Here is a 57,671-nt window from a genome sequence, read left to right as displayed (position 1 = left end):
CGTACAGGCAACCCTACAGTGTCATGATTATAGGTGTAGGAATTGGTTTGTCGAGGCTGACCTTTGGCATTACAGATGCGACTATTGCTGCTGTTATTAATATGTGTATTCTTGGATTGTTGTGTGCAGGCTTGAACATCTGGATGCGACGTAGCAACCACAGGCTGATCGTCAAAGGCATCATCGTTACATTGATCGTCAATGTTGTCAACAGTGTGAGTATTGCCTTTGTGGGTGTCATCCCGACCGCCTATTTCTTTTCGCACATCATGCCTTATACACTTCCTAGTGGGATCGTACTCAGTCTAATATTTGCATTCATCTTACGTGACTTTCAGAATGAACAAAATCGTATTCTCTTGATCCAGAGCACGAATCGGCTGTTATCCGTGCAGAAGGAAGAGTTACAAAAAGCCCAGATTGTTCTGGAGGAACGAGCCAGACAATTGACAATTGCTTCACAGTACAAGTCGGAGTTTCTGGCGAATATGTCTCATGAGTTGCGTACACCGCTCAACAGTGTGATTAACTTCGCTCAGATGATCAGTGAGAATGCCGATACCATGGATCAGGATGAGATTGTGCGTTTTGCAGGCATGATTGATCAATCCGGACAAGAACTCCTCAGGCTAATCAACGACATTCTCGATTTGTCCAAAGTTGAAGCGGGACGGCTGGATATTGTATTGGAGGACATCAGTCTGAGTCAGTTGATCGAAGATGCCATGAATCATTTTGGGCTCGTTGCTGACAAAAAAGGAATTGAGCTGGTGCTGGAGAAGCAAAAGGGACTGCCGGATACACTCTGGTCTGATCCGCAACGCGTGCAGCAGATTTTGCGGAATTTAATGTCCAATGCCATCAAGTTTACGCCGAAAGGGAAGGTCACTCTGACCGTGAGTACCAAACAGACTAAACAAGCGGATATGGTAAGTCAGTGGCTTGTTTTTTCGGTTCAGGATACCGGGATCGGCATTCCGGAGGACAAGCATCATTCCGTATTTGAAGCATTTCAGCAGGCTGATGGTTCGATTAGCCGTAAATTTGGGGGTACCGGACTTGGCCTCTCGATCAGCAGGGATCTGGCAAGATTACTGGGTGGATCAATTGAACTCGAAAGTGCTGAGAACAAGGGAAGTATCTTTCGTCTACGGCTTCCACTCACCGTGAAAAAATGAGTTGACAACCTCTGTGCCGTGAGTAGAATTTGGGGTGACAACTAGCATCGGCCGGCAAAGCTTTACCCGGTCTAAGGAGTGTATCCCCATACAGAAGATGGTCAAGATGAACCCCTCTTCGTTAGGCAAGCCACGGCGCAAGGGTTCGACACAACGCACGAATTTATCAATTGCAACATGGGAGGGCGTACCGGCAATTATTTTGCAAACCTTGCTGGGTGGTCCATTTCTAACCGGGTTTTTGCTTTATCTTGGGGCCGGGTCGAGGCATATCGGCTTTGTGCTCGCGATTACCACGTTTGTAAACATCGCGCAGATCGGCGCAGCATACTGGATGCAACGTATTCGGAGCCGTAAGCGCGCGCTTTTGCTGTTCGTCGGAGGTCACCGTATTTTGTGGAGTGCAACGGGATTAATTCCGTTCATTTTTCCTAAAGAATGGTGGGTCAGTATTTTTATTGGTTTATATACGATTGCATTCATATGTAATACCATCGGCGGTATGATCTGGACATCCCTGATTGGGGATATCGTACCTGCCAAGGTACGGGGACGTTATTTCGGGATACGAAATACGATTCTGAATGCGCTTGGAAGCGTTTGTTTATTCGGCGGCGGCATTTTGCTGGATCGTTATCCGGGAGAGACCGGTTTTCTGATTCTATTCATTCCCGTATGGATCTGTGCGATTGCCAATACGGTCATTTATTTCTTTTATCCGGATTTGCCCTTTGAACGTTCTACCGAAAAGTCGTTCTCACGGATGTTTATCAAACCGTTTCAGGATCGGGTTTTTCTGAAGGCGACTATTTTTCTGGCGGCATGGCTATTGATCCAGACATTAATTGTTCCTCTTTATTCTTACGTTATGCTGGATCTGTTGAAAGTCAGCTATCAGATGGTCTCACTGATCACCGTCGTGCAAACACTAGTGATGATGGGAGGATTCTATATTTGGGGCAACCTGAATGCCAGATACAGTAACAAAACGCTGTTGTTCTGGACACTACCTGTCATCGCATTGTCTTGCCTGTCGTGGGGATTGATGTCCTTTGCTCCGGTACTGGTTGCGTTGTTCCTGTCCCACATTTTTCTTGGGATTGGTATTGGCGGCTTCAATCAGCTCGCGTTTAATTTTACGATTGGCGATACACCGAAAAGTGAAAGACCGATGTTTATAGCCGTTTATTCAGCTCTGACTGGCATAACATCGTTTATTGGCCCGCTGATTGGTGGCTGGCTTTACGAGAAGATGGAGACTCTCTCGGAAGCGATGGTCTGGATATCCACCTACGGATTCCAAGTGATGGTTGGTGCAGTGATGTTGCTGCTTACGTTTACTTTGGGACGTCGGATTCTTTTAAAATAAAAACAAAAAAGCTGCTTACGATGTTCATTGATATAATACTCAGCTATATATGAATAGATTGGGGTGGTTGGAGAGATGCATCATCCTGAACGCAAAGCGATGGTGATCGGGGCTACTGGACTGGTGGGAGGGCATTTGGTTCGCAGTCTGCTCGGGCACCCCGCATACAGCGAGGTTCGCATTCTGGTCAGACGCGGACTTGATCTGGAACATCCCGGACTGAAGCAATACGTTGTAGACTTCGAACAACTTGAAGGTCAGGGACACTTGTTTGAAGGGATCGACGATCTGTATTGTTGTCTGGGCACAACGATTAAAAAAGCAGGTAGCCAAGATCAATTCCGTGAAGTGGATTATCACTATCCGGTTCGCGCAGCGACGCTGGCAAAGCGACATGGTGTGGAGCAGATGCTCGTGATTTCCTCCATGGGAGCGAAAGCGAACTCGCGTGTGTTTTATAGTCGGACCAAAGGTGAGATGGAGGATGCGCTTTCGAGTATCGGGTTCCGTGCCTTACACATTTTTCGTCCATCTCTTATTCTGGGGGATCGCGGTGAGAAACGTGCGGGTGAACAATTCGCTGCACATGTTATGACTTTTTTGGATCGCTGGATGAAAGGCCGTTTGGATAAATATCGGGCGATTCATGCATCTACGATCGCTCACGCGATGAGAAATGTAGCCATGGTACAGACGAAGGACATTCATGTTTATCCCAATGAAGTGATTCATGCGCTTGGGGTGCAGGACAAGTAAGACTTGCAAGGCACAGGAGGATAAGCGTTTCTTGTCAGAACATGTGCATGGTATAATAGGTTTTAAAATAAAAGCATGCCTTGTCTCCATGTCGTGGCAGGGTAGCGAACACAAAGGAGTACCTGTCGAATGAAAAAAGCAATCTCGACCGAGCAGGCGCCAGGCGCCATTGGTCCATACAGTCAGGCAGTAGATGCAGGGGATTTTATTTATACATCTGGTCAGCTTGGTCTTAATCCGCAAACCGGTGAATTTGGTGCGGATGTGCAGGAACAGACTCGCCTGTCTCTCAGTAATGTTAAAGCAATTCTCGAAGCAGCAGGCACAAGCATGGATAAAGTGGTGAAAACAACCGTATTCCTGAAGGATATGAATGACTTCGTTCCTGTCAACGAAGTATATAGCAGCTTCTTTACGCAGCCTTATCCTGCACGCAGCGCTGTGGAAGTAGCGCGTTTGCCGAAGGATGCACTGGTGGAGATTGAAGTGATCGCGCTGAAATAGGACCATATTTCAGCCTTGCCATAGGATGAGCGATCGAATCCTGTGTTGTATACAATTACTGCAAAAAGCCGATTAAGGTCGTTTGACCGAAATCGGCTTTTTTTGCTTAAGGTTTATATTTTACTATTTCAGTTGAACAATTCATTTACACGATAACGGAGAGGACAGAAAAAACCTGAAAAAGCGAAGCTAAAAGCTTTCTGAAAGAAAGCTACATCGGAAGCATAGGCTTCGCCTGTATCACCGGATTTTCCCTTTTAAAAAGGGAATCAAAAAACTCTGGGGATAACCGCTTACTCTCCAGGTTATTCTGTCATCGAAGTAGGTGTGTAAAGTCTTTAGTTCAACTGATAGAAAAGGGCACTCAATCACGGTCTTGATTGCGCGCAAGGAACAGCCACACGGCGTAGATCGCCAGAATGATGGCAATGATAATCCCCGTATAGTAGACAGAAATGATATCCTTTTGTTTAAGGGCGATAGCAATGTATGCCCAAGTAAATACGAGAGGGTACACACTGTCACGGTAACGGAAGCTGACAAGCACGGCCAGAACCATACCAACGATCAGCATAGTGATCGTCCATGCCGTTTCACTGATGCCGAATCCATCCCATCCGATTTTGTACAAATACACGGCTGTGTTAACGATGGTTGCTACGCTAACCCATCCGAGATAGATGCTGAATGGCAGTTTGACTAGCCAGATTTCAGCCGTGGTTGGCATGGTGATCGCACGTGTTTTGACGTACAGCATAATCAGAGTAAGCAGCAACAATACGATGATCAGCAGCGCGAGTCCGGTCTTGAGATTTTGAAAAGCGAAAATCCAGGCGACATTAAAGGCGCAGCTGGCGAGAAACCAGTATCCTAGGCGGGTAATCGAATTATTTTTCCAGGAGGCAGGAGTGAACTGGTAGATGATAAAACCTGCGAGAAGCAGGTAGATCAGACCCCATATCGCAAAGGCATAACCCGAAGGTGTCAGCAGTACAGGGTACATATCCGAAACTTCCTTGTTGGTCTTGCCGCCAATGGGCAGTGCATTGGAGAGATAATTTACAATAACAACAGCAATAAAACCGAGGGCGTTTAGCCACTTATACGGATTGTTACGGGACATGACGTTTCCTCCTTGGTTTAACAAATGTAATGAACCGTGGGTCAGTCTACAATAAATATACCCACTAAAGACGTATTCTAATAACCCGTGCTCAAAATCGGAGAACGTTCACCTTCCGGAGACCTCGCTTGGTTAGCTTATTGGAACGGAGTATACTCTGTCCCAATGTACGCAACTTCAGGCGAGAATATGTCCATAGGAGTGTGTTCAGGCAATAGGGGGAGAGCGATGTTAGCAAGAGAAACAATGGAGAGGCAACAGACCTGGTTCTACGTGATGGCTCTATTAGCAGGCGCATGGATTGGGCTAGCCGCTCCGGCATGGGGCAGTGTACTGCATGTTGCGGTGTCTCCAATACTTGCTGTGCTACTCTATAGCATGTTCTTGCAGATTCCGTTTACAGAGCTTCGGGCCTCCTGGTCCAATCTACGTTTTATGGCTGCGTTACTCATCGGGAATTTTATCGCTATTCCTGTTGTAGTGTGGCTACTTACGCTTGTTTTTCCGCAATCGCCTGGTGTGTTGATGGGAGTCTATCTAGTCTTGTTAACCCCTTGTATCGATTATGTCATCGTGTTTACACAGCTGGGACGGGGGAACGAGAAGCTGATGCTGGCAGCAACTCCGCTACTGTTTGTAGTTCAAATGCTATTACTTCCCGTGTATCTGTGGATGTTCATGGGCAGTGATGTAGCCGCAGTAATGAAGGCAGGACCGTTTGTCGAGGCTTTCTTGTTACTTATTGCTGTTCCGCTGTTGCTCGCGGTAATGACACAAGTATTGTGCAAAAAAGGTGTAAGGGCGCAGCGCTTTCTTCATGCGACGGCATGGCTCCCGGTTCCAATGATGGCAATCGCCCTGGTCGTAGTGGTAGCTTCCCAGATTGGCAAGGTCTACAATGATCTGGACAGTATTGTGAGTGTCATTCCGATCTACGTTGTGTTCCTCATCATTATGCCCTGGATATCAAGATTGATTGCGAGACTTTTCCAGCTCGATACAGGTGCTGGAAGAGCGCTGATTTTTAGTGCATCCACCCGTAATTCGCTGGTTGTTCTACCTTTGGCATTTTCACTCCCGCCAGAGTGGGCAACGATTGCTGCAGCGGTGATTGTCACGCAGACGATGGTGGAGCTTGCAGGAGAGCTGATCTTTATCCGACTTGTGCCTGGTGTGATTATGAGAGATCCCTAACCATTTCTCCCGTCCAATATGGATTAATATGATATAATCATTTTAATAGAACCATATTTGGTAAATAAAAAGGGGTATAACGATCAAATCGTATTGGAAAGTAATGTTCTATCTGGATATTGCCATATTGCTGTTCAGTATTATCTATTTCCCTATCATGGCTCAAAAAACAGGGGATAACTTCCCTTATGTGTTTATGACCGTTTTTGTAATAGGAGCGGTTTTTCGAATGTTATATTACTTTAGAAAAAAGAGGGCGAGTAAGCCATCCTGACGATAAACTTGCGTTGTTGTGAACGTAAGGTATGAAGAGGACTTCCGACAGATGTTGTCGAGAAGTCCTTTTTTTAAATCGAAACAGGGGTGTTAACCACCGGTTCGTGGTATGGTTTTGCGATATTCTGCGGGAGTGATGCCCTCTATTTTTTTAAACACTTTGCTGAAATATTTTTCATCCTGAAAACCGACCATTTCCGAGACTTTGGCCACTCGCAGGGAGGGATTTTGTAGCAGGTACTTGGCATTGTTGATCCGCAGCTTGCCGAGATATTCTGACCAGTTCAACCCGAACTGCTGTTTGAATTTCCGAGAAATGTACTCCCTACTCAGATAAAAGCGTGCGGCAATCTGTTGCAATGACAAGTCCTCCTGATAATGAGCTTCCATGTAGCGAGCGATTTCACGCATGGGATCAGGATCGGCGTGATGCTGAGCTGTGAGTGCTTTTCCGGCGGCAAGCAATCGTTGCTCCAGCAGGGAACGAAGAAGCGGGAATGAAAGCAGACCTTCAGGGTCGAAAGGCAATTCGGCAAAAGGAGGAAACTGATCCTCGGCACTTTCTTCCTCCGGGGAGAATTGACCTTCGGCATCATCCAGCCAACGGCTGAGCATCCATTCCAGCTCTTGCATCCATTGTTGCAGCTGCTCTGCACTAATCACCTCCAGCTTGGTAAACGGCTCAAGCCACTCTGTGACGGTATCGGATACACTGGCAGCATGACAGCTCAAGGCTGCTATACGCATAGGCTCTTCAAAAGCAGTCAAACGTTGGCCCTTATTCCTGCTCGGAGATTCAAGGGTGGAGTGGATACGCTGCTGCGTACCAATGGTATTGCGTCTCCACAATTTGGAGCTGGCGTCCAGGTAGGCCCCCGAAATGCCGGCAGGGTAGTTTTCACAAGTAGAAATCCCAAAATGAAGCCTGCGCTGAATGGTCTGCTCCAATCCATCGTTAATGCTGTCCAAGATGTGTGTCAGTGAGGACGGTGACCCCCAGTGTAACAGTACAATCTCATCGGGCTGGTTGAGCTGACGAAATGTGACCCCTTCCGCTGGTGTCCGCATCATCTCCGCGCAGATGTTAAGCACGGAGAATACGAGCAGATCAGGCTGACTGCGATATTTAGCCAAACAATCCGCATCCAGATGAGACAGACTGGTCACGGCGACACAGCACATCGGAATGAGACATGGTAGATTCAATTCTTCCTGCAATCGCTGAATATGTGCGGAAGTGTTACCTCTGCCAATGGCCAGCTCGGTGAGCAGGCGATCCTGATAATGCGGGCGCATGCGATTCACCACGATGGATTGTTTGGTGGACTCTGTACGTAAGGTATGCTCCTCTTCCCAAGATTTCACTGCCTTCATCAAGGAGGCATTCAGTTCGTCTGCTTCGACCGGTTTCAGCAGGTAGTCCATGCCGCCATGTCTTATTGCGTGCCTTACCAGTTCAAAATCGTCATATCCACTAATAACAATCACTTTACTATGAGGGGTGTGAGCGGAAATCCATTCAAGCAATGCCATTCCATCCTTGCCGGGCATGCGCATATCGCTCAGTATGATCTCAGGTTGATGCGCTGTAATTGCCTCGATCGCTTCATTTCCGTCTGCTGCTTCGAGCAATATGTCAATCCCCAGGTCATCCCAATGACCAAGGAGCTGGATCGCATGGCGGACATGCTGTTCATCATCAACAAGCAGTGCTTTCATGTTGTTCACTCTCCCGCGTATAGTTTGACTTGAAGTAATACACCGCCTGCTTCCAAATTATCAATTTCGATCCTGGCAGGCATGCCGGGATGGGCGTTAAGTGCGAGTCTGCGTACCACATTGCGAAGGCCGATGGATTCGGACATGGCAGAATCCTGGGAGGACATTGTAGATTCTGTCTCTTGGGGTTGTAGCCATTCGCGTATTTCAATCAGTTTATCCTCAGGAATAACTGGACCGTTGTTGATCAATTCAATCTTTATCCAGTGCTCGTCAACCCGGCGACTCGTGACGGAGATATATCCTTTTCCTGGCTGTACATCGGCTCCGTGTTTGAAATAATTCTCAATCAATGGCTGCAATGTCATGCGAGGCATCTGAATAGATAATGTATCTTCTGCAAAATCCATGTGTACCTCCAGACGTTCACCGAAACGTTCCTGCTGTAGCTCCAGATACAGCCGAGCATGCTCTGCTTCCTCGCGGAGGGTTACGCAGGTCTGATCCCGCATGCTGTATCGCAGCATTTTGGACAGGGAAGAAAGTAAGGTATACGCTCGTTTTCCTTGTTGTTGTAACGCCAGAGTTCCAATGGATTGTAACGTGTTATATAGAAAATGCGGGTTAATCTGTGCTTGCAATGCTTTGAGCTGATTCGTCTTGTTCGCAAGTTCAAGCTGGTACTCTCGCAAGATCAAATTATTTACAGTATCCATCATATCCCGAAAATGCCTCGCGAGTACCCCGAATTCGTCCCTGCTCGACAGACGGATATCCACATGCAGGCGTCCTGCCTGAATCTGATTCATGTATCGCATGAGCTGCTTGAGCGGACCTGTAATACGTATGGAAATGAATAAAGTTGCCACGATCACAAGGATCAACGCTGCAATAGCAATCATCGCATTGTTCCAGGTTAACTCGGTGGCTCTTGCATATAACGTTTCATTCGGAATTTGCTTCACTATGGTCCAGTCCGCGTAGTTGCTTCCAAGTTGCTGATATATATACATGGACTGATCTTGTTCAAAATGTCCAGCGGCATTCCGTGCCGAACCGGCGAGGTTTCTTCCATCTTCAATCGTGCTTCCTGCCACTTGTTGCAGATGACCAGCCTCATTGGCCGCTTGTACCTCGGTACGTCCTTGATAAACAATCCGGTTCTGCCCATCAATCACATAGATCTGCTCTCTGGCAGGATCATACAGTCTGCTACAGATCGCAACAATACTGTTCATGTTGAGGTCAATCGCTAGAACGCCCAGCCGCTCAGGGGATGGGATATCCCGAATGATCCGGTGCAAGGTAATCACGGTTCTTGGCGAATCGTCAGGAGAAGCTGCCTTGAAACCGTAGGTGTGACTCATATGTGCAGATTCTACCCAGATATCCGATCCTCCGTCCCCCGTTTTACCATGTAGCGAATCGGAATAGGCTTGCTTGCGTTCCTCCCGCTTCGGGAAAGGGCTCGTAATCAAGGTGGATTGGTTGGATACAAAAGAATGCAGATAGAGCTGGAATACATCCGGTACAGCGGCTCTGATCGTTTGCAGCGTTGTATACACCTCGGCAACAGCCCGATAATCCCCCGGCAATTTAGCCAGATTCCGCAGGAAAGTGGGATCATTGTATATGGCGAGCGATGCCCGTGCTACGTTATCCACGTAATTGTTGAGATTGGTTGAAGCCTGATAAATAAGACGTTTATTCTCTTCCAGTGCCTGTTCTCGCAGGGCTGTTTTGGTCTGAATAAAGGTCATGCTGATCGATGCCAGTAGCGGAATCGTCGTTGCAATTAACATAAAGGCAATGAGCTTGGTACGGATACTGTAGTATTTGGACATCAGTACACCCCTTCTGGTGACTCGTCAAGAGAGGACAATATTTTACACCCAACTGTTCACGAGTGTCGGTGTTTCCCTTCACGATTTTGGAGTTTAATAGAAAAAGAGACCAATATCATCCATCTATAGAAGGGGAGAACGATATGAAGCATCGCAAATCTTCACAGCTGTTGCAGCAGCTTGTGTTCGTGGGTCCCTCCGTTGTATTTTTTATTCTCATCATCGTGGTCCCTTTCCTGCTTGGCATGATGTATTCCTTTACGGATTGGAACGGAGTATCTGCCAGCATTAACTGGGTTGGGCTTGATAACTTCGTGCATATTTTTGCAAACGATCCCAAGTTCCAGAATGCATTCTGGTTCACGGTACGCTTCACCGTTGTAGGGGTGATCCTCACCAATGTCATCGGTTTTTTCCTGGCCTACTTCCTGACCAAACCGCTCAAGACGAGAAATATGCTACGTACGATCTTTTTTATGCCTAACGTCATCGGTGGATTGTTGCTCGGGTTTATCTGGCAATTCATATTTGTGAAAGGGTTTTCAGCAGTAGGCGACGTGACGGGCTGGTCCTTCTTTAACCTCCCGTGGCTGGGAGATGAGCCGACGGCCTTCTGGGGAATTGTCATCGTGTTTGTATGGCAGACCGCAGGTTACCTGATGGTCATCTACATCTCATCCTTAACGAATGTCTCACCTGATCTGCTGGAAGCTGCCGAGATTGATGGAGCCAGCCGTGGTCAGGTGCTCCGGAGCATTATTTTACCACTCATTATGCCTGGTGTAACCATCTGTCTGTTCCTGGCAATCTCCTGGTCGTTCAAAATGTTCGATCTCAACTTGTCACTTACAAAAGGCGGCCCGTTTGGCTCAACCGAGTCGGTCGCACTCAATATCTACAATGAGGCCTTCGTGAACAACCGGTACGGTATTGGAACCGCTAAAGCATTTATATTTTTCGTGATCGTTGCCATCATCACCATGGTTCAGGTTCGTTTGACGAAGAGCAAGGAGGTTGAAGCCTGATGGAGACAACGAAAAATTATCGCTTCGGTACCGTAATTACCGAGATTGTGATGTTGCTGATCGGATTGTTGTTCCTGATTCCGTTTTACTTCCTGTTTGTGAATTCGGTCAAAACATTCGGTGACCTGCTTACCAATTCGGCTGCCTGGCCGGAAGCGTTCCAGTGGGGCAACTACGCCAACGCTTGGGAGAAGATCAGTTTTCCATCGGCGCTCATGAACTCGCTGATCGTAACGATCGTCAGCAATCTGTTGCTCGTGCTGATCAGTTCCATGGCCGCGTACCGCATGGTTCGCAGCAATACACGGTTCAACCGGATCTTATTCGGCCTGTTTATTGCGGCAATGGTTATTCCGTTCCAGTCTATCATGATCCCGCTGGTTACGGTAACCAGCAATTTGGGACTGATCGACAGTCTTGGCGGACTCATTATCTGTTATCTCGGGTTTGGAGCGCCGATGTCCATCTTTCTGTTTCACGGATTCGTTAAATCGGTGCCACTAGAGATCGAGGAAGCGGCTCGTGTGGACGGTAGTTCGGCCTATGGGGTATTCTTCCGCATCGTATTCCCGCTGATGAAACCGATGTATGTAACCGTCATCATTCTGAATACGCTCTGGATCTGGAATGACTATCTGCTTCCTTCCTTGATCCTGCAAAGCTCCAATCTACGCACCATTCCGATTGCAACCTTTGCGCTGTTTGGCCAATATACGAAACAGTGGGATCTCGCGCTACCTGCTCTGGTACTTGGGATCATGCCGATCATTATTTTCTTCCTGCTGATGCAGAAGTATATCATTCAGGGGATTACTGCCGGGTCCGTTAAGGGGTAGGTGCGCGGTAGGTCGCTCCGGGGAGAGTGCGGGGAAAGCCGCTCCGTCATCATGTGGGGGGAGGTTCGAGGGCTGGCCGCTCCGTCATCATGTGCGCTTTCGGTCGCTGTTGCTCCTCGGGGGCCTGAATGTATGTTTGCTAAGGAAGCCCCCGAGGTTCAAAGGCGAACGCTCCGCTCCTCCAGCGCATCATGATGCCTCCGCTCCTGCCTCGCACGGAGGTAGGCAAAAGGCGCATCTGCCCGCAGGGCTTGGGCAGATGCGCCAGAGCAGAGCAGAGCAGGGAAAGACAGAGTAAAGACGAGATTAAAAAAGGACTCAAAAGGCCAAGCATTATAAGTGGCCCCACCGGTATCGAAGGCATAGAGACAAGAGCTTGCTTGACCATTAATCTGTGATCAACTACACAATCACATTTGTGAGAATGGTGTTAGTTCATCTATATAAATTGGGGTTATTCAATTACACAGAAACGGAGAGGACAGAAAAAAACTGAAAAAGCGAAGCGGTGGACTAAAAGCTTTCTGAAAGAAAGCTGCTTCGGAAGCACATGCTTATCACCGGATTTTTCCCTTTAGCAAAAAGAATCAAAAAATTTGGGGATAACAGCGATTGGAAGATTGTTCTGTCATCGGAGTGCTACGTGTAATCTCTTTAATTCAATTTGTTTATTGTAAGCAAGAGGTGCAGGGGAAAAAGTAAACTACTTACAGGGAGAGTGTATCTATGAAAAGAATGACAAAGTTAACATTGCTGATGCTCATTGCTTTTTCAGTCATGCTTGCAGGTTGTGGAAACGGGGACAAAAGCGGTAGTCCTGTAAATACAGATGCTCAAACGGGTGGTGGTGATGCGGCGGCTGGCGCCAAAACGATTAAAATTTTCCAATACAAAGTTGAAATTGCCGAAGCGCTTAACCGTCTTAAAGCGGAGTATGAGTCTTCCCACCCAGGCGTTAAGCTGGACATTCAGACGGTCGGCGGTGGCAGTGATTACGGGGCCGCATTAAAAGCGAAGTTTGCCGCAGGTGAGCAACCGGACATTTTTAACGTAGGTGGATACCGTGAATTGGATACCTGGCTCGAATATCTCGAAGACCTATCTAGTGAACCGTGGGCTAAGGACGTACTGGAAGTCGCCAAAGAGCCGATGACTAAGGATGGCAAGCTTTATGGACAGCCACTCGCGCTGGAGGGGTACGGTTTTATCTATAACAAAGATCTGTTTACCAAAGCAGGCATCACTGAAATCCCAACAACATTGGAACAACTGGATCAAGCGGCAAAGAAACTTCGGGACGCAGGCATCACACCTTTCTCGAACGGTTATCAGGAGTGGTGGGTGCTCGGCAATCATAACGTCAATGTAGCATTTGCGAATCAGGCCGATCCGGTAAAATTCATTCAAGGTCTGAACGAGGGTACGGAGAAAATTCCGGGTAACCCCGTCTTCGAGGAGTGGATCAACCTGCTTGATCTGACGCTCAAATACAGCAACAAAAATCCGCTCACCACAGACTACAACACACAGGTAACTCTTTTTGCTAGTGGCGAAGCGGCGATGATGCAACAAGGGAACTGGACACAAGTACAGATTGACGGCATTAATCCGGACCTGAATCTGGGTATTCTGCCTATGCCGATTACGAATGAACCGAATGATAAGCTGTTTGTAGGCGTGCCTAACTACTGGGTTGTGAATAAAAACTCTCAAGTGAAGGCGGAGGCAAAAGAATTTCTGGAATGGCTCGTTACCTCCGACATTGGTAAAAACTATTTAACTAAAGAGTTCAAGTTCATTCCAGCCTTCAGTTCCATTCAGGCATCGGAGGAAGAGCTCGGTGACCTCGCAACAGATATTATGAAATATAGTCAGGAAAACAAAACATTAAGCTGGAACTTCAACCGTTTCCCTGAGGGCGTTCCACAAGAGTTCGGCAGCACTATTCAGGCGTATGTTGCAGGTAAATCGGATAAAAAAGCATTGCTTGATGCATTGCAGCAGAACTGGGATAGTCTTAAAAAATAAGTAAAGTATGCTTACGTGAAGTCAGTTGCAGCTTGTGCAACTGGCTTCTTTGCATTACCTGTTATAGTACAGGATTCACCTTTAAATGTGGATAACTTTGCTCGTTTATAGATGTTAAAGTACAACTTTTACATCGGCTTAATACTAGATGTGGATATCCTGTGTGTATAGGATCTAAATGTGGACAACTTTTCGGAAAGTGATCTTCGGGTCTGCTTTTATCAACAAACATTCTTGCTTTTGTTAAATTAGTACTGTATAGTTCTATTTATGAATAATAACAATGCATCACATCAAGGGACGCTTAAGTCGTCTAAACCGTCCAAACCAAGAAGTCCAAGTTCCAGAAGTTCTAGTCCGGTTAACCGCACCAAAGCGGTGGAGGTTGCTGCGCAACTATTCCTCCGGCAAGGCTATGCTTACGTCAGCATGGATGAGGTGGTGCGTGTTAGCGGCGTATCCAAATCCAACATCTATTATCATTTTAAAAACAAGGAGGAACTGCTTCAGGCGGTTGTACAGTTCTGGATTGCACAGTATGAATCAGAGCTTTATCTACTGCTCAGCCAACGTGAACGAAGTGTGGAGGAACGGGTGTATGCGTTCCTGGAACGGCTCTCGGCAGGTATAGAACATAGAAACTTTGAAGGCACATGCCCGTTTGTTACTCTTTACATTCAGGCACCGGAAACGGCTTTCCTGGCGAGGGAAAGCATCTCGATCTTTTTCCGGGAGCTTGTGCCTATGGTAGAGAAGCTGTTCCAGCAAGGGGTAGAACGAGGAGACTTCCGCAAAGGCATTGAGCCGGGGGCGGCAGCTTCCCTATTTGTTGCAGCACTTGAAGGTTCGCTCATGTTGGCCGGGACTTCTCGTGATCTGGGTATTATCGAGCAGTCCGCACGAACGTTTTGTCAGATGCTTCGTTAAACGAAGCTCTTTTTTTGAGATTAATTAGTACTAATTAGTACTAAAGTGTAATTTGACAATAAACGAGATCAAGATAAATTCATGACGGACTAGAACTAAAAATAAATAAAGAACAAAAATAAAAAAATGTTATGGAGGCATATCGATGAACGAGGCAAGGTTAGAGCAAACCGTTCTGTTTATGACGGGAAGTACCGGTTTTATTGGAAAGGAAACAGTGAAGCAACTTGTGGAGAAAACAGACATACATATGCTGCTGTTAGTTCGCTCCGAACGTCGCGCCAGATCGGTGTTGGAGAGTTACGGTGTGGGGAGCTTTGAACGGATTACGTTTATCGAAGGTGATTTATCTTTGACAGGTCTGGGGCTTGTTCAAGCGGATCGTGAACGCATCAGGAAAGCAAATGTCATTCTTCATGCAGGGGGAACGATGGACGTTACGCTGGGACGAGAAACCGCAGAAAAAATCTTTATGCATGGAGCAAGAGAGATAGCTCAGCTGGCTCAGGATATGAAACGTAACGGAGGGTTGCGTCATTTCATTCATGTGGTTGGTTATATGAGCCCTTATGGGCATGGGAACGGGCAAGAGGAACAGGAACAGGTTGAAAACAATCATGCGGGTAGTCAAGAAAGTGCATATGAAGAGATGAAATTCAAGGCCGATGCTTATATAAGGCTTCATGCAAAACAACATGGCTACCCTTTGTCTGTGGTAAATCCCAGTACGGTGGTCGGGCCACGCCCAACAGGTGAAACCGAGCAGACTGGCGGGATCGGGTTACTTATTGGAGCCGTTCAGAAAGGTTTTATGCCGGTTGTACCTGGTGGATCGTCTTACTGGTTGCCACTTGTGGAGAATGATGTGGTGGCAGAAACACTTGTCTTTCTAATCCGGGATGAGGCACCGTTCGGAGGGACATATCCAATGCTCGCCCGTAAGGAAGAGAGTCCGGACATGAAGGAATTGCTGCATCTGATTACGAAGCAGCTGGATATGCCCAGACCAGCAGGAGCGTTGCCGCTATCCTGGATTCAACGCCTTATGAGCCTTGGGGGAAGTCGCATCAGCGGTATACCTTCACAGTCACTAGCTTTTATTACAGACAAGACATTTCCGGTTGAGGAGACCGAGGCGCTGATGCAACGAATGGGGAGAAGCTGGCCGGATATTCGGGAGCAGCTCCCGTTCATTGTTGCTGATCTGGACTACCGGCTTCTGTCCAAGCCGGAAGCTGAACATGCTCCAACCGATTATATGCGTGTACGCATGGGAAATCTAACATTTTTAGGCTGGGAAGGAGAGGGAGAACCTTGGGTGATCGTGCATGGTTTGCTCCAATGCGCGGATGACTTGCTTCCACTGGGATCACAATTGCATAGACTCACACGCAATCCCGTCTGGATTGTTGATCTCGCGGGATTCGGGCGCTCACCTGTTCACCAAGCCGAAGATGCGTTTACGGGTCAGGTTAACGCCCTTGTGGAAGCCTTGTCTGAAATCCAGGTTCCAATCAAATTAGTGGGTCACTCTATAGGTGCAGCGATCGCAGCGGCAGCGTTGAAGCGAAGCGGGCGTACCGATATCCGTTTGGCGCTACTCCAGCCTGTTGCGGACAATGTGAATGAGGGGAATAATGGGCGTTTGAAACAGATGCTTCATCTGCCTAGGCGTGTCGTTAGGACACTACTGCGGAGCAACTCCCGGAGTAGTTGGGCGCGCATGTTTAGTGCGGGCGGTGAAGAAGCTGGGGATAAGATCGGCGTTACGAGGCTGGCTGAGAGGGTACAAACCTATCTCCGTTCACCTCGCATAGCGGGTGCGCATGTGGATTTGTTACGGTGGATTCACTTGGGACATAAGCAGACGGTAAGCTTTTGGGATGAATTCGGAAGCTTTAAGCAGGCAGCATATGACGCAAATCGGTTGGTTATTTGGGCTGAGAAGGATCAAGAGTATCATTTTCCTGCTAGTTTACATGCGGGTTATACCAAAGTGGAGCTCCCTTATGGTCACTATTTCCCAGTCTTTCAGGTTGAACAGACAGCGGAAATTCTTCTTGATTGGGCTGGTGAAAGCGATGTGAATAACAACAGGCATGGCGTTTGAAATCCAGTAATGTTATTGAAAGGCTTTCCACAATATGTACACAGTAGAGGATAAGCAGGCGAAAAACGACAAAGTTTACGTTAGATTTACAAACAAATACACAACATGTCCACATCAAAATTATAAATATCCACATAAATGAAGGTCTATATCCACAGATTGTGAGCAACATGTGCACAACTTATCCACAAATGGGGTATAACTTTATATTTTTATTCACGATAAGTAAAGTTTAAGGGATTTTTAGATAGTTATCCACAGAAATGAGGATTAAATCGCTTATTTTTCAAAGAAAACTGGGAAAGAGATGTAACTGCGATTCTTCTTCTTGAAAGCCTAAACAATTACGCCAAAATTACCGATACAACATGTAACGACTCATCGTCTAAAGTTCGACAGCCAAAAGCGTGTTGATGATCTGATTTTACGGAATGAGAGGGTATGGGGACATTATGGATGAAGTAATGCAATATATTAATTTCTCGGTGGGAGATCAAATTTTTGCACTTCGCATTGATCAGGTTCATGAAATTATTAGAATGGTAGAGGTTACAACGGTTCCTTTCGGAAGTCCTGAGATCAGAGGATTCGCTTCATTGTACGGAAAGGTAGTTTCTGTCGTGAGTCTGCGTGTGTTGCTCGGCATGCCGGAGAAGGAAGATACCTCATCTACACGAATTATCGTAGTCCCTTACAAGAACGGGTTTGTGCCTCTGATTGTAGACATGGTAGATTCGGTTGTGACGTATGATCGTTTCGAAGAGCCGGCAGAAGAACATCGCCGCTTTATGCTTGGTGTTTTTGATAAAATCGGATTCTGTGCGGATCACCGTGCGGGTATTTTGAACCTCGATGTATTGCTCGGAAGTCTGGTCAGATCTTGATCAGATCCAATGGGTGACCGTCTGACGACCCGCATCATTAAATGTTTAAACAAAATGTTCCTCATCCGAATTCTGGAGAAGGGGCATTTTTTTATAAAGAAAAGAGCATGATCAGTACTTTTTATACGTAAAGGTTTTTAAATCCGTCCATTTTCGTATATGATGGAGAGTAACAATGCGAAGGGATGACGGGAGACTGTAATGATGCAATCGCTGTATGGAGTATGGCTTGGAGACGTATTTTTTTGTTTTTCCGGTGAAACATCGGAACCGCGCGTAGATGCATGGAGTCACGTGGTAAGAAGGCTGCAATTTGGCGACGGGGGTCGTCTGTTTCAGCCTGCCGCGCTACGTCTTGCGGAACTGCGCTGGCCGAATCCGCTTCGAAATGCGGCAGAAGCCAAAAACGTAAAGCGGAGGCAGTTGCTTGGACGCACGCTGGAAGGATTGGCGGTTTCGCCGAAGGATGCTTTCCGACTGTTATTACAGTGGGATGACCAGATGTTACATGCAGCTGGGATTCAAGCTGGAGAAGAGATGCGTTACTGGGTTAAGGCAGCACAGTTCACACAGGAATTGTTGCTGCGAGGGGCGATTGCTCCGGCTGCGGCATTTGCAGCTAAAACAGGTGCAAGACGCCGAACGGGTCAGGAGACCCTTTCAGGGGTATGGCGTCCACGTTTGCAACTTGAAGAAGATCGGGAGCGTTTCAAAAGCCTTGCGGAATCGATGCCTCCCATTGCGCTGTCAGCGCCGGGAGCCTATGCCTCCACGGAGCCGGAGACACGTGAGGAAGCGGCAGGCACGGTTTTGTTTTCATTTATGAGCGGCATCATTCATGCGGTGGTAACGAATGAACTGGAGAGCATGGATAGTGAGCTTTCACGTTACCGGACATCGTTCAGGCGCGGCTCTTCACCCGTGTCTGAGCTATGGTGGAACAGTCTGATCTCTATATTTCGCCCAGTCACCGTGCAAGGACCGACAGAGGATCTGGCGGATTTCGTGGACGCGATCCATGAAGCTGGAGGTACAACGATGCCTGCATTTGGTGTCGAAGAAATGCCGCCTTCGGAAGGGAAGTTCAGACTGGTCCTGCGTTTGGAGCCGCCGCTGGGGGAGCAGGAGACCACCTGGGGTATCAGTTTCTGGGTGGATAGCGATCAGGAGGCAGGTCTCAGGTTACCTGCACGAAGCATTTGGGCACATCCTGAGCGTGATCTGGATCGGGGAAAAGTCTGCTACGCCTCTGTGGCAGAACAGTTACTGATGGCCATTGGTGAGGCGTCTGAGCTGGCACCCGAACTGGAAACTGCTTTGCTACATGCTCGTCCCGAGGGGATACAGCTACAGCAACAGAGCTTTTTTGAATTTCTTACCCATGCGGTTCCCAAGTTGCAGAAGGCAGGGGTAACGGTTCTAATGCCGTCGAGATGGAGCCGCGCGGGGAAACGACGTGCAGGTCTGCGCTTGCAGATGGTGAACGGAGCACCGGAGCGTCAACCTGGAGCTGGTTCTACACTCGGCATGGAACAACTCGTTTCCTTTACAGCAGAGCCGATGCTGGATGGCAAGCCGATTACGGCGGAGGAACTTGCCGCACTGGCTGAATCCACCGTTCCCTATGTTATGTTTCGCGGGGAATGGATTGAAGTGGATACCAAAGAGATTCGCCAAGTGCTTCGATATATGAAAAAAGAAGAAGAACAATACATGCCGCTTTCCGAATGGCTGCATCTTGCCGCAGATGAAGGGGAAGATTCCATTTGGAAAGGGATGTCTGTTTTTGGTGCTGAATCCGAAGGTATGCTCGCTTTCCTGCTGGAGGGGCAGGTGCTTCGTAACATTGAACCTCGCCCGGTGCCAGCGGAGCTGCATGGTGAACTGAGACCGTATCAGGAACGTGGATTTCAGTGGTTATCTGCCATGGGTGAACTGGGCTTCGGGGTGTGTCTTGCCGATGATATGGGACTTGGAAAAACAGTTCAGGTCATCACGTGTCTGCTCGATCGCAAAGAGGAGGAACGCCAGGCCGCACTGAAAGAGGCACAAGAAGCACAGGCGTCCGGTGTTGATCAGAGTACAGATATGCCGAAGGTTCAATGGCCTACGCTTATTGTCTGCCCAACCTCGCTACTGGGCAACTGGCAACGCGAGCTGAAGCGTTTTGCGCCAGACCTGTCACTGTATATTCACCATGGTGGACAAAGGCTGCATGGAAATGCTTTCGAAGAGGAAGCGCAGAAGCATGACATCGTGCTCACAACCTATCACCTGGCAGGCCGTGATGGCCCGGATTTGGCTTCGTTGCACTGGTCAACCGTTGTACTGGATGAGGCACAGTATATTAAAAATTATCGGACGAAGCAGGCACAAAGTGTTATGCGGCTGTCCACTTCTCATCGGATTGCCATGACAGGAACACCGGTGGAGAACCGTTTGAGTGAGCTTTGGTCTATTTTCCAATTCCTGAATCCGGGATATCTCGGTACATCTTCTTCGTTCCGCCAGCGGTATACAGGTCTGGCCCCTTCGGAAGAGAACGCGGCTTCGCTCCGGGAACTGCATCGACTGGTGTCGCCGTTTATGTTACGCAGGCTGAAGAGTGATCCGGATATTCGCAAAGATTTGCCCGAAAAGCTGGAACTGAAATCCTATTGTTCACTGACACCGGAGCAGGCGATTCTGTATCAACGGGTCGTGGACGATCTCATGGGTGGTCTGGATGGACGGAACGGTATTGCGCGTAAAGGTATCGTGTTATCCTCTCTAACCAAGCTGAAGCAGATCTGTGATCATCCTGTTCTGGCGGACAACAGCCGGAAGGAGCATGGAAAGGCCGAGGCATCGGGTAAAATGGAGCGACTGCTGGAATTGCTGGATGCCATCCGGGACAACGGAGAATCGGCTTTGATCTTTACGCAGTATGTTGCGATGGGGGATCTGTTGGTTTCCAGACTGAACCGGCGCTATGAGGAAGAGCCTTACTTCCTGCATGGTGGGGTTTCCAAGTCACAGCGGGATGAAATGGTGGAGACATTCCAAAAAGGGGAAGGGCCATCCATGTTTGTCCTGTCTCTTCGTGCAGGCGGCGTGGGTCTGAACCTGACAAGAGCAAGCCATGTCATTCACTATGATCGCTGGTGGAATCCGGCGGTGGAGAACCAGGCGACAGACCGGGTATTCCGCATCGGGCAGAATCGTAACGTTCAGGTACACAAGTTGATCTGCCAGGGTACATTGGAAGAACGAATCGATGAGCTGATCGAGAGCAAGAAAGCTCTCTCCGAGCAGGTCGTAGGTTCGGGTGAAAACTGGCTGACCGAGATGTCGGACGATGAATTGCGTAGTCTGATCTCGCTTCAAGGAGAGACTTGGCTGTAGATTAACGCTGAGGCATGGGCTGGATGAGGGGATTCACGCTACATTTGAATGCTCGGCGATGAAGGCAAAATCGGCTTGATGTTGGTAAAGCGCGTTTGGATGATCAATGAAGAGAGGGGGATGATGATGAGCGAAAAATGGAACGTCGAGCTGCATATGTCCCCCGGGGTGTGGACAGCAGAGGTGAATACAGCGGCGGATTCGGGAGAGACGGTGCCCGGGTCCGCTGATGCAGATCTGACCGGAACAGCCGCATCCGGCGTGTTCACGGTCACAGGTACGCTGCCGCAGCTAAGCGAGGCGCAGCGCGAGGCCGTGCTGGCGCGGCTGCGCAAGCGCCCGCTGGCGCTGTACGCCCTGCTGCGCGGTGGCCCGGCGCCAGAGGAGCTCGCCGGGCTGTTGCCCGCGGCGGCGCCTGCTGGCACGCCCGGCGAGGCCGCGCCCGGCGCAGCGCTTGCAGCGGCGTGCACCTGCGGCCGCGCGGGCTGCGCGCATGCCGCGGCGGCGGAGCGCGCCGTTGCTGCGCGCCTCGCGGCCGAGCCGCTGCTGCAGCTGGCGCACGCCGGCCTGCCGCGCGAAGCGCTGCTCGCCGGCGTGCTGGGATCATGGGCAGAGGAACTTGCCCATGATCCCGGCGGCCCGGGCCGCGCAGCGGAAACGGCGGGCCGCCCGCAGGCGCGGGCTGGCGAAGGCGGCGCAGCCGTCGGCGAGTGGATCGCCGAGGCCGCCGCGGACGGCGCCATGCACCAGCCGGGGCCGGGCTTCGGCGCCGTGGAGGTGCGGCTCGCGCAGCCGGGCAAACCGCCGGCGCTGCCCGAGCTGACCGCGCTGCTGCCGGGAGTGCCCGCAGCAGCCGGTCTGGATCTCATCCGCGAGCGCGTGGCGGCGCGGATGTGGCAGGCTGTCCAGAAGCACAAGGACAGCCCGGCAACCAAATGATGCATCACACATGTACAGCGGGGGAGATCACTAGATCGCCCCTGCTTGTTTTTTTGTGAAGCTGAGCTTTTATTTCCCAGTTTCCAGCTGAAGCTGTATAAGTTTGGGATGTTGCATTAAATGTACAGAAATCAAGGGTGCAAGCTGTATAACGGGTATATCTCAGCATAGAGGCTGGGAGAAGGAACTCTTTACAGGTGGAGCTTATCGTGCATTTAAGGTATACTGTCGCAGGGAACATTATAGGAACGTTGAGAAAACCTAAAAAGATATTCATTCTACTAAGGTGATAGGAGTTTTATGATGAAATCAGGAACAGGAAGACAGCGCCGAATCGTGGTTCTGCTGTCCTCACTTATGATATGTGGAGCCTTGCTGGCTGCGTGCCAGAACGGTTCCGGTGCGAACGAAAACCAGAACGCAAACGGAACACCGAATACGGAGCAGGGAGCCGATGGCACAACCGTGCATTTGACCGATGAATCTGGCTCAGATGGCAAGGGCAATGCTGAAGGTGATAACACAACAAATTCAGGTAGCGATGAAGGAACAGATAACGGATCGGATAGCGCATCTACCGGAGAAGGGCAGGGTTCTGCGGACAATGGAAGTGGTGGTGCAACAGCAGAAGATCCGCTCATGGAGAAACGCAGCATCAGCGCGCTGCAGACAACGATTGACTCCCAATCGGTGGTGACGAATGCGGAAGCAATGACGGTCATTGTCAACAAACAGCGTAGTCTGCCGGAAGGCTATGAGCCGAGTGATCTGGTTGAGCCTGACGTGCCGTTCTCCTTCGAAGGACCACATGAGAAACGTCATATGCGCAAAGAAGCTGCGGAAGCGCTGGAGAAACTGTTTGCTGGTGCCAAAGCAGACGGGATTGAGCTTCGTGCCGTGTCTGGATACCGGTCTTACAAGCGTCAGGTATCTATCTACAACAATAATGTGAAAACCAAAGGGGAAGAGTATGCTTCCCGTGTAAGTGCCGTTCCAGGCCGCAGTGAACACCAGACAGGTCTTGCCATAGATGTATCCAGTCCAAGTGTGGGCAATGTGCTGGAAGAGGTGTTCGGCTCGTCCAAAGAAGGCAAATGGCTGGATGAACATGCTGCCGAATATGGCTTTATCATTCGTTATCCGAAAGGTCAGGAGAGCAAGACGGGTTACGTGTACGAGCCTTGGCACATTCGTTATGTTGGTGCAGATATTGCACCCGATGTCGTAAAGAGTGGTTTAACTTTGGAAGATTACTTTGACGAGGCTAATATTAAACTGTAATTCCGTGTCTCGTTATTCATTTCCCCTGAACACCCAACCTTACTTGAGGTAAAGGTGATTTGTTCAGGGGATTTTTGCGTTGATCCAGATGAGGACAGACTGATATAATTCATTTTTAATACAACTATCAAATTACATAAAGCGAGGGTTAGAAAATGAGCAGACGACAGGTATTTACGGGCTCCCCTTGGGAACCGCTAGTAGGGTATTGCCGTGCAATTCGTGTGGGTAACCGGGTAGAGGTTGCCGGGACAACAGCAATGCAGGATGGCGTCGTTGTCGGTGCGGGTGACCCGTATGTGCAGACCAAATTTATATTGGAGACGATTGAAAAAGCGCTGAAAGAGCTTGGTGCGGACTTGGCCGATGTGGTTAGAACACGTATGTTTGTCACGGATATTTCGAAGTGGGAAGAGGTTGGCAGAGCACATGGCGAATTTTTCGGACAGATCCAGCCTGTAGCCACGATGGTCGAAGTAAGTGCGCTCATTGATCCTTTGCTAATGGTGGAGATTGAGGCTGAAGCAATTATACAATCTTCAGATGAGGCTTGATTACACTTCCTCTATCCAGAAAACAGAAGACAACTAACAGATACTTACCTTAGAATACTTACCTTAGAAGTTTGGATACTTACTCGTTTGTGAAAAAAACCTTTCCACGCCCTGTCAGAAGACAGGAGGGAAAGGTTTTTAGCGTTTTCAGCCTTTACGCGTAATTCCACATGTATTCTACTTTACTTGCCTATAGGTTAACTCTAACTACTATCGGGTACATCCTGCCGCCTTTACTCGGCTTTGGGCTGCACTTTCGGAAGCTCTACAACGACCTTCCAGGCTGTGCCGATCGGAGGCAGGCTGCGAGTAAGCATAGGGCTATAGAATCCGATTACTTTCGCACCTTTGGTCAGTTGTTCAGATTTCACGGCTTCGCCTTGCTGGTCCACTAGCGAAGTTTCTTTGTTGATATTCAAAACAACATGATCTGGTGCAGTCTCAGCCAGACGTGTACCTTTAATCTCAATCTGGGACACGATGCCGTCTTTGGCAATGACATCCTCGATCGTGCCTGCGGTTCCAAAAGTCTCTTTTGGTTGTGCCGCTGTTTCAGCCGCTGTATCCAGTACGGTTACTTTATATGTTGGTGTTTGTGGAGGCAGACTTTTGGTCATCATTAAGGAGTGTTCGGCTTCTACCATCATACCGATGGACAGGTCAGCCAGTTGAATTTCTTTTCCCTCCGCCGAAATGAGCTGGGTATCCTTGCTCAGGTTCAACACGATACCATCCGGCCCCGCGCCGCCAATCTGAATGGATTGATATTTATCCTGATTAGCAATGTGTGTGATCACGCCACGTTCTGTAACCGTCTTGACATCCTCCTCGCTTCTAATCTCCACCTGATTTCCATTGATGCTTAATTGGGCATGCAGGACTTTCTCCGCGAAAACAGCAGGCACATAAAGTGTTCCCTCCTTGATTTCAGGAGCTGTGCCGAGGGTAAGCAGCATTTTGTTGACGGAGTAACGATCTTTATCCGCAAAAACCTGAGTCCACAATGCCCCGCGAGTCAGCTCTGCGGACTTGTCTTCCTTATGCCATTTCAATTCGATTCCCAGAGCTTCGGTTAGCGCTCGAAGCGGGATCATGGCTGCCTTATCGTCTTGAGTCCAGTATCCGTTGGCAACCGCTACACCATTGACGGATACATGTACAACTCCCGTAGTGCTACTCGGGGCAGAAGTGACGGTTTCCTGCATAGACTGCACCGTGTTATCTAGTGAAGCAGCATAAGCAGCTCCGCTGCTCAGTGCCATAGATAGAGCCATGATTGTGCTTACTTTTTTCATATTGTTTTTCATTCGTAATCATCCCTTCTCATCTGCGTTGTGTCGCGGTAAACTTTTATACAGATCACCGCATCTCATCTTTACTGACGGGATAACCTGTCTCAGTGTTGCAGTAGGATATAAACACTGCAAACGCGGTTCATTCGTTTCAATTCGGATTATTGCGAAAGAAGCAGGTTATCCGCAGTAGGATTAGGTTAATTTCAAAGTATGCGGATCATTCCGTGCCAGATGAGGAGGAAACGAACCGATGAGTGATATGTTGGTCGCGCTTTATCGTCTGCCTGAGCAACACGGCGGGCTGGAGAAACTGAAGGCTGCATCCATTGTGATTCGCAGAGCTATTGCTCCGGAGAAACAGCAGGTGCTGAACTGGGTGAGAACCCATTTTAACCGGCATTGGGTAGATGAATGCGATGTCGCTTTTGCGCGTCAGCCTGTGACCTGTTATATTGCGCTGGAGCATGGAAGAATGATTGGTTTTGCCTGTTATGAAGCGACCTGCCGTAATTTCTTCGGCCCTACTGGCGTAAGCCCGGATGCCCGTGGAAAAGGTGTTGGGACTGCCTTGCTACTGGCTTGTATGCATGCGATGAGAGCAGATGGCTACGGTTACGCGATTATCGGATCGGCTGGGCCGATGGACTTCTACAAACGAACGCTGGGCGCGGTGGAGATTGAAAATTCAACACCGGGTATTTACGAAGGCATGCTACGGGCAGACTAGACGTTAACGAAGTTTTGGAAAAGGGAGGGAGGACGAAGATGAGCACCAAGCAAATGCTGCATATCGGTATGATCGGCACAGGTTCGATCTCGGATCTTCATATGAGGTGTTATGCCAAAAATGAGGATGCCGTCATCTATGCCATCTGTGACCTGAATGAGGAACGGGCCAAGGCGGCTGCACAGAAGTATGACGCTCAGTCCGTTTATACCAACTATCGTGAGATGCTGGAAGACCCGCATGTCGATGCGGTGAGTATCTGCACATGGAATAATACGCATGCGGAATTTGCCGTCGCGGCGTTGGAAGCAGGTAAACATGTGTTATTGGAAAAGCCGGTGGCTACGAATGTGGAAGACGCGCTGCGGATTGAGGAAGCGGTGAAAAAAAGCGGACGTACCTTTGTTGTGGGTTTTGTACGGCGGTACGATAACAACATGCAGATGTTGCGCAGATTTATCGATGCGGGCGAATTTGGCGAGCTGTATTATGCAAAAGCGTCGATTTTGCGGCGCCTGGGTAATCCGGGTGGCTGGTTTGCGGACAAGGCTCGTTCCGGCGGCGGTCCATTAATTGATCTGGGTGTACATATCATCGATCAGTGCTGGTATCTCATGGGTAGACCGAAGCCTGTATCCGTTAGCGGGAATACGTATCGCAAACTCGGCAATCGTGCGAATGTGGAACATCTCTCATTTTACAAAGCGGCTGACTACAGTGCTGCGATCAATAATGTCGAAGATATGGCGAATGCTCTGATTCGTTTTGAAAATGGCGCTTCTCTGGCGGTAGATGTGAGTTTTACCCTCCATGCCCGTGAGGATGAATCCTTTGTTAAGCTTTACGGTGAGCGCGGTGGATTTGAACTGGAGCCCAAAACACTGATTGTCACCGAGAAACATGATACCATCATGAACATCGAACCGCAGACAGATCATTCCGGTCTGGATATTCACGGTGCATTCCAGAATCAGATCGATCACTTTGTAGAATGTTGCCTGAACGGTACGCCGCCCATCAGCCCGATTGCGGATGGGGTGACCTCCACGCGCATGCTGTGTGCCATCTACGAGTCTGCCGAAAAAGGGCAGGAAGTACGTTTGGATTAGACGTTGAAAATATAAAATAGAACGAATATAAAAAATAAATAATAACGGAAAGTTAAATCATGACTATTCTCGCGGGAAATTCCGCTGACAAAATAACCCTCCTTCTAAATGGTAAATGGAGCAGAAGGAGGGTTATTGCTTTTGGTTGTTGGATGGTTACATTTCATGTTAGATGGTTCATGCCAAGGGCCACTCATAAATTAGCCAATCCATCATTTAATTCCATTATTTATTCATTGGTGAGTTTTCATATCCCGGGTCATCGTAATCCGTATTCTGAAGCTTTGGAAGCACGTCCATGTCCTCTATAGCCTGTCTGGTCTCCGTTGTACCATGATCATAGATGAAGGTGTACAGCATCGTTATACCGTCTGTAAATCGTTCATTACCGTCGTCGTGATCTGCCGATTTGTAAGGTACGGGTGCCCGCTGTAACGAGTAGTCGTCCCCATCCTCAAGCACTTTCATCAGATCTTGCAATGTTGCCAATTGTCCATCATCCAGAAGGACTTCGAACGGAGTAGATTCGTTTCTTGTTCGTTCAATAAGGTTATGAGTTACCGACACATACAGATGTTGTTTACCTTCCTGCATAATCCAACCCCCATTTCATTATTGAAAAAAAGACCGTTTTACAGTTGAATTGGAAAAAAGACGCTTCTACTGTTAATAAACAGCAGCAAGCGCCCTGAAACGAAGAAGATGCCTCTCTATTTTCCAAATCGATTCGTCATTGGAACCTGCCGGGTGCCGGCGATCATTGTTCCTGAACATAGTGGACAGACGGGAGCCCCGGAGGTGGCCTTTTTCGAAGTTTTACCGGACGGTACCGCCGGTTTTTGCCTCAACCATGCTTTGCATGTAGCTGAACTGCATTTCCAGATCGCCACCGTTTCTGTCCGCTCGGCTTGGCTTGTACCTGACCCAGCAGAATCAGAATGCCGGGAAGTACTCGAAGTGGAGGTTGTAGCAGTAATTTTTGGATGGAGACCTGGAGTGCTAAAGGCTTTATGATCTCGAATAATTCCACTGCCGCGCTGTTCGCTGAGGCGATCCTCATCCCGCTCATCCAGCATTTCCATTTCCCGATGATCCTTATGGTTTATCGCACTTCGTTGTCGATCATACTGTCCATAAGATGAAGTCCGTTGACCTGTACCATCCTTGTTGCCTTCCCGGTTACGTCTGTCTCCAGCATTCCCGGTGCTTTTCCAGTTTCCATTGTTGCTTCGATGTTGCCCGTTTCCATTACCGTTAACATTATCTTTACCATTGCTCTGATTATTTCCGTTGTTGTTCCTGCTGTAGCTTGTATGTCCATGATTTCCGTATGAAGACGGGCTACCACTACGCGCTTCTTCCCGTGGTTTTCGTTTGTACGGAACCTCCATGCCGAAGGCTTCCAGCAAGAAACGCGACACATCAGCCGGTTTGCCGTGATGGCTCGCGGGTGATGTCACATATAAATGTTGCTTCGCGCGGGTAATGGCTACATAAGCGAGTCTGCGTTCTTCCTCCAGAGCCATATCCAATTCAGCATCCGTCTGCTGCACGGTGAGCGCTGCCTTCTGATCTTCCGGAATATCCTGACGCAAGGCGGTACTGTGCGGCACAATGCCTTCACTGGCTCCGATCCAGTACACACATGGGAACTCCAGTCCCTTGGCCCGGTGAATGGTCATGAGCTGTACCGCATCACTATCCTGCGCCCGGCGTAGCGATTCCATCTCGCGGTGTCTGCGGGACAACTCGTCTGCGAATTGCACGAATTCTTCCACGGTTTCGAACTTTTTGACAGCCGCTTCGAATTCATCCAGTGTTTCCAGCATCGTTTCCTTATAATGAGTAAAAATAGTCGGGTCGCCGCTCTCCATATACTTATCGTAGAACTGGCGGCGCATTTCCTGAATCGCGATAATCGGCTTCAGTTTATGCAGAGATTTGATCAATTTGATGCGTTCCTTGACCTGCTCCTGTTGAAAAGGCTTCAGCTTGTCCCATTTGCTCAGATGAATCAGCGGATATTTCTTGGCCTGCTTCTGCTCGCAGCGCTGGATATACTCCAATCCTGCATCACGGGACACATACAGCGGACCGAGTGCGCTTGGCAGAGCATCCATCGCTCGCGGGTTCAAAGACAGGCGCATATGGTCCATTAACGGCTTGATCAGGGACTGATCATAGAAGACCGGAGCGGCCCCGTGTTGTACAAAGGGCACATCCTTCAGCACCAATTGTTCAAATACCGCCCGGCTACTACTGGCTGTCCGGTGCAAAATAGCAATGTCCCGATATGGAAACTGCCCTTCCTGCACCTGCTCACAGATCTGATTCACGACCCAGGCTGCTTCCTCCTCGGCGTTAGAGGGGGTAGCGAACCGGGGCGCATCGCCGCGTTTTCCTGCCGCACGCAGCCGTTTGTCGCGTCTATGTTTATTGCGTGCGACCAGCTCGCTGCCGAGTCCCAGAATACGAGCATCACTGCGATAATTAATATCCAGCGTCACGATGCGTGCGCCTGGGTATACTTTATCGAATTCCAAAATCGATTCCTGCCGTGCGCCATTGAACGTATAGATCGTCTGGTCATCATCCCCAACAACCATCAGATTGCGGTGAGCCGCAGCGAGCATCTGTACGATCTCGTATTGTAGCCGGTTAGTATCCTGAAATTCATCAACCATAATGTATTGAAAACGCCGCTGAAGCGGCTTTAACACCGCCGGATCACGAAGCAGCGCAGCCGCGCGCAGCAGGATATCATCAAAATCCATTTTGCCGCGATCCTGTTTCCAGTTTTCGTATCCGAGCAGTACCCGCTTGGCATCGCGCTCATCCTGCGTTTTCTCCGGCAAGTCTGCCGTGTCTGAACCTTGCATCTTCCAGGCGGACAGCATCGCCAGCAGACTCTCCGGTTGAAACGCCTCGCTCATGCCATTCTGGCGAAGAAGCATTTTCAGCACGGTATGCTGGGCGCGCGACTCACCAAAAATGTCTTCCTGCACCCCGTAATGGCGCAATAAAGTCAGCGCAAACGAGTGGAAGGTGCGGGCCTGTACCGCTCTTGCTGCAGCAGGCCTGATGCCCGGCAGGGCAGCAATCCGGTCTTTCATCTCGGCAGCGGCCTTGTTGGTAAACGTTACGAGCAGAATGCTGCCCGCGTGTACACCGCTGACTTCCATCAAGTAGCCTGCTCTCGCAGCGAGTACGGTTGTTTTGCCACAACCCGCTCCTGCAAGTGTAAGTATAGGGCCTTTGCCATGGCGAACAGCCGAGATTTGCGGGCCATTGAGTTTGATGCCGGCTTCTTCAAGCGATCGGAAATAATAGGCGTCCTGCTGATCATCACCCACAAGCTGCCGGCTGGTTTCCAGCGGAGCCGAGGGGGATTGAGGCAAGGAGGACGCGGGGGTGACCCCGAGCGGACGGGGGTAGAACGTTGAGTTCGGACTTAACATGTTTCATCCACCTCTGTATACATTCAGGGATTGAACAATCCCGTTCAAGAGTAAAGAATTTGCCCTTTTCACAATCGCATTGTAAATTGGTAAGATAGAGTAAGTTGCGAATCCTGCGTGTTCCATTCATATGGAGTCAAAGTTCCATTATACCGAACGTATGGTCTTGACGAAAGCCCCTCTTTTGATCCAATATCCGCATAAAATGGGGTGGCAACGCGATTTTTCGCAACTTTTTGGCTTCATATCGTATAAGTTATATATCCAGGGCAACTCGCTTGTTGCGAATTGCTGACCTGCTAACTAATGAAAAATGATCATGATATTGTTTTGACGGGACAGAGGAGGAATTGTGATGAAACTGCTTCAGCGCATCAAAAACGGAGCAAACAAAGCAACAGAGCGTGCCCAGCATGCCGTTGAGATTGGCAAATTGAACAATCAGATTGTGGGCTTGCAACAGGAACAAGAAGTCCATTTTACCGATATGGGCCGCATCTTCTATGAAGGTTATCGGGCACAGGATATGACGCTCGCTGAAAAGGAAATGGTGGATCTGTCTAATCTGTGTGATGAGTTGCAGGATGAGATCGACGCTCTTCGCAGCAAGATTGCCGAGTTGAAGAATGAACGCCTGTGTGAGTGTGGACACGTCGCATCACTGGATGCCAACTTCTGTCCGAAGTGTGGACGCAAATTGGGCGAATCCAAACCGGGTGCAGCTGCATCGGGAGCGGCCGGAGCCGCAGGGGTTGCCAAAACGGCAAATCACGAGACGGCAGCTGCACAGAACCCGGTTGCGGAACAGTCGATTTTTGACGCACCGCCGGTTGTGGAAGAACATGAAGAGACCGAGCCGTATCATACGGTTATCCCTTCAATTGCTGATTTGGATACGGAACCGGGATATAACAGCACCGAGTTTACGCTCGAAGAGAAGGAGGCATTCGATGCTGAGTGGGAACGCCGCAGAGAAGAGGAGATGCAACGGGAACGTGAGCGTCAGCAGGAGCTGGATGAGCGTATTCGTTATTGGAAAGAAAACAATCCGATTGTGAACACCGTAGATGTGCAGACGGAAGTACCACGTGAAATGGTGAAGTGTCAGATTTGTGCATCCGAATTGCCAAAAGGCTCGAAGTGGTGCCCGCGTTGCGGAGCCGAGCAGATTTGATGCAGTAGACGTGCTGCCGTCAGGCAGTGCTGGTTGCTGACAGCATGGGGGGACAGAAATATGGACCAACTGCTGCATCATCTACGTCATCTCGGGTTCACCGAGATGGAATCTAAAATTATGGTGGAATTAGCCCGCCAGGGATCAGCGTCTGGATATGAGGTAGCCAAACGGCTGGGCGTGTCCCGTTCCAATGTATATGCGACCTTGCAACGACTGGAATCCAGAGGATTTCTCCGGTGCAGTCCGGGAGAACCTGCGAAGTACAGCATGTTGAAACCGGAAGAGATGACACGCATGATCTCGGATCAGATGCACACTTCTCTGGATTACGTCGAGCGAAGTATGCCGAAGAGCGAACCGGAGAAACCTGTATTTTACAATGTCGAAGGCGACAAAAATGTTCTGGAGAATCTGAGTCGTGAACTTGCCGCAGCACAGCACGAGATTGTGGTGGATGTGTGGCGCGAGGAAGCAGAATTGCTGCGAGAGGATTTGCAGCAGGCTGAGGCTCGTGGGGTGCGCTTATTGTGGTCCTGTGAAGGTGGGGAAGGTATGGTGGATCAGCCACTTCCTTTGCCGGGATTGCCGTCACATGGCATGGATACCGGGCGTAAGTTCTCGCTCGTTGTAGATCGCCGTTGGTGCATGCTGGGCATGCGTGGGGAGTCATGCCCGACGCAGGCCGTGGTCACGGCACATCCGGTAATGACCGGATTGCTACTGAATCATTTTGCACAAGAACTGGTGCTGTATGAACTGGAGCAGGATATGGGTGAGGAGTTGGAGGATCGCTACGGACGTCGGTACGCAGACATTGCAGAACGGTACTGGTCTACCCCTGCGCCGGAGAGTGAGAAGTGACAGTTAGTGCAGTAAGAGAAGAACTCTTACGGGAGACTCGTACGTAAGAACAAGAACGGGATGACAAAGTAAAAACAGTAACAGCTGAAAAAGTAAACATGTAGCGGATGACAAGTATGAGAACAAGTGCAAGTTTGATTAAAACTAAAGTAGCAGCTGAAAAAAATAGCAAAAGGACGAGGCGTGAATGGATGTTCACTGTGACTTCGTCCTTTTTTTTGTTATTTTGTGTCAACTCAACCGTGGCCATCCTCTTGTAACTGTTATCGCGCGTAACTGTGGTCCTGCCTTAACTGTTATCCTCGGTCAATTATCCTTAAATTCTGCTTTGCTCATGCGACGAATGATGCGTCATCGGAACCTTAAGGTAGAGCAAAGCACGACACCTTCCAGCCTCTTTTCTATCACATACTCGGAAGGTTATGGTTGAGCGTTGAGTGCTAACGATCACCACAAGCCTTATTTTGGCGAAATCCACCTCTTTCAGATTCTAACGATCCTCAGGAACGCTATTTCGTCCAATAACCACCTTTTTAGCGCAATTGAAGCCATTTTCGCCTAAATAACGTCTCTGGTGATCGTTACATTTCACGACATCTCATAATGGGGCAAATAACGTTCCCTGTGATCGTTAGAATTTTTCTGAGCCCAAGCTCGTGCACATTCGCTTTAGGAGGTTCGTGAGTACAAAAATACAATTCAGAACCAAAATGCAGTGATGCTTGTTACAGCATTGGTTTGCCATCCGGTTGATAGTAAAAGAATGCTTCTGGAATACCTAGAGGATGATGTTACTGGAATATAAGAGGTATTGATTGGTCTAGGTACTGGTTAAAGGTATGAAGTGATGCTATTTTTGAAAAAATGAAGTTAGACTCCGGCAACTCGTTTCAAAGCTTCGAGTACGTCGATATAATAGGTGGTGCCGTGCGGCACAAAATCCGCCAGACGTATTTCGCTCACAAGACGTACGGCGCTGGCGGAAGGCTTATAATCGCCACGATTGCACGAAAGATCAGTCGTTGTCGTCATGACTTCTCGGGTGCCATCAAACATAAATTCACCAGTTCGTGGGGAAGAGGATAAAGGTGTGCCATCCTGTGGTGACATAGATAACGCTTCGCCTTCTTCCTTGAATGTCCGTTGTTGCGCACGCACACCGAATGCCTGAACGGCATCCTTCTCTTGGCGGAACAGGGCGAGCAAGTCATCCAGTGGTGCCTCATAGAGACTATCCACTTCGCTAGCCTGGAGAACATAGGATTCCAGTGGCTGGTTCAGGCACAGACCATAGACGGCGCTGAATTCCCGATCCAGAAACGGAACACCACGTACCTCACCCTGTAGCTGTTGCGTAGCCGTAAACAAATAAGTCAACGCATCGAATGACGTATGCACACCGAGCTCTTCCTCGAGTTCACGATGTGCATCCTGTAGCTGTTCACCGGCTACGAGGTGGCCTGCCGCTGTGATATCGTAATATCCGGGAAAAGTATCTTTAATATCCCGTCGTCGCTGAAACAGAACCATGCGCTTGTCGCCTTCGTCACGCACGATCCAGCAATGAAAGGAACGATGCCAATATCCTTTGGCATGAACCTCGTTACGGGGTGCTGTACCGATCCATTTTTGCTGATCGTCATAAATGTCGAAACGTTCTGGGGTCATGAAACGTATCTCCTTATATAGCAGAATTTAAAGTTCAAAATTTCACAAACTATTTTTTTAACGAAAGGGGAACGATTGTATGGAATGCATTGTACACTTTCAGGTGATTTATCCGCAACCTCAGGAGCGTAAAGCGCTTAGGGGACTTATCTTTGTAGGGCAAGGTCAGGAGCCGGCCACGAGTCAGCTTACGACGATGTTTAAAGACATGGGATTTCATGTTCGTTTGGAAGACGAAGCACAGTTGCTGTTTAAACCGACGGATGCCAGCGCCAATTTTGAATACATTCGGGTTACTGAACTGGATACCGGGGAAGAGGTCTACAAGGAAGACAAAGATCTCAAATCGATTCTGGAACACTTGCTGCCAAAACGTTTCTAAATAAGAGACGCATGACCGGCGTACAGTAATCACAATGAATAAAAAAAGGTCCCACCATTAAGGTGGAACCTGGACATTTGCAGGTTTGATGTGCTTTCTATGCGTATGCATATAAAAAAAGTTTTCGATCAAACAAGAAGGAGTATGCTTAAATGCTCTATAGATGCAGAACAATAATGAATACATAAGCGTACATTGGCTTAGATGGCATCGCTGTATCAAGAACCAAACCTGCGTTTTGCTTTATTTAATTGTTCGCTCTACACAATAATAAATCCAATCATTATGCCGGAGCGTTGCTTCCTTCAGCCTCGAGCTGGGAAGTGCATTGGGAACAACGAGTAGCCGCAGCCGGAATTTCAGACAGGCAGTACTTGCAGGCTTTCGTTGTTTTTTTCGGCTCAGGCTTGGCATGCTCTTTGCGCTTCAAATAGTTAATGCCCTTAACCAACATGAAGATACAGAACGCCACGATAATGAAATCAATCATCACATTGATAAATTGACCGTAAGCGATGACGGTAGCACCGGCTTCGTTGGCTTGAGCCAGTGTTGTGATGTCTTGTCCACCGGCTGTCTTTACGTCAGGGTCAAGGTTAATGATCTTTTGGCTGAAATCGATTCCGCCGAGCAGTTTCCCAACCGGTGGCATGATGATATCATTCACAAGGGACGTAACGATTTTTCCAAAAGCAGCTCCGATAATTACACCGACCGCCAGATCAATGACGTTGCCGCGAACAGCAAACTCCTTAAATTCTTTCAGTATACCTCTCATTGTGACAATCTCCTTTAACGACTAATATAGATTCAGCACGCCTTCTCCAAGGATTAATCCTGTAAGGACACGCTTTTGTTCTCATATTGTACATAAAAAATGAAAATCAATCATCCCCATTATGCAAAAGAAACATCGTTTCCGCAAATTCCATGAAAATACCTCTTTATTTCAAGCCGCCAATTCGGTATACTTCTAACATTGTTAGTGAGATTACACTTTTACATTCAGGTTCGCAATTATACATGGATACGAATCGTGAAGCCAAAATGAATTGAATAGCCGTTACTCGTATATGTGCAGGAATAGGCCTGCATGTCTCTACCCGATCACCGGAATGATTGGACTACGGGAAGGATGCTTCTACGCTCTGCGTGGGTTAAGTCAGGTCTACCTAATAAATACATAGGTATGCTTCCTCAGCCTCACCCTATGGCGTTTGCAGTGTTCAAGCGGCTTGTGTCCGTACAGGAACAAGTCCGTCTTTCCCGTCTCCGGTTCATGCCGCAGGTGTGGACAGGCGGGCTTTTTGTTTTTTACACGGGAGAGATATTGCGGAGCAGACTGTACATGGCGGTAGAGGGCATTTGGGAGGAAAAAACGATGCAATTGCTAAAAGACAAAGTAAGACAGGAAGGCATTGTCCTGTCCGAGCAGGTACTCAAAGTAGACTCATTCCTGAACCACCAGATGGACCCGGTGTTGATGAAGGAAGTTGGCAAAGAGTTCATTCGCCGTTTTGAAGGGGAGAACATTACACGTGTGCTGACGATTGAATCATCCGGTATTGCGCCGGGCATTATGACAGCACTTGAACTGAACGTTCCGCTCATCTTCGCCCGCAAGCAGAAGTCACTTACTCTAACGGAAGATATTTTGGTGGAGAAAGTGTATTCCTTTACCAAACAGGAGACGAATGAAATTACTGTTGCCAAAAAGTTTATGAACCCTGGTGACCGTGTGCTGATTATTGATGATTTTCTGGCGAACGGCGAAGCCGCATTTGGTCTGGCTCGCATTGTAGAACAGGTAGGTGCGGAAGTCGTAGGGATCGGGATTGTGATTGAAAAAGCATTCCAGCCGGGAGGCCGTCTGTTGAAAGAAGCGGGTTACCGCGTGGAATCCCTGGTTCGCATCGGTGCATTGTCCGATGGACAAGTAACCTTTGCAGATGAGGAGGGCACGAACTAATATGGCACGCGAACGTATTTTTCAGCGTCACCGGCATCCGGTCAAAACCTTCTCACTTGGCTTGCAACACGTACTTGCGATGTATGCAGGAGCTGTCATTGTCCCGCTTATTGTGAGTAGCGCACTTGGATTCACACAGGAGCAACTTACCTATTTGATTGCGATCGACTTGCTGGCTTGCGGCGTAGCCACTCTGCTTCAGGTCTGGGGCAATAAATATTTCGGCGTTGGACTGCCAGTTATGCTGGGCTGTGCCTTTCAGGCCGTATCTCCGATGATTATGATCGGAAAGAGCAGCGGCGTATCTGCCATTTACGGTGCCATTATTGCCTCCGGTCTGTTCGTTCTCATTTTCTCCGGTTTGTTCGGCAAACTCATTCGGCTCTTTCCGCCAGTGGTTACAGGTTCCGTGGTCACCATTATTGGTCTGACCCTGATTCCTGTTGCATTCACCGATTTAGGTGGGGGCCAGAATGCAGAAGACTTCGGTAGCGGTGTACATCTGTTGCTAGGTTTCGGCGTATTCATCTTCATTATTTTAATGACCCGTTTCACTACAGGTTTTGTACGCTCCATCTCTGTATTAATCGGTCTTTTCGTTGGTACGGTGGCTGCTGGCTTCATGGGTGAGGTGAAATTTGCCCCTGTTCTTGATGCAAGCTGGTTCCATATGGTTCAGCCGTTTTATTTCGGAAGACCGACCTTTGAGATTGTTCCTATTCTGACGATGATTCTTGTTGCGATTGTCAGTGTGGCCGAATCTACGGGTGTATTTATGGCGCTGGGTAAAATGTTGGACAAGGATCTGACTTCCAAGGATTTGGCGCGTGGATATCGTGCAGAGGGTCTGGCTATCGTGCTTGGGGGGATTTTTAACTCTTTCCCTTATACGACGTATTCGCAAAATGTAGGGCTTGTACAGATGACACGTGTGAAGACACGTGATGTCATCGTTGTTGCAGGCGGTTTGCTGATCGTTATTGGCTTTGTCCCGAAAATTGCTGCACTGGCTCAGCTCGTACCTGGCTCAGTGCTTGGCGGTGCCATGGTGGCATTGTTCGGTATGGTGATTTCGTCGGGTATCCGCATCATTGGCAGTCAGGTGGACCTGAACCGTCATGAGAACCTGTTCATCATTGCTTGTTCTGTTGGCATGGGGCTGGGGGTAACGGTGGTGCCTCAGTTGTTCGCAGGTGCACCAGCATGGGCTCAGATTATGCTGGGCAATGGCATTATTGCAGGTAGCTTTACAGCAATCTTTATGAATTTGTTGTTTAATGGACTCGGCAGTAAAGAAACAGCCGCCGAATTGGCTGCACAGCATACAGATGAGATGGCTCAGGAGAACAGCAAGACTGCATAAAAGTATTTTTACTCTGATGCTTGGTCAGAAGGGTTATTATGTAAAACGTACATGATGAATCATTCATGGCATAACGTATTTTGACTCAGGATATGAATGATTTATTTCATATATTATTCACGTTATAAAATATCAATGCGATGAGTATAAGTTAACCTTTATGTTGGACAGTTAACATAATTTACGCATAGGAAACACCGAAACAATGGGTTCAGCACAAACCATTGTTTCGGTGTTTTCTTGTTATTGCACGATACGATATTAAAGATGCCGCATCTGCTTTTCGGCAAAATCACCAACCCAAGGCAGTTTCAGCCATTTTCCTTGCAGACTTGTAACGACGGTCAGGAGCCATACGATTACACCAAGCAGGGATAACAGTGAAGCTACAAGTGGACCAAACAGTGGAAGAAAGGTCGACAATACATGCCCAACCATAATCAGTCCGAAAACCGTCACGGATTGAAGGGCATGGAACAACACAAATCGGCTGCGCTTCTCCACGGCTAGAAAGATGATGCCGCCTACAAACGTGAATAAATAACACAACATTCCGGCTATATTTTCATCCAGACCGCTGGACGATTTCATGGGAGACATTCGGCCCAGCCTCCTTTGTCCTTTTTATATAGGCTATGTAGGAGGTGGACAGAACTGAACCGATGAATGGATTAAGTTTGAATCTGTCTGCGAGGGCTGGTTATTTTCCCTTTTTTATCTTCATCATCTTCCTTGGGCACCAGACGCTCATCTGTTTTTCCTTCGTGATGATTATCAAATGCATACTCTGTCAGCTTCCATTCGGTTTTGCCAAGTACGAGATCGGCAGGAAACTCTTGCCCCCGGTGAAGGTGCTCTTCCTGCCCGGCTTCATTGATATATACGCCGTCGACCTCAACCTTTTCATGCGAAAGGGGCAACATATCCTGTTCTTTGCGTTCCATAACAGGTCCTCCTTTTAGTTCCATATAGTTAACTGATTTGGTGATCCAAGATAATATCCCCCGAATAGTTGGGGGTTATGCTGGATAGATTAATCCGTATAGAATAAACGTTTTATAAAATATGATTCGGAATTAAACTTTTTGGGCAGCAAAACCGTTATATATATTAGGAAAAATCGTCAAGTCGTAACGAGGTTCCGAATATGATACAATAAGATTATGATTCAACCTGAATCATATCGGGTATTTATAGTGTCAGGTACTTGCTATTCGGCGAGGTTCCCGACCTAAAGCTTGCTTTAAGCCGCGCACACAACTTCATGAATGGCATTTAAGACTTATTCGGCGTTCTCTAAACGGAGCATTCACTTTCAACGTTTTGGGAGGGAATTACAATGGCAACGAAAGGTCACAATGAGGTCAAAGAAAGTTTGAGGGAAATGACTCGGATTTTCCGTCCTAAAGATCCAAAAAAATTCGTGAAGGAGTATGTGAGAAAATACCGGATTACGGGTGGATATGAGGAAGAATTGACTTCTGTCGTTGAGCATGAACTTGTCAAGATGGATTCTTCCGTATCCTGAAACAACACCAACTTCTGATTATACTGTTCCAATATGAATAGAACCGTCTCTCGGGCCTTGGCTCCGGCAGACGGTTTTTTTTGCGTTTGTGGAGTCAATTTGCATGTATCTATATTATCTTGGATTTTGGTGTCACTTTAGGGGCTTTGTTCTGAATTTCCCGCATATATATGGAAGTATACCTACAGCAGGAAGGATGAAGGCATGTGGATCCTATATTGAAAACCAGAGAAGAGATTGGCTACATGCGGGAAGCGGGACGGATATTAAAGGCATGCCATCAACATATTGAACGGTACATGGTTCCGGGTACCACAACAGCGGAGATTAACGAGCTTGTCGAAGCTTTCCTCGCGGATCATGGAGCCACACCTGAGCAGAAAGGGTATAAAGGGTATCCTTACGCTACATGTGCTTCCGTCAATGAAGTGGTTTGTCACGGGTTTCCCGGAAGCCAGGCACTTGCAAGTGGAGATGTCGTAACGATTGATATGGTAGTGAATAAAGACGGCTGGCTTGCTGATTCGGCCTGGACATATGCTATAGATGAACCGAGCAGATCTATTCGCCGGCTTATGAAACGTACGGAAAAAGCGCTATATAAGGCGATCGCACAGGCCGTTCCCGGCAATACACTTGGAGATATTGGGAGCGCGATTGAACGAACGGCACGGTTATACCGATACGGGATCGTCAAACCGCTTATCGGCCACGGCATAGGGCAATATATCCACGAGCCACCGAATGTACTGCCTTATGGAAAACGAAAAACAGGAATGATGCTTGCCGAAGGCATGGTCATAACCATTGAACCCATATTCACGAAGGGTAGCTCCGGGGCCGTGGTATGGGATGAGGATGGCTGGACAGTCCGAACGCTGGATGAAAGCTGGGGCGTGCAGTATGAACATACCGTAGCCATTACCAAGGATGGGCCGTTGATTCTAACGGATGGAACTTAAACGAAAATTTTCAATCTATATTGAATGATCGTAATGCTGTAAAGCTGGCGTGAATGCTCCATGCAAATATCGACTCGAAGGTCCATGGGGCAGAATCGTCCATTTCCAGTTGGTGTGGTAATCGTTTCCTGAAAAGGCGAAAAATCTTTTTGCATAATATTGCATGTTTTTATTGTGATAAAAGTCGCCAAGAAATCTGATATCATCACCGAAATTTGGCAAAATTTTTCAGCGGTTAATTGTAATACTTTTAAGTGAAATCGTTTGCAAACCAAGTTGTGATGCGGTTTTATACATAAAGTGAACAATTTGTGAACATGTGTCCAAAGATTGACAAAATCATACCCTCAACTTATATTTAATAAGTGATTGAAGCATATAGAATGAATTGGAAGAATGCGCAGACATGCCCTGGACAGGAAATGACGGGAGTACTGGAAGCGTTATTTTTGTAAGCATCCTATATGATGAAGAGGATTATGTGTATCGTGCTGAAACGTACATGTGTTGGCTTTGTACCGACGACAACGTAATCTACGAAAACGTAAAAAAGTGGGGTAGATCAATGATGAAACAGTGGCAGGTTGCAAAGCGAATTCTCCCCTTGCTGGCGGTGTTCTCTTTGCTGCTATCCGCATGCGGGCGGGAAGACTTGTCGGCAATGAAACCTCAGGGTCCTGTGGCACAAGACCAATTAGATCTGATGAAGCTGTCTATTGCGATTATGATCGTGGTGCTCATCATTGTATTTGCGATTGCTGCCTATGTCCTGATCAGGTTTCGCAGACGAGCAGGGCAGACCGAAATGCCTGAGCAGGTTGAAGGAAACTTCAAGCTGGAAGTAATATGGACAGCCATTCCACTTCTGCTGGTCATTATTTTGGCTGTACCAACAGTGCAGACGATTTTTGCCCATGGTGAAGATCTGACGAATGACAAAAACGCAGTTAAGGTCCAGGTAACCTCACATCAGTATTGGTGGGAATTCACTTATCCTCAGTATGACATAACCACCGCTCAAGACCTCATCATCCCGACCGGAAAGAAAATTGCATTCGAATTGAAAACCGCGGACGTGCTTCATTCCTTCTGGGTGCCGTCACTTGCGGGCAAAATGGACACAAACCCGGATGGAACACTGAACAAATTCAGCTTCTCTGCTCCAAATGAAGGCGTTTACCGTGGTAAATGTGCCGAGTTATGCGGTAGATCTCATGCTTTCATGGAATTCAAAGTTAAGGCTGTTAGCCAGGAGTCCTTTGACCGCTGGGTTAACGCGATGAAAGCGCCAGCTGTTCTTCCTGAGGACACACAGCTTGCTGAGAAATTCAAAACGAACTGCCTGTCTTGCCACGCTGTTGGCGATCAGGGCGGACCTGTTGCACCGAACCTTACAGGTATCGGAGGTAAGGAATCCGTTGCAGGTATTTTGCTGAATCAGCGGGAAGGTCAGGAAGAAGGTAAACCGGTACTGGATAACATGAAAGAGTGGCTTCATGATCCACAAGCTGTGAAGCCGGGCAATACGATGCCAAGTCCGAAGAGTCTGGGACTGACGGATGAAGAAATCGACGGAATTGCCGAATATTTGGCCAATTACAAATTGGACTACGAATAGAACAGCAAGGATGAAGAAGGGGGTACACAACCTTGGCTCATGCGCATAGCGTCAAGCGGTACAAGGGCTTGATGGACTGGATCACCACCGTCGATCACAAAAAAATCGCCGTTCTTTACTTGATTGCAGGCGGACTTTTCTTCGGCATTGGCGGTATAGAAGCCATTTTGATCCGGATTCAATTGATGAAGCCGATGAACGATTTTGTATCGGCGCAAGTGTTTAATGAATTGATTACGATGCATGGAACTACGATGATTTTCCTTGGCGTCATGCCGATTATTTTTGCCATTATGAATGCGGTAGTCCCTTTGCAGATCGGGGCACGTGACGTAGCGTTCCCTTTTGTTAACGCTCTAGGCTTCTGGACATTTTTGTTCGGTGGTTTGTTGCTCAATCTGAGCTGGGTGATGGGAGGCGCGCCGGATGCAGGCTGGACATCATATACACCTCTCTCCGGTTCGGAGTATAGCGGAACACACGGTGTAGACTTCTATACGATCGGTCTTCAGATCGCCGGTCTGGGTACACTTATCGGGGGGATTAACTTCCTGGCTACCATTATCACCATGCGTGCGCCAGGCATGTCCTATATGCGGATGCCGATGTTTACCTGGACCACGTTTATTACATCAGCAATTATCCTGTTTGCTTTTCCTGCCATCACGGTAGGCCTTGTATTATTGACGTTTGACCGTATTCTCGGTGCGAATTTCTTCGATGTTGCAGGTGGCGGTAACCCCGTGCTCTGGCAACATATCTTCTGGATTTTCGGACACCCGGAAGTTTACATCCTGATCTTGCCGGCATTCGGCATTATCTCGGAGGTTATTCCAACCTTCTCGCGTAAGCGGTTGTTTGGATATAGCTCTATGGTATTTGCAACCATTCTGATTGCCTTCCTGGGCTTCATGGTATGGGCGCATCACATGTTTACGACAGGTCTGGGTAACGTGGCTAACGCGTTATTCTCGATCTCAACGATGCTGATTGCTGTACCGACAGGGATCAAAATCTTCAACTGGCTCTTTACGATGTGGGGTGGACAGATTCGCTTTACGGCGGCCAATCTCTTTGCTGTCGGATTTGTACCAACCTTCGTTATGGGTGGGGTTACCGGTGTCATGCTGGCTTCTGCCCCGGCAGACTTCCAGTTCCATGACACGTACTTTGTCGTAGCTCACTTCCACTATGTTATTGTGGGCGGACTGGTTCTCGGATTATTCTCCGGACTTCATTACTGGTGGCCGAAGATGTTTGGTCGTATTCTAAGTGAGTCACTCGGGAAGTGGACATTCTGGACATTTATGATCGGGTTCCAGTTGACCTTCTTCGTACAGCATTTCCTCGGTCTGATGGGGATGCAACGCCGGATTGTTACATACTTGCCGAATCAGGATTTTGACCTGCTTAACCTGGTTAGCTCCATCGGGGCATTCCTCATGGGCGTAGGGGTCATTATATTCCTGGTGAACATCGTCATCACGACGAAGAAACCAATCGATGCACCAAACGATCCGTGGGAAGATGGTCGTACACTGGAGTGGACGATTCCATCGCCGCCGCCAGAGTACAACTTCAAACAAACACCACTGGTACGTGGTATCGATGCATATTGGAAAGAGAAGATGGCAGGCAACAAGGAGATGACTCCGGCGGAGCCGGTAGGTTCCATTCATATGCCATCTGCTACACCGTTGCCGTTTGTGATGTCGGTAGGTATTTTTATCGCCGGCCTTGGACTGATGTTCAGTAAAGACACATTCGAATTGGAATTCATGAATATCATCTTCAATAATTATATTGTGCTTATTATCGGTCTTCTCATTACATTTGGTGCGATGGCACTGCGCTCATTATATGACGATCACGGCTGGCACATTGAACCCGAGGATCAGGACGAGAAGGGGGCGAGAACATGACAACCTCACATGCCGAGCCGGTAAACGGCAAACTGCCGCATGAACCAGAGAAGGCAACGCTGGAAGGACGCAACAAGCTGATTGGCTTCTGGCTGTTCCTTGGCGGTGAGACGGTGCTGTTTGGTACACTCTTCGCGACCTTCCTGGCACTCCGCGGGCAGACCAATGATGGACCTACAGCGAATGAACTGTTTCATCTGCCGCTTGTGGCAGCAGCAACGTTCATCCTCTTGGTCAGCAGCTTGACGAGTGTATTCGCCATTCAGGCGATGCACAAGGGGAACCGAAATTCACTGGCTTGGTGGCTGGGGATCACGGTTGTTCTAGGCCTGGGATTCCTTGGTCTGGAGATTTACGAGTTCTACGAGTACGTGAAACATAAAGAGTTCGGCATGACCACGAGTGCCTTCAGTTCGGCATTCTACACGTTGGTCGGGTTCCACGGAGCCCACGTAGCGTTCGGTATTGTATGGATCGGAATCATTATCGGGCAACTGTTCAAAAAAGGATTAACGGTCGTAACCGCACCGAAAGTCTATGTCTCAGCCATGTACTGGCACTTCATCGACGTTGTGTGGGTGTTCATCTTTACGGTCGTGTACCTGCTCGGAAAGGTGGGGTAACACATGTCCGCTCAGGATCAAAGTGATCAACAGCCGGTGAAGCACCGTCACCGTGCGGAAGGGCCTTCGAAGCATGTCGTCGTGTTTATTTTCTCCATTATACTCACGTTGATTGCCTTTGCCGCCGCCGCCGCCGGAGGGGTTAACACAACCTTCACCATTATTATTATGGTTGTCATGGCCATTCTGCAGGTATTTGTACAGCTTGGTTACTGGATGCACTTGAAGGACAAAGGCCACTTGATGCCAATACTATTTATGGCCTTTGGATTTTTCGTAGCCTTTACATGTATTATTATGGCCCTCTTCTGGGTGTGGTGGTAAGAGAGATGGCGGCGGCGTATTGCCGCCGTCTTTTCCCCTTTTATACGAGTGAATGATGAATGATGGAGGTTTAACAATCTCTGGATCGTTCCAGGATTCATCAAGAAAGTATGAAATCGTGGTAAGTGAAATAAATGTTCACCAAAACAGGTCACGGGGAGGTTTCCCGTATGCTCGGGTTGCAATATTTTAGTTTTGACGACTTATGGAGTCCGCTTATTCTTGCTTTATTTTTGATTATTGCGGCAGCCTATCTCGTATTAGTGGGTCCGTTCAGCGAGAAAGTACGGGGTGCAGAGCCGGCAACTACCGGACAGAAGGTCATGTTTCTCGCAGGTCTATTCGCTCTATATCTGGCACAAGCGGGACCCTTCAATCTACTGGGTCATGTGATGTTCAGCTTCCACATGGTGAGCATGGCATTATCCTATCTTGTTGCTCCGCCATTGATGATGAAAGGTTTGCCGACTTGGGTATGGCGCGGTATTGTGCGCTGGTTGCCTAACCGCCAGCTTTCCTTCCTGGCGCATCCCATTGTAGCGGCGGTGTTGTTCAACGGACTGTTTTCCTTGTATCATCTGCCCGTTGTGCATGATTATGTCATGTTGAATTTTACCGTTCACCGGTTGTATTATATCGTACTTTTTATCACATCCATGCTGATGTGGTGGACTTTACTTAACCCTCTGCCAGAGGGTAGACAAGCTTCAGGCTTGTCAAAGGTTGGATTTATCTTTTTGAACATGGTGCTGTTAACGCCTGCATGTGGATTAATTATTTTTGCTTCCGAACCGCTGTATCAGACGTATAGCAACCCGGCCATATGGGCTGAAGCGATGAGGTATTGCGTATCTGGCGACTCCTCGGCAATTCTTCGTTCATTCGGAGGGCCGGCGTTCTTTAATGTCCTGTCTTCTACGAAGGAGGATCAGCAGGTGGGTGGTATTCTCATGAAATTTATTCAGGAGGGCATCTTTGTCTCCATGCTGGCCTATGTGTTTTCTCAATGGTACCGGAAAGAGAGGCAGGAAGAGGATGATGATCTCTCGCCTGCTGGTGGTGGTAAGGAGCAGGGGCCGCTCAATCCGGCCGCCAAATCGTGAGTGTAATGTGACGACAAAAGGGGGAACACACGATGGATATGTATTTTTGGCTACCTACAATCAGTACTTCGTTCATTGTGCTTAGTGCGATACTTGTGGCGATTGGCTGGGCTTTAATTATTCGCGGCAAACGTGAGGCACACCAGTCTGCCATGGTAGCGGGAGCGATCGCGGCTCTGATCTTTTTTGTAATCTACATGTCCCGCACCGTATTTGTAGGCAACACGGCTTGGGGCGGAGACCCGGATATGGAGATCTTTTACCGCATCTTTCTGATCTTTCATATTATTCTGGCTACCGTTGCCGCTGTATTTGGTATCTCGACACTGGTACTTGGCTTCAAAAAGAATTTTGGAAAACATCGCCGCTGGGGGAAATTTACCTCCATCATCTGGTTTGGCTCTGCACTGACAGGTACGGTGGTATATGTGTTGTTATATCTGCTCTATCCTGGGGGACACACAAGTCCGGTATGGGAAGTTATCCTCGGCACTTAAATGGATGAATCTCGCAGATGATTAGTCCATGCCATCTCTCTTATTCATTCATAGAATGAGTTTGAGAGGGGGGAACCAAATGAAAAAAACAGTCAGCATCAGTCAGACGTATCCTCGTCTTACCGTGTATTCCGAAGAGAACTACAGAGGAAGAAGCCGTATTTATCGTGGTAATACTGGACTTCGCAACCTGGACAATATTTTGGACGGGGTTGAGAGCCTGCGCTTCTTTTCAACGAGTTCGAATGCAACGCTTGTGCTGTTTACACGGCCAAACTTCCAGGGAGGCTTCCGTGTCTATCGCGGAAACACCAATCTGAGAGATTTGGATGACTTGATCCGCGGCGAAGATGTAGAGTCGTTGATCTCCACCAATCAACGTCTCACTCTGGCTGAGATTCGCGCCATCCGTAGAAACCGCAGCTTGCCAACAGGCTACAACCTCGTGTAAGACATGAGCCTCTTCTGCTATCAGGTGACCGGAAAAGAAAAAGATAAAGAAAAAGAAAAAGATAAAGAGCTGTGCCCTTCTGTGATTGACTCACAGTGTGGGGTACAGCTCTTTTTTTTAATAAGGTAGAGCAGGTATTGTTAGTCTCCGCCGCCACCGCTATCTCCACCTCCGCCACTATCCCCACCGCTGTCACTGCTTCCGTGATCACTGCTCGAATGATGATGAGAGCCCGAAGAAGAATCCGTATCGTGAAGTTTGTGATCGTGATGGAGTCGGTGGTCGTGAGTGGGCCTGGGATGAGAGTCTGTCGAAAAGTCAGAGGTCATCATAGAAGAAGACGTAGCCGAGCCAGACGAATGATGATGCTGTCTGGACTGTCTGGAATGCCTTTTGCTGTCACTTTTGCTCTTAACCCGATCTGGCTCACTTCGAATGATGAGCCAGATCATCGCAAGGATAAAACCAAAAACAAGTATAGGTTCAATAAGCCATCCCATAGGGTGATCATTCCTCTCGGCTAAAATTGCTGTGTTTATTTTATCGCAGAATGGATTCTTTTCCTATCCTGCTTTCCTGATTCAGGAAAAAAGGGGTTGACGGGACATGCGATAGGTCTGTATACTGTGTATATTGATATACACAGTAGATACAGTTAAGCACAGCAAGAATACAGTATAGTATGACAACAAGAATGATGAAAGACAGTCGAAAGGCAGGCATAGATATGGATGCATGGAAGCAAGCGTGGTGGCTGACCCGTAACGAGTATAGGAAGGATAAGCTCCAGTGGTTATGGTCTGCCGTGTTCATGATATACACAGGTAGCATGAGCGGAGTGTTATTGATTGGACAGCAGCAGAGTGATTTTATTAATCCGGTGGTAGATGCATTTTTCTTAATCATGCTACCGTTTCAAGGGTTTCTCTTCAGCAGACGTTCCTTCCGCTACATACAGGAGGATTCCTATACACAGATGCTGGCCTATTACCGAAGGCTCCCGATTCAGAATGAAACGGTAATGTGGTCAAGACTACAGCAAGCTCTGATTGCATTTGCGTACAATGGATTCTTTTTCTACGGATCGTTATATGTTGTCAGGTTGCACACGGTAGGCTTCACATGGGATGAGTATCTGGCCTTTGCGCTAAGTTGTACAGGATATGGGCTTCTGATTACAGGATTGTACATTTATGGAGAGTTTCTCTTTAGTGGTAAAAAATATTTGCTGCTCAGTTTTATGTTCTTGCCGATAGCCGTTATGATATCTGTTCTGATCCGTCTCTCGGGTAATTACGGATTCTGGTATGTTATTCACTACAGTAAATTATGGGGCATGATTTCCCCGATCATGTGGACTGCGTTGGTTGCGGGATTGGCAGTGTTATGGGGGTTCGGTCGATTGACGATGAAGAAGCTTGCCCTGAGAGATTTGAGCTAGAAGGCAACTGAAATGAAATAATAAAAAGAATAAAGGATGAGACCGGCACGTTCAGGCAAGTGATGAAGTGTACCGGAGGGCGAGGTGCAAGATGTGAAGATACCCATTCAAATAAATGAGAATAGCGCTGAACCTTTGTATCACCAGATTGAGAACCAATTAAGGTCGTTAATTATAACGGGTCAATTGGGGGAGGGGACACATTTGCCGTCCATTCGTGAATTTGCCGGCGCACTGAATTGCAGTGTGATTACGGTTAGACGGGTCTATCAGGATCTGGAGAATGAAGGCTTGCTTCGTACGAAGCAGGGGACAGGAACATTTGTGGCCCAGGTTGAGGCAGGAGAACGAGAGAACTACAGGCTGAAGGCTGCGGAGGAAGCGATGCAAGCTGCGGTGCAGTCGGGCAAAGCTGTGGGGTGTACAGAAGAGGAAATGGAAGTTTTGTTCCGGGAAGCCTTAAGAGCAAATTATTCAAAGTAAGGAGGGGAAGGTATGGTGGAACCCATAGCCGTTCAATTAAATGGTGTATCCAAGATGCGTAAACGCAGGGTTATTGGGCCGATTGATCTCACGATTCCGGAAGGATATGTTGTTGCCATTCTGGGGCATAACGGCTCTGGCAAAAGTACACTGCTTAATATGCTGCAACAAATTGTACTACCGGATAGCGGAGAGATCATGTGGTTTGGACAGGAGAAGCATTCGGGGATACTTCCGATTGAGCTGAGACAACAGATTGGCTTTGTGGCAGATAACAGCGGTATTGAAGAGAATCGGATGACGCCTCAGGAGGCAGCCGATTTCAGATCACATTGGTACCCGAGGTGGGATATGAAGCTGTTCAAGCAGCTTATGACAGACATGGAAGTGCCGAGTGATGTGAAGCTGACCAAGATGTCCAAGGGAGAACGAAGGAAGTTCGAGATTGCCGCAGCACTTGCTAGTCGTCCTAAACTGCTTCTTCTGGATGAACCTTCGTCCGGTCTTGATCCTTTTGCCTGGAAGGTGATGGTTGATCAGTTCCGCAATTACATGGAAGGTGGAGACACGACCATTCTCATAGCTACACATATTGCGGATGAAGTGAAGAGACTGGCAGATTTCATCGTGCTGATGCACCGCGGGCAGGTTCTGGGGATGGCGGAGAAAGACCTTGTGCTGGAGCAGTGGAAGGAAATCTGGTATGAAGGGGATTTGCGACCTGAGAGTATTCCGGGGGTGGTGGAATCTTTTCAGGAAGAGAATGGTCTGATTCGTGTCATTACAACCCGTGTGAGTGAAGCGCAGGAGAGGTTGGCGTTATCCAATCACCGGGTGCTCAAAATTCGCAATTTGGAACTGGGAGAAGTGCTTGAATATTGGATTGCCGGGTATGCACCCGTACAGTGGAGATAAACCGAAGGGAGACGATTCTGAATGAACCGATTGGAACTAAAGCAAGTCGTCAAACAGTACGCAGACAAGACAGCTGTCAATGGAGTTACGCTTAATGTAAAAGAGGGCGAGATTTACGGATTGCTCGGAGCCAATGGCGCCGGTAAAACGACAACGATGCGCATGGTGCTGGGCTTGATTCACCCGGATGGCGGTAACATTTTGTACAACGGCAAGCCTTATAATACAGAGCTGCAACAGATTATGGGATATTTGCCCGAAGAACGCGGATTGTACCCGAAGGTAAAAGTGAGTGAACAGATCAATTATCTGGCACGCCTCCGTGGAATGAACGCCAAAGATGCGGATGAGAGTCTGAAGTACTGGTTGAAGCGATTCGAAGTGCCAGAGTATTACGATAAAAAGATTGAGGAATTATCCAAAGGAAACCAGCAGAAAATGGGCTTTATAGCCGCGGTGGTACATAGACCGCAGATTCTCATTCTGGATGAAGCGTTTAGTGGACTCGATCCGGTTAACGTAGAGTTGCTTAAATCAACGGTTAAAGAATTGCGTGATGAAGGTACAGCCATTTTGTTCTCTACACACCGGATGGAACATGTCGAGGAGTTGTGTCGTCAGATCACAATACTTCATCGTTCTAATACGGTAGTGCAGGGCGAGATTAAAGAGATTAAGAGCCGTTACCCGCGTGAACAAGTTTACCTCAGTACTCTTGGACAGGTGGAAGGACTTGAGCAACTGGCAGGTGTGAAACGAGTGGAGCAAAATGAACGTGGATATCAGATCCAGGTCAGTGAGGTTGCGGCGGCACAGGAGATTTTAAAAACGGCGATGGCACAGACCACCGTGGAGCATTTTGAGATCAAGGAACCAACGCTTAACCAAATCTTTATTCGTGAGGTAGGTGAGTCGAATGAATAAAATGGGCACAATTACAGGTTTCACGTTCAAAAACAAAGTAAAAACAAAGTCATTTATGGTTACTACCATTGTACTTGCACTTTTAATTTCGATTGGACTCAATGTTCCATATTTCATTACTTTATTCAACGGCGGACCAATGGGCGGCGGAGCTTCCGGTAAAAATCCTGTCAACATCGGTCTTCTGACAACGGAACAGCAGGACGTAGCACAGAAGCTGGAAGACTTCTCGTCTGCTCAGGGAAATCAGGCGTATCGTTTCATCGTGAGTGGGGATAAGGATGAAGCCGCATTACAGGAAGATGCGAAGGCAGGCCTGATCGATGGTTATTTGAAACTTGAAACGGTAGCAGGACAGGAGTTTCCGAAGCCTGTTTTATATTCCACAGATGACATTTCACCTCAGGTCACTACGGCTATTGAATCTGCTCTGCAAACTGTGAAGCTGGATGTCGTAGTCAAGGATGTACTGACACCTGAACAGAAGGCGTTGATTACGACACCTGTCAAGCTGACCGCGGAGAGTCTAAGCGCCGATGATGGTGAGGCTGGAGCTGGTGCTGAAAAATCAATGAGCCCAATCAACTATATCGTCGTGTACTTGTTAATCATCTTGCTGTTCACATCTACGATGATGACAGGTAATATGATTGCTTCCGAGATTACCGCTGAGAAAAGCTCAAGAATTATGGAAATTTTGATTACGAGTGTATCTCCACTCAGTCAAATGTTTGGTAAAATCATCGGTATCTTCATGGTAGGCATGTTACAGATCGGCATCTTCGGAGCAGTTATCGCGGGAAATATTCTATTACCGCACAACCGCGCAGTACTGGATGATTTCAATTTGAGTGTTAGCGACATTAATATCGCTGTGATTGTCTATGGACTGATCTTCTATATCCTGGGTTACTTCCTGTACGCAGTGCTGTTCGCAGCCGTTGGTTCAATGGTCAGCCGTACGGAAGAGCTGGGGCAGGCAGTTCTGCCAATCACGATGCTGTCCCTGGTATCATTCTATATTGCAATCTTCAGCATCTCTGCACCGAATATTTTATTGCTCAAAGTCGCAAGCTTCATTCCGTTCACGTCACCGACAGCGATCCTTGTACGGATCGGGGCAGGCGTTGCACCGACCTGGGAGATTCTAACGTCTCTTGCCATTCTGGCCGTATCCATTCTGGTCTTTGGCTGGCTTGCAGCTAAAATCTATCGCACCGGCGTACTGATGTACGGCAAACGTCCGACCTTTAAAGAATTGTTCAAAGCGATGAAGGCGTACAAGATTTAATATTTTGAACGACAACACGAAGCAAGCAAGCAACACAGCAGCTGAAGTAGCAACAAACACGAAGATGACAGATATTATGTGTTTCTCTCATTTAATTATGGCAACAGACCGTGTTTAAGTTTTAATTAACGAACGAATGTATGAGAAGATGTTTCACGTAAAAAGTAGATCATGGCCTCCTGATGTTCAGGTGGCCATGATTCCTTTTTCGGATAAAAGATAGGGTAGCCATGAGTTCCAGGGCACACATTCGAGGAGCCGATGCTAAATGGACAGATTACGATGGATGTACAGACAATTTAGGAGTGAGCCGCTTTGGTTCCGAATTTGGATTCTCTCGATGTTGCTCATTGCCATTATATTCAGTAATTCATCTTGGATGAGTAGTGATGGATTTTCTCAAAGTTTAGCAAAGATGGCCGCAGCCCTCTTCTTTTTCTCCTATGGCGGGTGCTACTCTAAAATGGGTGCACCTTCTTTTTATTCGTAAGAAACAGGCCGGGGATCAAGATCAGTGCCAGAATGATCGCGGCTACAAGAAAACCGATATGGTACGCCTGCAATTGATTTGCAATGGTTGGATGCAAGCCTTGTATAACTGTTGCAACAGCCGTCGCAATAATGGCTGAGCCGAAGCTCGAACCAAGGTTTTCAATGATATTTATCCCAACCCCTGCCTCTGGAAGCTGCTTACTGTCAAGCCCGGTGTATGCTTCACTCATTAATGGAAGACTAATGCCCCCAACGCTGGCGCCACGAATGAATAAAATAACCGAAATCCAAATCATGCTTGTATGATCCGTGATGAAGATAAATGGAATAGATCCGATAAGTGAAAGAACAAGACTGACGATAAGCACATATTTTGCACCAATGCGGTCGATCATTTTTCCAATGAAAGGCCGAGCGATCAGCATACCAATGCCTTGAGGAATGAGTGCAACTGCTGTTTCGATGGCTGTGAAGTGTCGAAAGGTTTGAAAGAACAAAGGGAGTATTAACATCGGACCCATGATGGCGATATTTGCGAGGAATAGCCCGGCACTTGAGGCTGCAAAGTTCTTATGGGCGAACAAATTCATAGGCAGAACGGTTTGATTCATTTTGATACGATTATAAACGAGATAAATGAGAGCCGAAGCAAGGCCAATCCCCATCCACAAGATGGTTTCATGATTGTTGAAAGTGGCGTAATCCGTTGCTTTGGTAATTCCATAAATGAAAGCCGCACTCATAATGGATAAAAAGATTATTCCGAAAAGATCAAGCTTGCTCTCTTTGTTAAAAGGCTCGTAGTCTGGAATCTTTCTCATCATTAAAGGAGCGGTAATGATTACAATGAACACGTTAATGAAGAAGATCCATGGCCAAGATGCGACTTGAACGATAAACCCTCCGATGATAGGTCCCAAAATAGGACCAAAGATCATAGGAGTGCTTACGATCGCCATGACTCTGCCTAAGTACTCTTGTCCGGTTGTCTTAACCAAGAGGGTGAACATGAGAGTGGTAATGACTCCGGCGCTAAATCCCTGAAGCAAACGGAAGAAGATAAAACTGGATATATCCCGGCTAACACCGATTAGTATAGAAATTACTCCAAAAGCAATGACGGCTCCAATGAAGACCTTCTTGCCATTAAATTGATTCATAAGCCAACCCGATACCGGAACCGCAATCGCAAGGGCTAAAATATATCCTGTAATGGCCCATTGAATGGTGCTTAATGTGGTATGAAAATCTTTTGTGAGTTGACTTACAGCGATATTCACCATTGTAGAATCCAACATGGGAACGATTGCTCCAAGAGCAATGGCCCAAGCGGTAATCAGGATGTGTTTAGGTATTCCTGTTTCTTTTACTTTGTTTGTACGCATAGTAAACTCCTCTAATCAATATTGTTTCCTTGTCAACCAAAAGTCTATCCTTATTTAGTTTCCTTGTCAACAATAAAAAGGGTTTAAAAAAAGCATCCGTGTCTCTTTAGAGAAGGTTGCTCTTGGTTTTATTCTTAATTTATAGTTGTATCACTTCATTATATCCAAACCTTGTTTCTTTATTTCAGTGTCCAAATGTTTGCTGTACAGCTCAATGAAGTTCAGCATGTGATCGAACTGCTCTTCCGTTACATGATCGAATACAGATTCGTCTCTTTCCTGAAACTCTTTATGCAGTTTCTCGTGAATGTCGAATACGACTCTGCCTTGCTGGGTGAGTCTAAAAAAGACCTCTTTCTTGTTATTCGCTTTCTGATAATCTTCGATCAGGCCTTTTTCAATAAGTTTCTTTGTTAATTTACTTATAGCTCCCTTGGTCATATACATGGACTCCGCCAGCTTGGTTACATTGGAATCTACATTTTTCTCTATAAATTCAATGCAATGGACTTCAGAAGGCTTGTACCCTTGAAGACTGCTTTCCATTTTCGATTTATTAATCCAGACTAACTTGTTGAATAAGTCCCTGAAATTCAGCATAACCTGTTCTTGCTTGTTCATGGTTGGTCACCCCATATGAGTAATAAGATAAAGTGAGACAGAACATAGAAGCACCATCATACATAGTAGTACGTGAATTAATATCACTGACAACGTTTATCTCCTACGATAAACTATAACCTTTTATAAGATGAAATCAAATGAATTAAAGCGAGCACGATTTGCTAGCTATCCTGATATCTTTTTAAAATACACTTTAATTAGGGAATTCGATAGAATTGCAATAGTTAGAGCCCATAGTGTGCCATTGGATGGAGCAAAGCAAATTATAGTGGAGATTGAGAGGATCAGAAGTGAATGGTGTCTATCAGATAGCCAAGAAACTGAACATTTCAATGCATATAATCTGACGCGCATGTTAATTATAACCTTTAATAATGAAGTCATGTCATCCGAGAAATATGACTTCACCCGGAAAGGAGCATGCGACGTGCCTGATTGGTTAGAGGTTATTATTAGAACATTTTCTGCGGTAACTATGCTGTTTCTCATCACCAAAATCTTAGGTAAGCGGCAGATTTCTGAACTTTCCTTGTTTGAATATATAACGGGTATTACTTTGGGGAACCTGGTAGGATATATTTCTCTGGATACCGACACAAGCTGGTATTTGGGTTTTCTTGCTGTGTTGGTGTGGGTCTCTGTCTCCGCAGGAGCGGAGTATTTAACGATGAAAAGTAAAAAGTTCCGCGATATTGTGGATGGAAAATCAACGATCCTTGTTGAAAATGGAGCTGTGATTCAAAAAAATCTGAAGAAGGAACGGCTGACGATGGATGAGTTTCTGGAGCAGCTTCGTAAGAAAGATGTTTTTCGGGTGGCTGATGTGGAATTTGCGGTAATGGAACAGAGCGGAGATATCAGTGTGTTATTAAAAAAGGAATATCAACCGCTCACCGCAGACATGCTGGGATATCGTCTTTCTTCGGAAAAGGAACCTCGTACGATTATTATGGATGGTCACATTCTGCCTGAAACTTTAAAGTCTGCTGGAGTGAGTGAGGATTGGGTCAAAAAAGAACTGCGTAAGCTAGACCTGACATTAAGCCAAGTTTCAATCGGTCAGGTGGATAGTAAAGGAGAATTGACCGTGCAGACCGGAACGGAGGCTTTGCCCAAACCAGCCAATTCAAATCCAAATGATCAGATTAAAGACCTGGTACAACGACTGCAGGATGATTTAATCATGCGAAAGCAACTTGCATTGAATGACAAAGATCGTCTTAAATATCAGGAGGCTTTAGACCAATTTCAAACGGCAATGCATGCTTATCAAAAAACAAATCTGTCGTGAAAAGGTACATAACAAAACCATTTCGAACCCTGGCTAAAGCCAGGGTTCTTTTTATAGATCATAGTAATCTATGAATATCTGGAAAATTTTCCGAAACGAGATTCGCATTAGAACGTAATATAGAAAGTGAAAGTTACCTCGTTGATCTTTGTCTACATCAAAAGTGTAGAAATTAGAAGAAGAAGGGAAACACATACTATATGAAGCAATGGAAACACGTACTCTTATCTCTTACCGTCTCAGTAGGATTGCTCGCATCAGCAGTTCCGGCACTGGCTGCTCCACAAGACACAGCTGTTAAAATCGATAATAAAGCTGTTACATACAATGCGGGTGCACCTATTGTTGAAAAAGGAACGACTTTCGTTCCACTCCGTACAACGCTGAATGCACTTGATGCTAAACTGGCGGGTACAACCGATGACAGTATCACGGCAATCGTTCATGGCAAGACCATTACGCTGAAAAGCAAACTTGTTCGCATCAATGGTGTTACTTACGCGCCGATTCGTATCGTTGGCGATGCTGCAGGATATGAGGTTCGCTGGGATAAGGCTACAAGAACCGTGTTGCTGGTATCCAAAAGCGACGGCACAGTCGAAACGGCTCAAAACGGTGGACGCGGCTTTATGTGGGAAGTGCAAAGCAACGGCAATACCGTATATCTGGTAGGGTCGATGCATGTGGCAGACAAGAGTTTTTACCCGTTGCGTCCTGAATTTGAAGAGGCGTTTGCTGAAGCTGACTATCTTGGTGTAGAAATAGATCTGAGTAAAGCGGCAGACGAAGAACAACAGAAGCTGGTTTTAAGTATGGGTTCATATCAGGATGGTACAACGTTGAAGGATCATGTCTCCAGTGAGACATACAGCAAGCTTGGTGAGATTTTGAAGAAGAAGGGATTAGAGCCTAACGCGCTGGATGCATTTAAGCCTTGGGTGGTGGAAACTACACTGGGAAGTTTGAAGATGTCATCAGCTGGACTGGAAGCAGCGTCGGGTGTAGATTTGTATTTTATTCAAAAAGCGATTGAGCGTAAAATCCCTGTCATTGAACTTGAATCCTACCAGTCTCAATTAGGGATGTTCGATAATTTCTCAAAAGAATTACAGGAAAAAACACTGCGTTCCACAATCGACAACTTCGATGTACTGGACAAGTCCGCGAATCAGATGGCTGAGATGTGGAAAACAGGTAACGACGAGCAACTGCTGGAGTTGACCAACACCTTCTCCGATGATGAAGAGTATAACAAAGCTATGTTGGTAGACCGTAATATTGGTATGGCCGACAAGATCGATGGTTACTTGAAAAACGGGAAAGGCGAAGAGTACTTTATCGTTGTTGGTGCGGCGCACTATTTAGGGGATCACGGGATCGTGAAGTTGCTAGAGGATAAGGGATATAAGGTAGAGCGTAAGTAAGGTGAATGCAGATGGGTGAGGTATCTAATGGTTTACTCTATCTAATGGTTTACTCTATCTGATAACCTTTATTTGCTTTTATAAAAGGAGTGTAATTGAGCCCTTCCAGACGTTTGGTCTGAGAGGGCTTCTTTCTATAATAAGTGTCTTCATATCTAATGATAAATAGGAATAGTTATAGATGTTGTAGATTAGGGTGCTGATAGACTGTGTTAATCCTTGTGGGAATAATTCATTGGGGAAGAGTGGATCATTCAATTTAATAAATAATGCTTTACATGTGGTACTTATATGTGGTATATTCTAATTCCGGCCAAGAAAACACGGTTTACACGGTGCGGCAAGCCAATGAAAACAAGCTTCGAAAGAAACTTGAAAAAAAGAGCTTGCAAAGTTGGTTCGGACATGATATTATATAAGAGTTGCTGAAACG

General features: G+C 47.5%; 52 protein-coding genes and 1 riboswitch (1 of these 53 running past the window's edge). Of the genes, 39 read left to right on the top strand and 13 right to left on the bottom strand.

Going from position 1 to position 57,671, the window contains the following annotated elements:
* The 4 genes from FS818_RS19705 to FS818_RS19690 form a co-directional block, all read left to right on the top strand.
* A protein-coding gene (locus tag FS818_RS19705; RefSeq protein ID WP_145333934.1) for an ATP-binding protein crosses the window boundary here: on the top strand, positions 1 to 1,178 show its 3' portion. The gene continues 232 nt to the left of window position 1, outside the view; 1,178 of the gene's 1,410 nt are visible here — the last part of the coding sequence; its start codon lies off the left edge, out of view; it ends in the stop codon at positions 1,176 to 1,178.
* A gap of 97 nt (positions 1,179 to 1,275) precedes the next feature.
* Entirely contained in the window at positions 1,276 to 2,547 is a 1,272-nt protein-coding gene (locus FS818_RS19700) for an MFS transporter (protein WP_145333932.1), read from the top strand.
* Positions 2,548 to 2,622: 75 nt separating this feature from the next.
* A complete protein-coding gene (locus tag FS818_RS19695; protein ID WP_145333930.1) occupies positions 2,623 to 3,303 on the top strand; it encodes an oxidoreductase in 681 nt (226 codons plus the stop codon).
* 129 nt (positions 3,304 to 3,432) lie between these two features.
* Complete coding sequence (locus tag FS818_RS19690) at positions 3,433 to 3,807, top strand: RidA family protein (protein ID WP_090918620.1); 375 nt, start codon at positions 3,433 to 3,435, stop codon at positions 3,805 to 3,807.
* Positions 3,808 to 4,171: 364 nt separating this feature from the next.
* On the opposite strand, the gene FS818_RS19685 is transcribed toward FS818_RS19690, so the two are convergent.
* Complete coding sequence (locus FS818_RS19685) at positions 4,172 to 4,930, bottom strand: tryptophan-rich sensory protein (RefSeq protein ID WP_145333928.1); 759 nt, start codon at positions 4,928 to 4,930, stop codon at positions 4,172 to 4,174.
* A gap of 228 nt (positions 4,931 to 5,158) precedes the next feature.
* Here FS818_RS19685 and FS818_RS19680 point away from each other — a divergent pair, with 228 nt between their 5' ends.
* A complete protein-coding gene (locus FS818_RS19680) occupies positions 5,159 to 6,124 on the top strand; it encodes an arsenic resistance protein (protein WP_145333926.1) in 966 nt (321 codons plus the stop codon).
* Between the two features lie 366 nt (positions 6,125 to 6,490).
* Here FS818_RS19680 and FS818_RS19675 read toward each other — a convergent pair whose 3' ends face one another.
* Together FS818_RS19675 and FS818_RS19670 are read right to left on the bottom strand one after the other, a co-directional pair.
* Positions 6,491 to 8,119, bottom strand: a complete 1,629-nt coding sequence (locus FS818_RS19675; RefSeq protein WP_145333924.1) for a response regulator transcription factor — start codon at positions 8,117 to 8,119, stop codon at positions 6,491 to 6,493.
* A gap of 5 nt (positions 8,120 to 8,124) precedes the next feature.
* On the bottom strand, positions 8,125 to 9,963 hold the full coding sequence (locus FS818_RS19670; RefSeq protein WP_145333922.1) for a cache domain-containing sensor histidine kinase: 1,839 nt from the start codon (positions 9,961 to 9,963) through the stop codon (positions 8,125 to 8,127).
* Positions 9,964 to 10,106: 143 nt separating this feature from the next.
* Here FS818_RS19670 and FS818_RS19665 point away from each other — a divergent pair, with 143 nt between their 5' ends.
* The 11 genes from FS818_RS19665 to FS818_RS19620 all read left to right on the top strand — a co-directional run bounded on the left by FS818_RS19665 (position 10,107) and on the right by FS818_RS19620 (position 23,931).
* On the top strand, positions 10,107 to 10,988 hold the full coding sequence (locus FS818_RS19665) for a carbohydrate ABC transporter permease (protein WP_145333920.1): 882 nt from the start codon (positions 10,107 to 10,109) through the stop codon (positions 10,986 to 10,988).
* Positions 10,988 to 11,824, top strand: a complete 837-nt coding sequence (locus tag FS818_RS19660; RefSeq protein ID WP_145333918.1) for a carbohydrate ABC transporter permease — start codon at positions 10,988 to 10,990, stop codon at positions 11,822 to 11,824. Before FS818_RS19665 ends, FS818_RS19660 begins: the two co-directional genes overlap by 1 nt.
* 191 nt (positions 11,825 to 12,015) lie before the next feature.
* Positions 12,016 to 12,222 (top strand): hypothetical protein, encoded by a 207-nt coding sequence (locus FS818_RS28925; protein WP_186375554.1) that lies wholly within the window; start codon positions 12,016 to 12,018, stop codon positions 12,220 to 12,222.
* Between the two features lie 328 nt (positions 12,223 to 12,550).
* Positions 12,551 to 13,852 carry an ABC transporter substrate-binding protein gene (locus FS818_RS19655; protein WP_145333916.1) on the top strand — a complete coding sequence of 434 codons (1,302 nt, stop codon included), beginning with the start codon at positions 12,551 to 12,553 and terminating at the stop codon, positions 13,850 to 13,852.
* A gap of 270 nt (positions 13,853 to 14,122) precedes the next feature.
* Complete coding sequence (locus tag FS818_RS19650) at positions 14,123 to 14,779, top strand: TetR/AcrR family transcriptional regulator (protein WP_145333914.1); 657 nt, start codon at positions 14,123 to 14,125, stop codon at positions 14,777 to 14,779.
* Positions 14,780 to 14,924: 145 nt separating this feature from the next.
* Positions 14,925 to 16,889 (top strand): alpha/beta fold hydrolase, encoded by a 1,965-nt coding sequence (locus tag FS818_RS19645; protein ID WP_145333912.1) that lies wholly within the window; start codon positions 14,925 to 14,927, stop codon positions 16,887 to 16,889.
* Between the two features lie 431 nt (positions 16,890 to 17,320).
* On the top strand, positions 17,321 to 17,773 hold the full coding sequence (locus FS818_RS19640) for a chemotaxis protein CheW (RefSeq protein WP_145333910.1): 453 nt from the start codon (positions 17,321 to 17,323) through the stop codon (positions 17,771 to 17,773).
* A gap of 201 nt (positions 17,774 to 17,974) precedes the next feature.
* Positions 17,975 to 21,157 (top strand): DEAD/DEAH box helicase, encoded by a 3,183-nt coding sequence (locus tag FS818_RS19635; RefSeq protein ID WP_145333908.1) that lies wholly within the window; start codon positions 17,975 to 17,977, stop codon positions 21,155 to 21,157.
* 48 nt (positions 21,158 to 21,205) lie between these two features.
* On the top strand, positions 21,206 to 22,096 hold the full coding sequence (locus tag FS818_RS19630; protein WP_145333906.1) for a hypothetical protein: 891 nt from the start codon (positions 21,206 to 21,208) through the stop codon (positions 22,094 to 22,096).
* A 303-nt stretch (positions 22,097 to 22,399) separates the two neighbouring features.
* A complete protein-coding gene (locus tag FS818_RS19625) occupies positions 22,400 to 23,377 on the top strand; it encodes a M15 family metallopeptidase (RefSeq protein WP_145333904.1) in 978 nt (325 codons plus the stop codon).
* A gap of 155 nt (positions 23,378 to 23,532) precedes the next feature.
* Positions 23,533 to 23,931 (top strand): RidA family protein, encoded by a 399-nt coding sequence (locus tag FS818_RS19620; protein WP_145333902.1) that lies wholly within the window; start codon positions 23,533 to 23,535, stop codon positions 23,929 to 23,931.
* Between the two features lie 233 nt (positions 23,932 to 24,164).
* On the opposite strand, the gene FS818_RS19615 is transcribed toward FS818_RS19620, so the two are convergent.
* A complete protein-coding gene (locus FS818_RS19615) occupies positions 24,165 to 25,238 on the bottom strand; it encodes a copper amine oxidase N-terminal domain-containing protein (protein ID WP_145333900.1) in 1,074 nt (357 codons plus the stop codon).
* Positions 25,239 to 25,476: 238 nt separating this feature from the next.
* Here FS818_RS19615 and FS818_RS19610 point away from each other — a divergent pair, with 238 nt between their 5' ends.
* Entirely contained in the window at positions 25,477 to 25,953 is a 477-nt protein-coding gene (locus FS818_RS19610) for a GNAT family N-acetyltransferase (RefSeq protein WP_145333898.1), read from the top strand.
* Positions 25,954 to 25,991: 38 nt separating this feature from the next.
* Positions 25,992 to 27,062 carry a Gfo/Idh/MocA family protein gene (locus tag FS818_RS19605; RefSeq protein ID WP_145333896.1) on the top strand — a complete coding sequence of 357 codons (1,071 nt, stop codon included), beginning with the start codon at positions 25,992 to 25,994 and terminating at the stop codon, positions 27,060 to 27,062.
* Between the two features lie 225 nt (positions 27,063 to 27,287).
* On the opposite strand, the gene FS818_RS19600 is transcribed toward FS818_RS19605, so the two are convergent.
* Together FS818_RS19600 and FS818_RS19590 are read right to left on the bottom strand one after the other, a co-directional pair.
* Positions 27,288 to 27,656 (bottom strand): hypothetical protein, encoded by a 369-nt coding sequence (locus FS818_RS19600; protein WP_145333894.1) that lies wholly within the window; start codon positions 27,654 to 27,656, stop codon positions 27,288 to 27,290.
* Positions 27,657 to 27,772: 116 nt separating this feature from the next.
* Positions 27,773 to 30,520 carry a UvrD-helicase domain-containing protein gene (locus tag FS818_RS19590; RefSeq protein ID WP_260989922.1) on the bottom strand — a complete coding sequence of 916 codons (2,748 nt, stop codon included), beginning with the start codon at positions 30,518 to 30,520 and terminating at the stop codon, positions 27,773 to 27,775.
* A gap of 355 nt (positions 30,521 to 30,875) precedes the next feature.
* On the opposite strand from FS818_RS19590, the gene FS818_RS19585 reads away from it, so the two are divergent.
* Together FS818_RS19585 and FS818_RS19580 are read left to right on the top strand one after the other, a co-directional pair.
* On the top strand, positions 30,876 to 31,694 hold the full coding sequence (locus FS818_RS19585; protein ID WP_145333892.1) for a zinc ribbon domain-containing protein: 819 nt from the start codon (positions 30,876 to 30,878) through the stop codon (positions 31,692 to 31,694).
* 60 nt (positions 31,695 to 31,754) lie between these two features.
* Positions 31,755 to 32,558 carry a TrmB family transcriptional regulator gene (locus FS818_RS19580; RefSeq protein WP_145333890.1) on the top strand — a complete coding sequence of 268 codons (804 nt, stop codon included), beginning with the start codon at positions 31,755 to 31,757 and terminating at the stop codon, positions 32,556 to 32,558.
* Positions 32,559 to 33,428: 870 nt separating this feature from the next.
* On the opposite strand, the gene FS818_RS19575 is transcribed toward FS818_RS19580, so the two are convergent.
* Complete coding sequence (locus FS818_RS19575; RefSeq protein WP_260989921.1) at positions 33,429 to 34,226, bottom strand: NUDIX hydrolase; 798 nt, start codon at positions 34,224 to 34,226, stop codon at positions 33,429 to 33,431.
* 79 nt (positions 34,227 to 34,305) lie between these two features.
* On the opposite strand from FS818_RS19575, the gene FS818_RS19570 reads away from it, so the two are divergent.
* Complete coding sequence (locus tag FS818_RS19570; protein WP_090918571.1) at positions 34,306 to 34,608, top strand: hypothetical protein; 303 nt, start codon at positions 34,306 to 34,308, stop codon at positions 34,606 to 34,608.
* Between the two features lie 283 nt (positions 34,609 to 34,891).
* Here the strand turns inward: FS818_RS19570 and mscL are convergent, their stop codons facing one another.
* The gene (gene mscL / locus FS818_RS19565; protein WP_145333888.1) at positions 34,892 to 35,386 is read right to left on the bottom strand and encodes a large conductance mechanosensitive channel protein MscL; all 495 of its coding nucleotides are present in this window, start codon (positions 35,384 to 35,386) and stop codon (positions 34,892 to 34,894) included.
* Positions 35,387 to 35,655: 269 nt separating this feature from the next.
* Positions 35,656 to 35,755: riboswitch (purine riboswitch) on the top strand.
* A 234-nt stretch (positions 35,756 to 35,989) separates the two neighbouring features.
* Here mscL and FS818_RS19560 point away from each other — a divergent pair.
* Together FS818_RS19560 and FS818_RS19555 are read left to right on the top strand one after the other, a co-directional pair.
* Positions 35,990 to 36,577, top strand: a complete 588-nt coding sequence (locus tag FS818_RS19560) for a xanthine phosphoribosyltransferase (RefSeq protein ID WP_090918567.1) — start codon at positions 35,990 to 35,992, stop codon at positions 36,575 to 36,577.
* Position 36,578: 1 nt separating this feature from the next.
* On the top strand, positions 36,579 to 37,940 hold the full coding sequence (locus FS818_RS19555) for a nucleobase:cation symporter-2 family protein (protein WP_145333886.1): 1,362 nt from the start codon (positions 36,579 to 36,581) through the stop codon (positions 37,938 to 37,940).
* A 261-nt stretch (positions 37,941 to 38,201) separates the two neighbouring features.
* Here the strand turns inward: FS818_RS19555 and FS818_RS19550 are convergent, their stop codons facing one another.
* Both FS818_RS19550 and FS818_RS19545 read right to left on the bottom strand, forming a co-directional pair.
* On the bottom strand, positions 38,202 to 38,540 hold the full coding sequence (locus FS818_RS19550; RefSeq protein WP_123067295.1) for a DUF4870 domain-containing protein: 339 nt from the start codon (positions 38,538 to 38,540) through the stop codon (positions 38,202 to 38,204).
* Between the two features lie 71 nt (positions 38,541 to 38,611).
* A complete protein-coding gene (locus FS818_RS19545) occupies positions 38,612 to 38,884 on the bottom strand; it encodes a transposase (RefSeq protein ID WP_145333884.1) in 273 nt (90 codons plus the stop codon).
* A gap of 395 nt (positions 38,885 to 39,279) precedes the next feature.
* Here FS818_RS19545 and FS818_RS19540 point away from each other — a divergent pair, with 395 nt between their 5' ends.
* From FS818_RS19540 to FS818_RS19500, 9 genes are all read left to right on the top strand, one after another.
* Positions 39,280 to 39,468: a hypothetical protein gene (locus tag FS818_RS19540; RefSeq protein WP_017690840.1), complete on the top strand. Its 189-nt coding sequence runs from the start codon at positions 39,280 to 39,282 to the stop codon at positions 39,466 to 39,468.
* A 206-nt stretch (positions 39,469 to 39,674) separates the two neighbouring features.
* Positions 39,675 to 40,430 carry a type I methionyl aminopeptidase gene (gene map, locus FS818_RS19535; RefSeq protein ID WP_145333882.1) on the top strand — a complete coding sequence of 252 codons (756 nt, stop codon included), beginning with the start codon at positions 39,675 to 39,677 and terminating at the stop codon, positions 40,428 to 40,430.
* Positions 40,431 to 40,995: 565 nt separating this feature from the next.
* Entirely contained in the window at positions 40,996 to 42,048 is a 1,053-nt protein-coding gene (gene coxB / locus FS818_RS19530) for a cytochrome c oxidase subunit II (RefSeq protein ID WP_145333880.1), read from the top strand.
* Between the two features lie 71 nt (positions 42,049 to 42,119).
* Positions 42,120 to 43,970 carry a cytochrome c oxidase subunit I gene (ctaD, locus tag FS818_RS19525; RefSeq protein ID WP_397351799.1) on the top strand — a complete coding sequence of 617 codons (1,851 nt, stop codon included), beginning with the start codon at positions 42,120 to 42,122 and terminating at the stop codon, positions 43,968 to 43,970.
* Entirely contained in the window at positions 43,967 to 44,593 is a 627-nt protein-coding gene (locus FS818_RS19520) for a cytochrome c oxidase subunit 3 (RefSeq protein WP_145333876.1), read from the top strand. Before ctaD ends, FS818_RS19520 begins: the two co-directional genes overlap by 4 nt.
* Positions 44,594 to 44,596: 3 nt before the next feature.
* Positions 44,597 to 44,917, top strand: coding sequence for a cytochrome C oxidase subunit IV family protein (locus FS818_RS19515; protein WP_090918552.1), 321 nt, complete (start codon positions 44,597 to 44,599; stop codon positions 44,915 to 44,917).
* A gap of 170 nt (positions 44,918 to 45,087) precedes the next feature.
* A complete protein-coding gene (ctaG, locus tag FS818_RS19510; protein WP_145333874.1) occupies positions 45,088 to 46,020 on the top strand; it encodes a cytochrome c oxidase assembly factor CtaG in 933 nt (310 codons plus the stop codon).
* 32 nt (positions 46,021 to 46,052) lie between these two features.
* Positions 46,053 to 46,517 carry a DUF420 domain-containing protein gene (locus FS818_RS19505; protein WP_145333872.1) on the top strand — a complete coding sequence of 155 codons (465 nt, stop codon included), beginning with the start codon at positions 46,053 to 46,055 and terminating at the stop codon, positions 46,515 to 46,517.
* Between the two features lie 79 nt (positions 46,518 to 46,596).
* Positions 46,597 to 46,968 (top strand): hypothetical protein, encoded by a 372-nt coding sequence (locus FS818_RS19500; RefSeq protein WP_090918546.1) that lies wholly within the window; start codon positions 46,597 to 46,599, stop codon positions 46,966 to 46,968.
* A gap of 140 nt (positions 46,969 to 47,108) precedes the next feature.
* Here FS818_RS19500 and FS818_RS19495 read toward each other — a convergent pair whose 3' ends face one another.
* Complete coding sequence (locus FS818_RS19495; protein WP_145333870.1) at positions 47,109 to 47,468, bottom strand: hypothetical protein; 360 nt, start codon at positions 47,466 to 47,468, stop codon at positions 47,109 to 47,111.
* A 182-nt stretch (positions 47,469 to 47,650) separates the two neighbouring features.
* On the opposite strand from FS818_RS19495, the gene FS818_RS19490 reads away from it, so the two are divergent.
* The 5 genes from FS818_RS19490 to FS818_RS19470 all read left to right on the top strand — a co-directional run bounded on the left by FS818_RS19490 (position 47,651) and on the right by FS818_RS19470 (position 52,022).
* Complete coding sequence (locus FS818_RS19490) at positions 47,651 to 48,409, top strand: hypothetical protein (protein ID WP_145333868.1); 759 nt, start codon at positions 47,651 to 47,653, stop codon at positions 48,407 to 48,409.
* 93 nt (positions 48,410 to 48,502) lie between these two features.
* Positions 48,503 to 48,892 (top strand): GntR family transcriptional regulator, encoded by a 390-nt coding sequence (locus FS818_RS19485; RefSeq protein ID WP_090919013.1) that lies wholly within the window; start codon positions 48,503 to 48,505, stop codon positions 48,890 to 48,892.
* A gap of 12 nt (positions 48,893 to 48,904) precedes the next feature.
* The gene (locus tag FS818_RS19480; RefSeq protein WP_186375553.1) at positions 48,905 to 49,807 is read left to right on the top strand and encodes an ATP-binding cassette domain-containing protein; all 903 of its coding nucleotides are present in this window, start codon (positions 48,905 to 48,907) and stop codon (positions 49,805 to 49,807) included.
* 21 nt (positions 49,808 to 49,828) lie between these two features.
* On the top strand, positions 49,829 to 50,731 hold the full coding sequence (locus tag FS818_RS19475) for an ABC transporter ATP-binding protein (RefSeq protein WP_145333866.1): 903 nt from the start codon (positions 49,829 to 49,831) through the stop codon (positions 50,729 to 50,731).
* Positions 50,724 to 52,022 (top strand): ABC transporter permease, encoded by a 1,299-nt coding sequence (locus FS818_RS19470; protein WP_145333864.1) that lies wholly within the window; start codon positions 50,724 to 50,726, stop codon positions 52,020 to 52,022. Before FS818_RS19475 ends, FS818_RS19470 begins: the two co-directional genes overlap by 8 nt.
* A 458-nt stretch (positions 52,023 to 52,480) precedes the next feature.
* Here the strand turns inward: FS818_RS19470 and FS818_RS19465 are convergent, their stop codons facing one another.
* Together FS818_RS19465 and FS818_RS19460 are read right to left on the bottom strand one after the other, a co-directional pair.
* Complete coding sequence (locus tag FS818_RS19465; protein ID WP_145333862.1) at positions 52,481 to 53,899, bottom strand: MDR family MFS transporter; 1,419 nt, start codon at positions 53,897 to 53,899, stop codon at positions 52,481 to 52,483.
* Between the two features lie 150 nt (positions 53,900 to 54,049).
* A complete protein-coding gene (locus FS818_RS19460) occupies positions 54,050 to 54,520 on the bottom strand; it encodes a MarR family transcriptional regulator (RefSeq protein ID WP_145333860.1) in 471 nt (156 codons plus the stop codon).
* A gap of 130 nt (positions 54,521 to 54,650) precedes the next feature.
* Here FS818_RS19460 and FS818_RS19455 point away from each other — a divergent pair, with 130 nt between their 5' ends.
* Both FS818_RS19455 and FS818_RS19450 read left to right on the top strand, forming a co-directional pair.
* Positions 54,651 to 55,814 carry a DUF421 domain-containing protein gene (locus FS818_RS19455; RefSeq protein ID WP_260989920.1) on the top strand — a complete coding sequence of 388 codons (1,164 nt, stop codon included), beginning with the start codon at positions 54,651 to 54,653 and terminating at the stop codon, positions 55,812 to 55,814.
* A 200-nt stretch (positions 55,815 to 56,014) separates the two neighbouring features.
* A complete protein-coding gene (locus FS818_RS19450) occupies positions 56,015 to 57,238 on the top strand; it encodes a TraB/GumN family protein (protein ID WP_145333858.1) in 1,224 nt (407 codons plus the stop codon).
* Positions 57,239 to 57,671 lie beyond the last annotated feature (433 nt).

It is taken from the genome of Paenibacillus xylanexedens (genome assembly GCF_007680605.1).
Classification (GTDB): domain Bacteria; phylum Bacillota; class Bacilli; order Paenibacillales; family Paenibacillaceae; genus Paenibacillus; species Paenibacillus xylanexedens_B.
This window is presented reverse-complemented; position numbering and strand designations above follow the sequence as displayed.

Excerpts from the sequence above, each read along its gene's own strand:
- mscL (WP_145333888.1), bottom strand. The coding sequence starts at position 35,386 with ATGAGAGGTATACTGAAAGAATTTAAGGAGTTTGCTGTTCGCGGCAAC.
- FS818_RS19545 (WP_145333884.1), bottom strand. The coding sequence starts at position 38,884 with ATGGAACGCAAAGAACAGGATATGTTGCCCCTTTCGCATGAAAAGGTT.
- FS818_RS19560 (WP_090918567.1), top strand. The coding sequence starts at position 35,990 with ATGCAATTGCTAAAAGACAAAGTAAGACAGGAAGGCATTGTCCTGTCC.
- FS818_RS19700 (WP_145333932.1), top strand. The coding sequence starts at position 1,276 with ATGGTCAAGATGAACCCCTCTTCGTTAGGCAAGCCACGGCGCAAGGGT.
- FS818_RS19470 (WP_145333864.1), top strand. The coding sequence starts at position 50,724 with ATGAATAAAATGGGCACAATTACAGGTTTCACGTTCAAAAACAAAGTA.
- FS818_RS19690 (WP_090918620.1), top strand. The coding sequence starts at position 3,433 with ATGAAAAAAGCAATCTCGACCGAGCAGGCGCCAGGCGCCATTGGTCCA.
- FS818_RS19680 (WP_145333926.1), top strand. The coding sequence starts at position 5,159 with ATGTTAGCAAGAGAAACAATGGAGAGGCAACAGACCTGGTTCTACGTG.
- FS818_RS19610 (WP_145333898.1), top strand. The coding sequence starts at position 25,477 with ATGAGTGATATGTTGGTCGCGCTTTATCGTCTGCCTGAGCAACACGGC.
- FS818_RS19475 (WP_145333866.1), top strand. The coding sequence starts at position 49,829 with ATGAACCGATTGGAACTAAAGCAAGTCGTCAAACAGTACGCAGACAAG.
- ctaG (WP_145333874.1), top strand. The coding sequence starts at position 45,088 with ATGCTCGGGTTGCAATATTTTAGTTTTGACGACTTATGGAGTCCGCTT.
- FS818_RS19685 (WP_145333928.1), bottom strand. The coding sequence starts at position 4,930 with ATGTCCCGTAACAATCCGTATAAGTGGCTAAACGCCCTCGGTTTTATT.
- FS818_RS19660 (WP_145333918.1), top strand. The coding sequence starts at position 10,988 with ATGGAGACAACGAAAAATTATCGCTTCGGTACCGTAATTACCGAGATT.
- ctaD (WP_397351799.1), top strand. The coding sequence starts at position 42,120 with ATGGACTGGATCACCACCGTCGATCACAAAAAAATCGCCGTTCTTTAC.
- FS818_RS19670 (WP_145333922.1), bottom strand. The coding sequence starts at position 9,963 with ATGTCCAAATACTACAGTATCCGTACCAAGCTCATTGCCTTTATGTTA.
- FS818_RS19520 (WP_145333876.1), top strand. The coding sequence starts at position 43,967 with ATGACAACCTCACATGCCGAGCCGGTAAACGGCAAACTGCCGCATGAA.
- FS818_RS19570 (WP_090918571.1), top strand. The coding sequence starts at position 34,306 with ATGGAATGCATTGTACACTTTCAGGTGATTTATCCGCAACCTCAGGAG.
- FS818_RS19580 (WP_145333890.1), top strand. The coding sequence starts at position 31,755 with ATGGACCAACTGCTGCATCATCTACGTCATCTCGGGTTCACCGAGATG.
- FS818_RS19655 (WP_145333916.1), top strand. The coding sequence starts at position 12,551 with ATGAAAAGAATGACAAAGTTAACATTGCTGATGCTCATTGCTTTTTCA.
- FS818_RS19540 (WP_017690840.1), top strand. The coding sequence starts at position 39,280 with ATGGCAACGAAAGGTCACAATGAGGTCAAAGAAAGTTTGAGGGAAATG.
- FS818_RS19625 (WP_145333904.1), top strand. The coding sequence starts at position 22,400 with ATGAAATCAGGAACAGGAAGACAGCGCCGAATCGTGGTTCTGCTGTCC.
- FS818_RS19640 (WP_145333910.1), top strand. The coding sequence starts at position 17,321 with ATGAGAGGGTATGGGGACATTATGGATGAAGTAATGCAATATATTAAT.
- FS818_RS19450 (WP_145333858.1), top strand. The coding sequence starts at position 56,015 with ATGAAGCAATGGAAACACGTACTCTTATCTCTTACCGTCTCAGTAGGA.
- FS818_RS19555 (WP_145333886.1), top strand. The coding sequence starts at position 36,579 with ATGGCACGCGAACGTATTTTTCAGCGTCACCGGCATCCGGTCAAAACC.
- FS818_RS19635 (WP_145333908.1), top strand. The coding sequence starts at position 17,975 with ATGATGCAATCGCTGTATGGAGTATGGCTTGGAGACGTATTTTTTTGT.
- FS818_RS19515 (WP_090918552.1), top strand. The coding sequence starts at position 44,597 with ATGTCCGCTCAGGATCAAAGTGATCAACAGCCGGTGAAGCACCGTCAC.
- FS818_RS19505 (WP_145333872.1), top strand. The coding sequence starts at position 46,053 with ATGGATATGTATTTTTGGCTACCTACAATCAGTACTTCGTTCATTGTG.
- FS818_RS19695 (WP_145333930.1), top strand. The coding sequence starts at position 2,623 with ATGCATCATCCTGAACGCAAAGCGATGGTGATCGGGGCTACTGGACTG.
- FS818_RS19590 (WP_260989922.1), bottom strand. The coding sequence starts at position 30,520 with ATGTTAAGTCCGAACTCAACGTTCTACCCCCGTCCGCTCGGGGTCACC.
- FS818_RS19480 (WP_186375553.1), top strand. The coding sequence starts at position 48,905 with ATGGTGGAACCCATAGCCGTTCAATTAAATGGTGTATCCAAGATGCGT.
- FS818_RS19585 (WP_145333892.1), top strand. The coding sequence starts at position 30,876 with ATGAAACTGCTTCAGCGCATCAAAAACGGAGCAAACAAAGCAACAGAG.
- FS818_RS19575 (WP_260989921.1), bottom strand. The coding sequence starts at position 34,226 with ATGACCCCAGAACGTTTCGACATTTATGACGATCAGCAAAAATGGATC.
- FS818_RS19650 (WP_145333914.1), top strand. The coding sequence starts at position 14,123 with ATGAATAATAACAATGCATCACATCAAGGGACGCTTAAGTCGTCTAAA.
- FS818_RS19615 (WP_145333900.1), bottom strand. The coding sequence starts at position 25,238 with ATGAAAAACAATATGAAAAAAGTAAGCACAATCATGGCTCTATCTATG.
- FS818_RS19500 (WP_090918546.1), top strand. The coding sequence starts at position 46,597 with ATGAAAAAAACAGTCAGCATCAGTCAGACGTATCCTCGTCTTACCGTG.
- FS818_RS19675 (WP_145333924.1), bottom strand. The coding sequence starts at position 8,119 with ATGAAAGCACTGCTTGTTGATGATGAACAGCATGTCCGCCATGCGATC.
- FS818_RS19665 (WP_145333920.1), top strand. The coding sequence starts at position 10,107 with ATGAAGCATCGCAAATCTTCACAGCTGTTGCAGCAGCTTGTGTTCGTG.
- FS818_RS19460 (WP_145333860.1), bottom strand. The coding sequence starts at position 54,520 with ATGAACAAGCAAGAACAGGTTATGCTGAATTTCAGGGACTTATTCAAC.
- FS818_RS19605 (WP_145333896.1), top strand. The coding sequence starts at position 25,992 with ATGAGCACCAAGCAAATGCTGCATATCGGTATGATCGGCACAGGTTCG.
- FS818_RS19465 (WP_145333862.1), bottom strand. The coding sequence starts at position 53,899 with ATGCGTACAAACAAAGTAAAAGAAACAGGAATACCTAAACACATCCTG.
- FS818_RS19495 (WP_145333870.1), bottom strand. The coding sequence starts at position 47,468 with ATGGGATGGCTTATTGAACCTATACTTGTTTTTGGTTTTATCCTTGCG.
- FS818_RS19620 (WP_145333902.1), top strand. The coding sequence starts at position 23,533 with ATGAGCAGACGACAGGTATTTACGGGCTCCCCTTGGGAACCGCTAGTA.
- FS818_RS19600 (WP_145333894.1), bottom strand. The coding sequence starts at position 27,656 with ATGCAGGAAGGTAAACAACATCTGTATGTGTCGGTAACTCATAACCTT.
- FS818_RS28925 (WP_186375554.1), top strand. The coding sequence starts at position 12,016 with ATGATGCCTCCGCTCCTGCCTCGCACGGAGGTAGGCAAAAGGCGCATC.
- FS818_RS19455 (WP_260989920.1), top strand. The coding sequence starts at position 54,651 with ATGAAATCAAATGAATTAAAGCGAGCACGATTTGCTAGCTATCCTGAT.
- coxB (WP_145333880.1), top strand. The coding sequence starts at position 40,996 with ATGATGAAACAGTGGCAGGTTGCAAAGCGAATTCTCCCCTTGCTGGCG.
- FS818_RS19550 (WP_123067295.1), bottom strand. The coding sequence starts at position 38,540 with ATGTCTCCCATGAAATCGTCCAGCGGTCTGGATGAAAATATAGCCGGA.
- FS818_RS19490 (WP_145333868.1), top strand. The coding sequence starts at position 47,651 with ATGACAACAAGAATGATGAAAGACAGTCGAAAGGCAGGCATAGATATG.
- FS818_RS19630 (WP_145333906.1), top strand. The coding sequence starts at position 21,206 with ATGCTCGGCGATGAAGGCAAAATCGGCTTGATGTTGGTAAAGCGCGTT.
- FS818_RS19645 (WP_145333912.1), top strand. The coding sequence starts at position 14,925 with ATGAACGAGGCAAGGTTAGAGCAAACCGTTCTGTTTATGACGGGAAGT.